This window comes from Thalassotalea eurytherma (assembly GCF_030161415.1).
GTDB lineage: Bacteria > Pseudomonadota > Gammaproteobacteria > Enterobacterales > Alteromonadaceae > Thalassotalea_G > Thalassotalea_G eurytherma.
In genome coordinates, this window is sequence record NZ_BSSU01000006.1 from 57,672 (window position 1) to 115,342 (window position 57,671).

At 38.3% G+C, this 57,671-nt stretch carries 49 protein-coding genes and 9 tRNA genes (2 of these 58 cut by a window edge); 26 read left to right on the top strand and 32 right to left on the bottom strand.

All coding sequences use genetic code 11. The features are described from left to right. A protein-coding gene (yejK, locus tag QQK02_RS06605; protein WP_284207197.1) for a nucleoid-associated protein YejK crosses the window boundary here: on the bottom strand, positions 1-109 show its beginning. Its footprint begins 947 nt before the window's first position; only the first 109 of its 1,056 coding nucleotides appear in the window; its start codon is at positions 107-109; its stop codon lies beyond the left edge, outside the window. Positions 110-182: 73 nt separating this feature from the next. Here yejK and QQK02_RS06610 point away from each other — a divergent pair, with 73 nt between their 5' ends. The 14 genes from QQK02_RS06610 to QQK02_RS06675 all read left to right on the top strand — a co-directional run bounded on the left by QQK02_RS06610 (position 183) and on the right by QQK02_RS06675 (position 14,871). Next, positions 183-401 carry a YejL family protein gene (locus tag QQK02_RS06610; protein WP_284207198.1) on the top strand — a complete coding sequence of 73 codons (219 nt, stop codon included), beginning with the start codon at positions 183-185 and terminating at the stop codon, positions 399-401. Between the two features lie 9 nt (positions 402-410). After that, positions 411-2,087 carry a DUF3413 domain-containing protein gene (locus QQK02_RS06615; RefSeq protein WP_284207199.1) on the top strand — a complete coding sequence of 559 codons (1,677 nt, stop codon included), beginning with the start codon at positions 411-413 and terminating at the stop codon, positions 2,085-2,087. A 374-nt stretch (positions 2,088-2,461) separates the two neighbouring features. Beyond that, a complete protein-coding gene (locus tag QQK02_RS06620) occupies positions 2,462-3,835 on the top strand; it encodes a tyrosine-type recombinase/integrase (RefSeq protein ID WP_284207200.1) in 1,374 nt (457 codons plus the stop codon). A gap of 21 nt (positions 3,836-3,856) precedes the next feature. Continuing rightward, complete coding sequence (locus QQK02_RS06625) at positions 3,857-7,201, top strand: hypothetical protein (RefSeq protein WP_284207201.1); 3,345 nt, start codon at positions 3,857-3,859, stop codon at positions 7,199-7,201. 10 nt (positions 7,202-7,211) lie between these two features. Next, positions 7,212-7,802, top strand: coding sequence for a hypothetical protein (locus QQK02_RS06630; RefSeq protein WP_284207202.1), 591 nt, complete (start codon positions 7,212-7,214; stop codon positions 7,800-7,802). 118 nt (positions 7,803-7,920) lie between these two features. After that, on the top strand, positions 7,921-9,078 hold the full coding sequence (locus QQK02_RS06635; protein ID WP_284207203.1) for a hypothetical protein: 1,158 nt from the start codon (positions 7,921-7,923) through the stop codon (positions 9,076-9,078). A 14-nt stretch (positions 9,079-9,092) separates the two neighbouring features. After that, positions 9,093-9,659 (top strand): recombinase family protein, encoded by a 567-nt coding sequence (locus QQK02_RS06640; protein WP_284207204.1) that lies wholly within the window; start codon positions 9,093-9,095, stop codon positions 9,657-9,659. Between the two features lie 24 nt (positions 9,660-9,683). Continuing rightward, the gene (locus QQK02_RS06645; protein WP_284207205.1) at positions 9,684-10,154 is read left to right on the top strand and encodes a hypothetical protein; all 471 of its coding nucleotides are present in this window, start codon (positions 9,684-9,686) and stop codon (positions 10,152-10,154) included. Beyond that, entirely contained in the window at positions 10,141-12,420 is a 2,280-nt protein-coding gene (locus QQK02_RS06650) for an AAA family ATPase (RefSeq protein WP_284207206.1), read from the top strand. The genes QQK02_RS06645 and QQK02_RS06650 overlap by 14 nt, the downstream gene beginning before the upstream one ends. 69 nt (positions 12,421-12,489) lie before the next feature. Next, positions 12,490-13,002 carry a hypothetical protein gene (locus QQK02_RS06655; RefSeq protein WP_284207207.1) on the top strand — a complete coding sequence of 171 codons (513 nt, stop codon included), beginning with the start codon at positions 12,490-12,492 and terminating at the stop codon, positions 13,000-13,002. A 592-nt stretch (positions 13,003-13,594) separates the two neighbouring features. Then, positions 13,595-13,816: a TA system antitoxin ParD family protein gene (locus QQK02_RS06660; protein ID WP_284207208.1), complete on the top strand. Its 222-nt coding sequence runs from the start codon at positions 13,595-13,597 to the stop codon at positions 13,814-13,816. A 97-nt stretch (positions 13,817-13,913) separates the two neighbouring features. Beyond that, a complete protein-coding gene (locus QQK02_RS06665; protein ID WP_284207209.1) occupies positions 13,914-14,111 on the top strand; it encodes a hypothetical protein in 198 nt (65 codons plus the stop codon). 90 nt (positions 14,112-14,201) lie between these two features. Further along, positions 14,202-14,597, top strand: coding sequence for a hypothetical protein (locus tag QQK02_RS06670; RefSeq protein ID WP_284207210.1), 396 nt, complete (start codon positions 14,202-14,204; stop codon positions 14,595-14,597). Positions 14,598-14,792: 195 nt separating this feature from the next. Further along, positions 14,793-14,871, top strand: a tRNA-Pro gene (locus tag QQK02_RS06675). 330 nt (positions 14,872-15,201) lie between these two features. Here QQK02_RS06675 and QQK02_RS06680 read toward each other — a convergent pair. Both QQK02_RS06680 and QQK02_RS06685 read right to left on the bottom strand, forming a co-directional pair. Then, on the bottom strand, positions 15,202-15,882 hold the full coding sequence (locus QQK02_RS06680) for an SOS response-associated peptidase family protein (protein WP_284207211.1): 681 nt from the start codon (positions 15,880-15,882) through the stop codon (positions 15,202-15,204). Positions 15,883-16,198: 316 nt separating this feature from the next. Continuing rightward, complete coding sequence (locus tag QQK02_RS06685; RefSeq protein ID WP_284207212.1) at positions 16,199-18,319, bottom strand: winged helix-turn-helix domain-containing protein; 2,121 nt, start codon at positions 18,317-18,319, stop codon at positions 16,199-16,201. Positions 18,320-18,618: 299 nt separating this feature from the next. Here QQK02_RS06685 and QQK02_RS06690 point away from each other — a divergent pair, with 299 nt between their 5' ends. After that, complete coding sequence (locus QQK02_RS06690; RefSeq protein ID WP_284207213.1) at positions 18,619-21,639, top strand: TonB-dependent receptor domain-containing protein; 3,021 nt, start codon at positions 18,619-18,621, stop codon at positions 21,637-21,639. Between the two features lie 108 nt (positions 21,640-21,747). Continuing rightward, the gene (locus tag QQK02_RS06695; RefSeq protein WP_284207214.1) at positions 21,748-22,833 is read left to right on the top strand and encodes a metallophosphoesterase; all 1,086 of its coding nucleotides are present in this window, start codon (positions 21,748-21,750) and stop codon (positions 22,831-22,833) included. 278 nt (positions 22,834-23,111) lie between these two features. Here QQK02_RS06695 and QQK02_RS06700 read toward each other — a convergent pair whose 3' ends face one another. From QQK02_RS06700 to zwf, 5 genes are read right to left on the bottom strand one after another with little or no spacing between them, the layout of a single operon-like run. Beyond that, entirely contained in the window at positions 23,112-23,756 is a 645-nt protein-coding gene (locus tag QQK02_RS06700; protein WP_284207350.1) for a bifunctional 4-hydroxy-2-oxoglutarate aldolase/2-dehydro-3-deoxy-phosphogluconate aldolase, read from the bottom strand. A 2-nt stretch (positions 23,757-23,758) separates the two neighbouring features. Beyond that, the gene (locus tag QQK02_RS06705; protein WP_284207215.1) at positions 23,759-24,733 is read right to left on the bottom strand and encodes a glucokinase; all 975 of its coding nucleotides are present in this window, start codon (positions 24,731-24,733) and stop codon (positions 23,759-23,761) included. 2 nt (positions 24,734-24,735) lie between these two features. Further along, the gene (edd, locus tag QQK02_RS06710; RefSeq protein ID WP_284207216.1) at positions 24,736-26,571 is read right to left on the bottom strand and encodes a phosphogluconate dehydratase; all 1,836 of its coding nucleotides are present in this window, start codon (positions 26,569-26,571) and stop codon (positions 24,736-24,738) included. A 2-nt stretch (positions 26,572-26,573) separates the two neighbouring features. Beyond that, positions 26,574-27,266, bottom strand: coding sequence for a 6-phosphogluconolactonase (gene pgl / locus QQK02_RS06715; protein WP_284207217.1), 693 nt, complete (start codon positions 27,264-27,266; stop codon positions 26,574-26,576). Continuing rightward, entirely contained in the window at positions 27,267-28,736 is a 1,470-nt protein-coding gene (gene zwf / locus QQK02_RS06720) for a glucose-6-phosphate dehydrogenase (RefSeq protein WP_284207219.1), read from the bottom strand. Between the two features lie 282 nt (positions 28,737-29,018). Between zwf and QQK02_RS06725 the strand changes: the two genes are divergently transcribed. The 4 genes from QQK02_RS06725 (at position 29,019) to pepE (ending at position 33,107) form a co-directional block, all read left to right on the top strand. Further along, positions 29,019-29,867, top strand: a complete 849-nt coding sequence (locus tag QQK02_RS06725; RefSeq protein ID WP_284207220.1) for a MurR/RpiR family transcriptional regulator — start codon at positions 29,019-29,021, stop codon at positions 29,865-29,867. Positions 29,868-29,935: 68 nt separating this feature from the next. Beyond that, positions 29,936-31,387 carry a pyruvate kinase gene (gene pyk / locus QQK02_RS06730; RefSeq protein WP_284207221.1) on the top strand — a complete coding sequence of 484 codons (1,452 nt, stop codon included), beginning with the start codon at positions 29,936-29,938 and terminating at the stop codon, positions 31,385-31,387. Positions 31,388-31,934: 547 nt separating this feature from the next. Then, the gene (locus tag QQK02_RS06735) at positions 31,935-32,342 is read left to right on the top strand and encodes a type II toxin-antitoxin system HicB family antitoxin (RefSeq protein WP_284207222.1); all 408 of its coding nucleotides are present in this window, start codon (positions 31,935-31,937) and stop codon (positions 32,340-32,342) included. 57 nt (positions 32,343-32,399) lie between these two features. After that, entirely contained in the window at positions 32,400-33,107 is a 708-nt protein-coding gene (gene pepE, locus QQK02_RS06740) for a dipeptidase PepE (protein ID WP_284207223.1), read from the top strand. A gap of 12 nt (positions 33,108-33,119) precedes the next feature. Here pepE and bioD read toward each other — a convergent pair whose 3' ends face one another. From bioD to bioB, 4 genes are read right to left on the bottom strand one after another with little or no spacing between them, the layout of a single operon-like run. Then, positions 33,120-33,785 (bottom strand): dethiobiotin synthase, encoded by a 666-nt coding sequence (gene bioD, locus QQK02_RS06745; protein WP_284207224.1) that lies wholly within the window; start codon positions 33,783-33,785, stop codon positions 33,120-33,122. A gap of 2 nt (positions 33,786-33,787) precedes the next feature. Then, complete coding sequence (gene bioC, locus QQK02_RS06750; protein ID WP_284207225.1) at positions 33,788-34,573, bottom strand: malonyl-ACP O-methyltransferase BioC; 786 nt, start codon at positions 34,571-34,573, stop codon at positions 33,788-33,790. Next, positions 34,573-35,721 carry an 8-amino-7-oxononanoate synthase gene (gene bioF / locus QQK02_RS06755; protein ID WP_284207226.1) on the bottom strand — a complete coding sequence of 383 codons (1,149 nt, stop codon included), beginning with the start codon at positions 35,719-35,721 and terminating at the stop codon, positions 34,573-34,575. The genes bioC and bioF overlap by 1 nt, the downstream gene beginning before the upstream one ends. Positions 35,722-35,735: 14 nt before the next feature. After that, the gene (gene bioB / locus QQK02_RS06760; RefSeq protein ID WP_284207227.1) at positions 35,736-36,824 is read right to left on the bottom strand and encodes a biotin synthase BioB; all 1,089 of its coding nucleotides are present in this window, start codon (positions 36,822-36,824) and stop codon (positions 35,736-35,738) included. A gap of 86 nt (positions 36,825-36,910) precedes the next feature. Here bioB and bioA point away from each other — a divergent pair, with 86 nt between their 5' ends. Further along, complete coding sequence (gene bioA / locus QQK02_RS06765; protein WP_284207228.1) at positions 36,911-38,212, top strand: adenosylmethionine--8-amino-7-oxononanoate transaminase; 1,302 nt, start codon at positions 36,911-36,913, stop codon at positions 38,210-38,212. Here the strand turns inward: bioA and QQK02_RS06770 are convergent. Beyond that, positions 38,205-38,567 (bottom strand): hypothetical protein, encoded by a 363-nt coding sequence (locus QQK02_RS06770; RefSeq protein WP_284207229.1) that lies wholly within the window; start codon positions 38,565-38,567, stop codon positions 38,205-38,207. The two genes, bioA and QQK02_RS06770, sit on opposite strands and share 8 nt — an antisense overlap. Positions 38,568-38,701: 134 nt before the next feature. On the opposite strand from QQK02_RS06770, the gene asnS reads away from it, so the two are divergent. Continuing rightward, a complete protein-coding gene (gene asnS / locus QQK02_RS06775; protein ID WP_284207230.1) occupies positions 38,702-40,102 on the top strand; it encodes an asparagine--tRNA ligase in 1,401 nt (466 codons plus the stop codon). 56 nt (positions 40,103-40,158) lie between these two features. Here asnS and QQK02_RS06780 read toward each other — a convergent pair whose 3' ends face one another. Further along, positions 40,159-40,713, bottom strand: a complete 555-nt coding sequence (locus QQK02_RS06780; protein ID WP_284207231.1) for an NAD(P)H nitroreductase — start codon at positions 40,711-40,713, stop codon at positions 40,159-40,161. Positions 40,714-40,840: 127 nt separating this feature from the next. Further along, the gene (locus tag QQK02_RS06785; protein ID WP_407705024.1) at positions 40,841-41,524 is read right to left on the bottom strand and encodes an HvfX family Cu-binding RiPP maturation protein; all 684 of its coding nucleotides are present in this window, start codon (positions 41,522-41,524) and stop codon (positions 40,841-40,843) included. A 161-nt stretch (positions 41,525-41,685) separates the two neighbouring features. On the opposite strand from QQK02_RS06785, the gene sppA reads away from it, so the two are divergent. Continuing rightward, complete coding sequence (gene sppA / locus QQK02_RS06790) at positions 41,686-43,545, top strand: signal peptide peptidase SppA (RefSeq protein WP_284207233.1); 1,860 nt, start codon at positions 41,686-41,688, stop codon at positions 43,543-43,545. A 50-nt stretch (positions 43,546-43,595) separates the two neighbouring features. After that, complete coding sequence (ansA, locus tag QQK02_RS06795) at positions 43,596-44,609, top strand: asparaginase (protein ID WP_284207234.1); 1,014 nt, start codon at positions 43,596-43,598, stop codon at positions 44,607-44,609. On the opposite strand, the gene QQK02_RS06800 is transcribed toward ansA, so the two are convergent. The 15 genes from QQK02_RS06800 to QQK02_RS06870 all read right to left on the bottom strand — a co-directional run bounded on the left by QQK02_RS06800 (position 44,595) and on the right by QQK02_RS06870 (position 52,662). Continuing rightward, positions 44,595-44,879, bottom strand: a complete 285-nt coding sequence (locus QQK02_RS06800; protein ID WP_284207235.1) for a hypothetical protein — start codon at positions 44,877-44,879, stop codon at positions 44,595-44,597. The genes ansA and QQK02_RS06800 overlap by 15 nt on opposite strands. Beyond that, positions 44,872-45,342: a low molecular weight protein-tyrosine-phosphatase gene (locus QQK02_RS06805; protein ID WP_284207236.1), complete on the bottom strand. Its 471-nt coding sequence runs from the start codon at positions 45,340-45,342 to the stop codon at positions 44,872-44,874. Before QQK02_RS06805 ends, QQK02_RS06800 begins: the two co-directional genes overlap by 8 nt. 152 nt (positions 45,343-45,494) lie before the next feature. Then, on the bottom strand, positions 45,495-47,693 hold the full coding sequence (locus QQK02_RS06810) for a TonB-dependent receptor (RefSeq protein WP_284207237.1): 2,199 nt from the start codon (positions 47,691-47,693) through the stop codon (positions 45,495-45,497). Positions 47,694-48,045: 352 nt separating this feature from the next. Beyond that, positions 48,046-48,132 (bottom strand) — tRNA-Leu (locus tag QQK02_RS06815). Between the two features lie 61 nt (positions 48,133-48,193). Beyond that, positions 48,194-48,269, bottom strand: a tRNA-Gly gene (locus QQK02_RS06820). 77 nt (positions 48,270-48,346) lie between these two features. Then, positions 48,347-48,433 (bottom strand) — tRNA-Leu (locus QQK02_RS06825). Between the two features lie 33 nt (positions 48,434-48,466). Continuing rightward, positions 48,467-48,542, bottom strand: a tRNA-Gly gene (locus QQK02_RS06830). 78 nt (positions 48,543-48,620) lie between these two features. Next, positions 48,621-48,696, bottom strand: a tRNA-Gly gene (locus tag QQK02_RS06835). Between the two features lie 35 nt (positions 48,697-48,731). Next, a tRNA-Leu gene (locus tag QQK02_RS06840) sits at positions 48,732-48,818 on the bottom strand. Between the two features lie 4 nt (positions 48,819-48,822). Beyond that, positions 48,823-48,896, bottom strand: a tRNA-Cys gene (locus QQK02_RS06845). A gap of 53 nt (positions 48,897-48,949) precedes the next feature. After that, positions 48,950-49,025 (bottom strand) — tRNA-Gly (locus QQK02_RS06850). Positions 49,026-49,178: 153 nt separating this feature from the next. Continuing rightward, the gene (gene pgsA / locus QQK02_RS06855; RefSeq protein ID WP_284207238.1) at positions 49,179-49,763 is read right to left on the bottom strand and encodes a CDP-diacylglycerol--glycerol-3-phosphate 3-phosphatidyltransferase; all 585 of its coding nucleotides are present in this window, start codon (positions 49,761-49,763) and stop codon (positions 49,179-49,181) included. A 47-nt stretch (positions 49,764-49,810) separates the two neighbouring features. Next, complete coding sequence (gene uvrC / locus QQK02_RS06860; protein WP_284207239.1) at positions 49,811-51,649, bottom strand: excinuclease ABC subunit UvrC; 1,839 nt, start codon at positions 51,647-51,649, stop codon at positions 49,811-49,813. Between the two features lie 6 nt (positions 51,650-51,655). Continuing rightward, the gene (gene uvrY / locus QQK02_RS06865; RefSeq protein ID WP_284207240.1) at positions 51,656-52,300 is read right to left on the bottom strand and encodes a UvrY/SirA/GacA family response regulator transcription factor; all 645 of its coding nucleotides are present in this window, start codon (positions 52,298-52,300) and stop codon (positions 51,656-51,658) included. Positions 52,301-52,410: 110 nt separating this feature from the next. After that, positions 52,411-52,662: a hypothetical protein gene (locus tag QQK02_RS06870; protein ID WP_284207241.1), complete on the bottom strand. Its 252-nt coding sequence runs from the start codon at positions 52,660-52,662 to the stop codon at positions 52,411-52,413. 152 nt (positions 52,663-52,814) lie between these two features. Here QQK02_RS06870 and fabA point away from each other — a divergent pair, with 152 nt between their 5' ends. Then, positions 52,815-53,330 (top strand): bifunctional 3-hydroxydecanoyl-ACP dehydratase/trans-2-decenoyl-ACP isomerase, encoded by a 516-nt coding sequence (fabA, locus tag QQK02_RS06875; protein WP_284207242.1) that lies wholly within the window; start codon positions 52,815-52,817, stop codon positions 53,328-53,330. Between the two features lie 43 nt (positions 53,331-53,373). On the opposite strand, the gene rmf is transcribed toward fabA, so the two are convergent. After that, positions 53,374-53,547, bottom strand: coding sequence for a ribosome modulation factor (gene rmf / locus QQK02_RS06880; RefSeq protein ID WP_284207351.1), 174 nt, complete (start codon positions 53,545-53,547; stop codon positions 53,374-53,376). 317 nt (positions 53,548-53,864) lie between these two features. Then, positions 53,865-57,005: a TonB-dependent receptor gene (locus QQK02_RS06885; RefSeq protein WP_284207243.1), complete on the bottom strand. Its 3,141-nt coding sequence runs from the start codon at positions 57,003-57,005 to the stop codon at positions 53,865-53,867. Between the two features lie 435 nt (positions 57,006-57,440). Here QQK02_RS06885 and QQK02_RS06890 point away from each other — a divergent pair, with 435 nt between their 5' ends. Continuing rightward, on the top strand, positions 57,441-57,671 hold the 5' portion of the coding sequence (locus QQK02_RS06890; RefSeq protein WP_284207244.1) for a TetR/AcrR family transcriptional regulator. It continues 384 nt past the right edge of the window; only the first 231 of its 615 coding nucleotides appear in the window; the start codon lies at positions 57,441-57,443; its stop codon lies beyond the right edge, outside the window.

Consider the following 57,671-nt stretch of genomic DNA (forward strand, 5'->3'; position numbering starts at 1 on the left):
TTTTTTCAGTAACTTCGATGTGGTCAGGACCAAATTGTAAATTGGCTTCGGAGCTTTCGTCTAGCTTTGAAATAAAATGCAAAGCAATATTTTTTATTAGTAAACTCATAAAATGTCTGGTGTTATATCGTTATTGGTTTTGTTAAACTAGTAGCTATTAAACTATTTATTTAAACTTAATTATGCCTATTGTATCCAAGTATTCTAACGAACGTGTAGAAAAAATTATCGATGATTTGATGAAAGTACTATCAGATGAGTCTGCGACAGCTGATTTAGCCCTTATGTGTTTAGGTAATACCGTCACAGAAGTTATTTTAAATCAAGTACCTGAAGCTCAACGAGCGCAAATCACACAAAATTTTGCTAATGCATTAAAACAATCAATAAAATCAGCGTAAGTATTATTTATGGCAACAATTGTATCAAAGGATTACAGTAAAAAACTATTAAAGTTAATAAGTTGGAGCCATTGGTTCACTTTTTTTAATATTGCAATCGCAATTATTTGTTCTGTTATCTATATAACGAGTGAGCCGCTACCTGAGTCATTAATTGGTCAAGTTTATTTATTCACCAATTGGTTCAGTCATATGGCGTTCATTACATTTCTTGCGTTTTTGCTGATTGTATTCCCGATCACCTTATTGTTGCCTTATACACGCTTTATTAGAGCAAGTGCCTCTATCGTCTTTACGCTTTTTGTGATGTTGTTGGTGTTAGATGGCTACATTTATAGTCAACTTGGTTATCACATTAATAGTTCATCAAGTGATCAAATTTTTGCGGTGATCAATGGCCAAATACAAGCGAATAGTAGAGCGTTTTGGTTTACAGCTGTTGTTCTGTGTTTAAGTGCGCTAAGCGTACAGTTAGTGGTGTCTAATTATGCGTGGAAGCATTTAGAGCAACTACAAAAAACACGCTTTGCTAAATATTTTATCCATACCTTTGTTGGTGCTTTTGTTTTTAGTCACGTAATTCATATATGGGCAGATGCCAATCTTGAATACGATATTTTACGACAAGATAATGTTCTGCCTTTATCTTACCCGTTAACCGCGAAAACTACCCTAACGAAATATGGTTTGTTTGATAAGAACGCATACCTTGAGAGACGCACCGAGCCGTTAAAGCTATCTCATGACGTACCTAAGTACCCTGAGTTAACGCAGCAATGTCGCACGAGTGGTGATGCTAGTCGTGTTTTCTTAGTCTTAACAAAGAATGACTTAACGCAGAAAAATATTAACCAGTTTGGACAACGCACTAATCAAAAGACGACCAAGTTATTGCGCCATACAGACAGTGCAAGTATTGATAGTGCTTGGTTTAACTTGTTCTATAGCTTGCCTACCATTTATCAACAAGGTGTATTGGCACAACAAACATCACCCGTGCTTTTCCAAGCACTGAAACAAGCACAACTTAACGCAACCTACACCCAAATTGGTGATCGTGAAAATTCTTTACCAACTTGGTTGTCTGCAGAGTTTACTACGACGCAATCAATTGATGATATTTCATCATTTGTTCAGGTAGAGCGCTTCAAACGTATTAAACCTGGCTTACATGTATTGTATTTTGACCAAGCAGATAATTACCAATATCAAGTATTCGTAGACGCCCTCTTGCTTGCCCAAAAACAAAATCGACAACAAGACATTGTCTTCATGTCACGAATTGGCAATGAAACCTTGTCAGATAGTTTATCGATGAAGCCAGCAATGTTAATTACGCCACATATCAAGGTTAAAGACGTAAGCGAAAGAACAAATCAAATGGATGTTGCACCAACTCTGCTTTCTCAATGGCTGAGCTGTGATTTACCCGTTAAAAGCTATAGCGTTGGAAAATCTTTTGAAACTGTAGATAGTGATAGAATACTGGCTAACTCAAATGAAAAAGGTATTATGGTGTTCGATAAAGATCGTTCAGTATTTGTTGATCAAAACTCAAATTTTCAAACCTTTTCACAAAGCCTTGGTGAGCCGATCATGGATAAAAGCGACTTCCCTCTGCTAATTGATGGAATAAACTTTATAAACCAATTTGCTAATAATGCCGTCCACCAAACCGGTAAATAGAAGAAGATTTAACCAATTGATTCCATTAATAAAAGGATAGCGTTGCTTTTTAAAGATAACGCGGTAAGATACCAAACATCGGGATATAGCGCAGCCTGGTAGCGCGTGCGTCTGGGGGACGTGAGGTCACAAGTTCTTAAATTTGAAAAATAAAAGTCTACCATAAAATCATATCTAAAATTCAGCATATTATTCTTTTTATACCTAAAATCACTATTGTGTAATTTATTTCCTTTCTGAATGTAGTTAATTCAAGTCTATTGATTTAAAAGGGTTAATCGCACAAAAAAAGAAACCTTGTAATGGATTTAATGGTGGACTATAGTAGACTTTGATAACGACAAAGTCGGGTTGAATTCAAGGTCTACCATAAAATGACAACAAAAAAAATCAAATACGAGACTGTTAGTTCTCGATACTCGTACTCACTTATAGACTCTAATCTAGGAAGAATTGATGAATACAGCCAGTATTTAGAGAGCAAAATACTAGATAAAGCCCCGCAGTCAACAATCAATGCTATTGCTAATGACTTGAAGGTATTTTACGATTATATTTTAGCTTTCGAGGACTTGCAGGAGTTATCGGAATTGTTACAAAAGGAAGTATTAAAAACACCTCTTAATCAAATCATATCTCAATACCCTGAATATTTAGTAAACGGTAAGCATAGCCCTTACGCCTTAGCTAGTTATGCGAGTAAAAAAAATAATCGCAAAGGAATATCAGTAAAATCTTCGGAAAGATATATAGCTTCCGCAAACCAGTATTTAAAATACTCCGAGACAATTCAATCCGAACTACTAAATCTAAGCGATAAGGGTTTGGTCGATATTAATTTAGATTCTGAAACTCTACTGGACAACTCTACTTTACGACGTGAATTGGCGGTTAGTGAAAAGAAATCTATTTTGGCAAATAGTATGTTAGCTAATGTTGTAAGGGGTGGAGCTAAATATATGGCACAAGCGGCTATTTCAGTATCAAAAATGCATAAAATATCTTCAGGTGAAGATAGCAACGTTGAAGTTAAGGCTTTCCCAGTTGAATTTCTTCTGGATACGATTAATGCCTCGAAAACTTATAGGGATAGATGTTTTTGGTCACTGTTAGCAGGGACAGGAATACGTACGTCAGAGGCAGTACAAACACTAATGCAAGACATCGATCCAGAAGTTGAGACTATAAAAATTAAAGATCCAACGTTTAGAATGGAACACTATTCTTTTCTTGATAAGAATCAGCTTAGTAGTATGGCATTCAAGTCACGTCAAACAGAGAAGGTCTGGTTTCTTGAGCCTTTTAAATCAATATTCTTTTTGAACCTCCAAAAGTATTTACTTGAAGAAAGACCTCAAGAATCCTCGTCGCATTCCCTTTTCTTTGTTTCATTGGCAAACAACACCTTTGGTAAAACATTAATTGGCTCAACTGAACTAAACCCAACGTTCAAGGAGGCACAAAGAAAAGCAGGCATGAATAAAACATTCACGCTTCACTCTCTTAGACATTTTTATGGAATGTGGTGTAGAAATTACATAAAAAATCCCGATGGAAGTTATGGTTGGTCAGAGTCAACAGTTCAGGTTGCTATGGGGCATGCAAGCCGTAAATCAACCAAAATATACGCTCAAAAAGACAAGAAATTGATGTCTTTAGCTCTAAAGTATGCCAATGAATTTATTCTCGGAGCTTCTCCTGAACTCACTGTGGATGAAGTAGCTTATCTTTTTGATAAGTATAAATAAAGCAAGAATTAAGGGAAGGATATGAGCACTTTTTCAAAAAATGAATCCGTCTTGATTTCTCAATCATTTAATAGTGATTTAGCACTTGTTGGCAACTCTAGTGCTATAAAAAATAAAGACGTGTATGAATACTTTTCTTATCAAATTTTAAACGCCAACTGTACTGACGGTTGGAGTCAAACTACTTTATGTGAACTTGTAACTGTTCTAGAGGGTAAAAATGGATACAAAAAACTATCGAATAGAATAGCGTCGTTAGTTAAAATACCTATTTCAAATTCTTCGTCTGTTGATTATTCGGTGGTTGGAAGAATTATCTTTTGTTTGTTTTCGAGCGCTGCACTTAAAGGATTGGTAACTCTCCCTAGTAATTTAATGATAGCTAGTGCGTTTAAGAATAATTTTGATCTAATGAATGGCTTTCCATTCTCTTTTTGCTTTGCTCGAGATGTGATAGAGCTTCTTAATGTGTCTACTCCAAAACGTTATGCGGAAAGCAAAGCTAAACTTAAAAATAAGTGGATTAATATAGAAGCAAAGTTGAAAGCTAGCAATACATGGAGAAAAAGTTGCAATGACATAGCTACAGTAATGGTTAGATTTGGAATGAATTCTTTCAATAAACTAGATGTTGAAAAATTTGCTTTACACCGAGTAGAAGTCATGGATTCAAAATTAGCCTGCTCTAATTTTGCTAATTTTTTTGCTTACTATGATAGTATTTGTGGGACAAGTTACTCTTTTGACTATGAGCTTTATGTAAGTAAAAATCAAGTTAGTTCTAGAGGCTCTTACCAATCTAATTCTCTAGGAATGTCAGGATATACAGTTAGTACAAGCACTACTGCACAAAATCTTGCAGGATTATTGCTACCCGCAAATATTATGGTTTTCTCACCTATGACTGTAAGTAAAAAAATAGAGATTGGTAACTTCAGCTTTTCCTTGTCTGAATTAAGCGACTACTCTACTGACAGTATCGGAAAACAATCTCTTTGGATAGATAGTCAGAAAGACTATATAAATAGTGTAAAACATGAGAACTCAACAAGGAAAAGTATATCATCAAGGTTACGTTATTTTAATATCTACCTATATGGCTACCTCCCCTCCTTTTTTAGTTCTAATAAAACCATTTTTAAGTTTCCTACAACTCCAGAAATGTTTCAAAGGCATGTTTTCGTAGAGTTTTCTAATGTAATTGATCGTTCAATAAGTCAACCAGCATCGTCAAAGATTTATCCAATGTCTATTGTGGATTTTATTACTATTGTGGCGGAAAAAAATAGTAAAGATAGTGTTAAAAGCAAAAACCTATCAAGAGGTATCAAACGCACTGTTAAATTATATTTTGATTTTATTATCAATCAATATTCAACACTTAAAGGTTTCAATATAACAAGTAACCCTTTTAACTCTCTCAAGCTAGAAGCAGGAAAAGGCTATTCGAAGTCGAATAAGCAAAGATTTCAATTGGAATACTGGATTTATTTTAGAATATTTATTAAAGAAACAGCAAAGTACATGCTATTAGATACATTGCAAAGAGTTTATACTGGGTACTTGGACTTGGGGGATAAAACAAAAGCCAGTCAATGTCTAGAAGACATAGATGAGGCTGCTAGTCTTCTAGGTATCACTTCTGACAAAGAAAGATTTAAAAAACCTCACAACTTAAGTAATTACCTAGAAGTTAATCGCCCCGTACAAAAAATAGATTGGAAACCTTTATTGATAGATGGTGTAGATTTAGCCGATTTTCAAATGCGGAAACTGACTTTGAATGATGTTAATTCTGAAGTGGCAATAAACGATTATCAACGCTTTGTGATCGTAGCAGTTGCATGTTACGCAGGGCAGCGTGCTTCAAATGCTGCGTGGATAGACTCTGAGAGATTTGATAAGCATGTTGACTACAGTCAATTGAAAGCGGGTGATCCTGTAACTATTTTTATAGATACTGATAAGGTCCAAACTGAAGGACTAGATAGTGTAGTTCCGTATGAAATATTTCAAATACTAAGGGTGTGTCGAATTATTAAGTCGTACAACCACAACCCTTCCTTCAAAAAACCAATCTATTATCAAAACAATCCCGATAGTGTTTTCGGAAAAATAAGCCCGCTAGTTCAAACGACTGATATAAATACAAGTGTCAATTATAATCTGTGTGACTTACAAAAAGTCTTCGAAAAGGCACTTGATAATTCTGGTATAGAATATAAATCTTGTTTGTTTTTAGGGCATAGGAAATTTTCACCTAAAGAATTTGATCACTTCAGAAGAAACCGTTATATACCAAGGAATGCAAGTTATAAGATTTCATATGATAATGGAGTAAGCTCAACTGAATTTAGTTCTATCAATTCGAAGTCTATGCATACTATTCACTCACTTAGAACTCAGTTAGTTAGTTCTTGTGATGTTATATTAGAAGATAATGATTTAATCCGAATGATGACTGGGCAGGCTGATGCAACAATTGGTTACTACAGTACAAACACCCCTGATCAAGAATCAGAATTAAGAGAATATAAAAATAAAGGCAAAATTGAACAAGAGGTGATGCCTGTTGAAAACCCTAAAAAGATAAAGGAAGAGTATAAAAAATCAATTGACAATAATTCTTTCCACGAAGACTTTGGTGCTATTAGCTCTTTGCCACCAAGTTACTCTTCAACTGGGTTGGAGGATATTAAAAACATACATCCTGATGAATTAGCTTTCAATTGGACGCATGTTTGCTCTACAAATAATGTCTGTACGGATGAAGTTATAAAAGAAGTTGGTGAAAAACAGTGCCACCTGTGCTTTAAGGCTGTTATTTCCAAGCATAACTTACCCGCAATTGCTGCTTTAGTTAAAAGTAAAGTTGAAGAAGTTTGTGAGTTAAATACCATAATGCAACAGCCTGATATAACAGATGAAGATAGGTCTTTTTATCAACATAGAGTTCGTAAGTTAACTTTAGAAGCGAGTTCATGGAAGGTAAGGCATGACTATATTCTCAAGAATAAAGCACTTCTCATTGGAGATAAGGATAAAATTATGCCAGATATTAGGTATATACCACCTGATTCTATTAAAGAGAAATTTCTTGCAAGATTAATAGAAACTAAAAATGCTCCCGCCCTGCAAAGCAATAGATTAAGGATTCAAGCTGAACGGTTAGCCAGAAATTTAGCGGTTAAAATCTCTAGAAGTGGAGAGCAAGTCAAAGGTTCTTTAAGTTCAATAAAATACGACCCGGTCAAATTCACTCTACATAACCTAGAATATTTGGCAGAGCTAGAGCAGTGTTCAGCACAAGAGCTCTTGGATAATTACAGCAAAGGAACAACAAGTCAGTTAGACTTTTTTGATTAAGGAAATTGTAATGAGTCAAAAAAAACAAGGTGATTATTTAAAGCAAAAAAATCTTGCATTGGTAGAGAGAAGAATCAAACTTTTACAAGAAGTTTTGCCTAAAATAAAAGTCTCGAAAAGTGATGGGATTACCTCACTATGCGATAAAGTTTCTGAATATATTTATAATAATTACAGTGAAAGGTTTTCATCGTCAACGTTAAGGTCTAATGGCGAGTATAGGGTTATTATAGAGTCAAGACTTATAGGTAAGAAGCTGTCTCCAAGCTCAACACAACATCAATTATTATTAAAAAAATCAGAAATAAAGAAACTTAGGGATGAAAATAAACTGTTGGTTAATGAGTTATCTAAAGCGCATAGTCAAATTAGCGCTCTTGAGCATCATGACATATCGCTAAGGACATCTAAACCGAAAAAGGTTGATGATACTCCTTTTAAAATTATTATGAAGCTACTCACCAAATTGGGGATTGAAGGGATAGTTATAGATAGTGAGTATGTTTATGACACCGTCGAAGTTTTTGGAAAACAAACAGTGGTTTTCTCCAAAGAAGATTACCCTGAGTTTTTCGAATGGTATTTTACTAACACGAAATAAACTGTTCTATAGTGTTTTTTTCTTTCGGACATGTCCGTTACGAGAAAATTTGACTATCGTACATCAGCGGCCTATATTGTCCGTTAACCATAACTTTCGGACAAGGAATGTTGTTAAAATGAAATACCTTTCTAACTTAGTTTTTATCGTACTGGGGTTATTGTATAGCGCTGAAGCTATGGCTGAACTAAGTGCCCAACAAAGGAGTAACTTCAACTTACGGCTTTCACAGGTAAATGCAACCTATCCAGTTATGATAGACTCTAACACTCGTGCGGATAAAATGTGGCTTTTGGGCAACACAGTTTATCTCCAGTTGACAGGGGTGAATATTGACGTTTCTGCATTGAATGATGATGACAAGAATAACTTAACTTCAAAAATGTTTAGTATGTTGCGCAATCAATACTGCAAAACGGATGAGTTTAGCTTTTTTAAAAGTAACGGTCTCAATTTATCAAGGATTTTGAATGATAAAAATAATGTATACCTTACTGAAATAAAGGTTAGTAGTGAGGATTGTGAGTTAGTTGACATTAATTCAAAAGAAGATACTAAAGAGAGCATTACGAATAAGCCCCAACAAAAAACTCCAGAAATAATTAAAACGACCAAAGATGAATCAAAGTATAGAGCGTTATTTGACGTAGTGGCGTATAACTACCCCCCATACGACTTAGGAAGCCCAGTTCTTGAAAATGTTTATCAGTATAAAAAAGGCGATTACATCAAGCTTGCATATGATATGTGTGAGGGCTATGTTTGCCAAGTAGTTACACCACTTGGCAGTAAAGCTTGGGTTTATGGTCACAAGCTAACAGACAATGACAATATAGATAAAGCTCTGGATGAATTTAACAGTCTAGGTATGGGTAATTGGTCACGGGTAGAAATAACTATATGGAATGACATTAAGAGTGACCCGTCTAAAATCGAAGGCTGTGCTTTAAAGTTACTTTATGGTGATGATTTTAATAAAGAAACGGATTGGCCTTCATACTGCAATCGTTTATCAAAAACTAAGCTGTTAGATTCAAAACTTAAAGAACTACAGTCTTCATTGTCAGACTTGTCCCCATCTGACTCAGAGTTATTAAAAATGAAAGAAGGAAAGATATGGATTGGTGCTAAGGCTATGCATCTTTCTCTATCTTGGGGGACTCCTGATGACGTAAATTCAACAATTACAGCTCATGCACGCAAAGAGCAATGGGTCTATTCAGGTGGAAATTATGTTTACCTAACTAACGGTATTGTTACGGCTATCCAAAACTAGGGTTAGGTTTAATTATGAAGGTAGGATTCGCTAGGGTTTCAACTGACAAGCAAGACTTAAAGCAACAGCTTGATGCACTTAACGCTGTGCCTTGCAATAAAGTTTTTCATCTAAAAGCAAGCGGCACATCGCAAGAAAACGATGAAAAACTGGCTGAGCTCATCGATTACATAAGAGATGATGATGTCGTTTACGTCACAAAGCTGAATCGATTAGCACGCTCAACGAATAAAATACTAGCGTCGATTGAAGCTATTCATGAAAAAAATGCTCGATTAGTGACGCTAGACGGCTCAATCGATACGAGCAATGACAACCCTTTTTCTAAAGCAATGATCTCTATCATAGCGACTTTTGCTGAACTTGATAAAGACTTAATCAAGCAACGCACGTCCGAAGGTCAAGCGGCTGCGAAAGCAGCGGGCAAGCGACTAGGCAAGCCCCCCTCTCTTGACCAGAAACAGACAAAACAAGTTGTAAAACTTCTTAAAGCAGATGAGTCAGTCATCAACATTGCAAAGAAATTCTCAGTTTCACGACAAGTTATCTACAGAATCAAAGAAAAGCACATAACTAAGTAGTCAGTAGTAGTAAGGAAGTGCAGTATGACAACAGCAAAAAAACTGAACGGAGTACAGCTCAAGCAACATAACTATCAAAAGTTCATAAAATGGACAGAAGATGTCTCTGATGTTGACTTGATTAGTATTGTGTCGAAACGGTCTGGCCTGCTGAAGCGAGTCGATGTTGCTAAGTTAGCTGACATTAACAGAAAAAACTTAACAGATAACGCTGATATCGTTAAAGCACTCGAAGCGTTCGAAAATAAACTAAGAAGCAGAGAAATACTTCCAAAAGTTGCTAATGACAAAAATGAAAACGCTAGCGATAAGTGTAAAGATCTAAATGCAAATGAGTTTAAGGACGCTAGAGCGTCACAGCAGCTCGCTAAAGCTCAACAGCGCATACTTGAGCTAGAATCTCAGCTAGAAGCGCTCACAGACGATTTAGAGCGCCTCAGTGAGCATTCAGAAGTGTATCTAGAGTTAGCGGAGTATCAACGTGCAAAAAAATAGTTATTCATTGATCTTGCGCATAACCAGATTGCAAGCATCCTTTAATCCTGATTTTCGCCGCTTCGCCGCTGTTAAAGTCGACCCAGCAACACAACTAGCAACGTCAACTCGTGACAGGTATTACATAAAAGTAGAGACAACAAAAATAGCGCTAGAGCCGTCTAGGGGACAGTTTTTAAGAGTTCGAGGGCAAGGCGAAGTTAAAGAAGTGATGCAAGGCGATAATAATTATTTAGTTAACGAGCATCGCATCGAGGATGATGTTGAAGTAGAGTTTGTTGATGCAGTAACTAATCATGCATTTATTGAGTTTATAGCAAGCGACAAGGGCTTCGCAGGTATCGGTACGGCGATTGCGACAGATATTTGGAATACATTTAAGCAAAGCATCTTTAGTGTATTAAAAAGTGATGACGCAAAAGAACAACTTACAAAGCCACTGAAGTCCGTTCGAAAAGATAACTCCCTTAGACAACTGACAGAGCGACAAATAGACTCATTAATCGAAGGGTTTGAGCGATACAAGAACTTACAGTATGCAGAGTTCTTCACTAAGATGCGCATACCGCTTCATGTGCAAAAGCGCATTTTTAAGTTTAAAAGTTTCGAAGAGCTTACGCATCTTAAAACAAGTAGAGGCACTAGCTATTCTTTAAACGTCGCTCAAATCATTCAAGAAAATCCATTTTTACTCATGAATTTTGGTATGTCATTTGAGCAAGTTGATGATATTGCTCAAGACAAGTTTAACGTAAGTAAAGACAATGAAAATCGCTTGTCAGCTGCTGTACATTGCATGCTCTTAGAAGCGCAAAATAAAGGCGATACGCTAGTCTTATCAAGCAGTGAGCATATAAAAGAACTCAAGAAGTTAGTTGGCAGTGAACTCGCTAATAAAGCGTTAAATATTCACTCATCTAAAACATTCGTGAAGTTTGATGACTGCTATCAGTCAACATCAAACTATATTGCAGAGCGTGTTATTGCCAAGCGTTTTCTAAAATTAAATGCGAAGTCTAAAACTTTTGAAAATACTGAAGTAGAAGCGACTCGTTATGCGATGTCTCAATTGCCATTTGAGTTATTAGATAAGCAAAAAGAAGCAGTATTCACTGCTGTAGAGTCTAGTATTTCAGTCATATCTGGTGGTGCAGGAACTGGCAAGACAACGATACTCAAAGTCGTTGTAGAGACATACAAAAAGTTGGGGTACTACATTCATGCCATGGCGCTGTCAGGCCGTGCTGCAAGTAGACTAAAAGAAAGTATTGATATGCCAACTTCAACCATAGCGAAGTTCTTAAAGTCTAAAAAAATCATCAATGACAATACTAAATCACTCATTATTATTGATGAAGCATCAATGCTTGATGTGATGACAATGTATCGTATCGTGACTCATGTCACGCCAAATGTGCGCATTTTACTCGTAGGTGATATGTACCAGCTTCCCGCTATCGGAGCTGGTCAAGTGCTTGAAGATGTGATTAATTCAAAAGTTATTGCAGTTGTTGAGTTAGATGTCGCTAAGCGAGCCTGTGGTTCAACAGGCATAGCTGAGTACAGTGTTGCGATTAGAAATAATGAAATACCCGAAAAACTATCAACAGGCGCTATTGTATTTCACGATACTGCTTATGACGATGTCAAAACAGTCTGTACTAAGCTCTACGCTGACTCTAACAAGAGCGCACGTATTGTAGCGTTCTCTAATAAGCTTGTTGAGCATATCAATACGTTATGTCAGCAAACATTTAATGCAAATGCTGAAAAGATTCAAATAGAGCACGACCAGCAAAATTGGCAGGTCGCTCTTTATAAGCATGACCCTGTTTTATTTACAAAAAACAACTATGACTTAGATATTCAAAACGGCAGCTTAGGAGAGCTTATTTCGTTGCCCGGTGAAGAGGATGATTCAGAGTTTGCGTTAGTTGAATTAGATGATGATAAACGAGCGATAGAGCTTACTTTTAACATTATGCTTGATGTCTTACCGGCTTATGCGATGACGCTTCACAAAGCTCAAGGTTCTCAATTTGACGATGTTATTGTTGCCTTGTCAGCTAGCGAAAGAATTGATTACCGGTGGCTATACACTGCTGTAACGAGAGCACAGAAAATACTACATATCGTGGGTCCTGAGGAAAAATTCTTTAAAATAATCAAGCATAAAAGTACTACGACAACACATAGAACAACTGCGCTTAGTTATTATTTGTCGAATAGTGACTTTAAGTTAGTTCGCAAAGAAAGAGTGGCTTAATAAATCAGTTAGCATATGCAAACTTAATTTATAACTAGTTACATTGTAACCGTTTTAAGGATGTTATTAATGAGCAAAGAAATTGAAGAAACAGAAAAATACAAACAAGCTAAAGCAAGAAAGGTTACAGAAGGTAACTATCTCTTATTTAAGAGTGTTATAGAGAAAGAATCATTTCAAGTTAAAGATGATGAAGATTTAACAAATGAACTAAGAAAAGCCTTTAAAGAACAGGCTGATAGAAAATTTGAGAGAGCCTTCAAAAGAGGCGAGCTTAGAACTGACAAATCCGTTTCTGAAGAAGATAAGTATAGTATTCACGTACTATTAACTAGAATGCAAGATTCTGAATTTAAACGTCTTAAAAGCTTAGTTAAAACACATAAATATCGAATGATTAGGTCTAGTGAACAAAAGACAATAAACATTACTAATAATAGACTTCAGAAGCTTAAAGAACTCAAAGAACAGTATAATGCAAAATCTTATGATGAACTTATAAGAGTATTACTGATGCTTATTGATATTAGTGATGAAGCAAAGAGCATGATGACTACGCTAATGAAAAGTACTCAAAAATAGTGTTGATACTATAACTTAAAAGAAAGCGACTAAGATCAAAGGATAAAGAGCTAAAACTAAACGGAATTAAATGGTTACGGTGTAACCACTTAATTTCATCATTGCCAGCAGTAGCTGCATGGATGCAGCGTAATACTAAATCTGCACTTTTCAAACATTCCCGCTCTGCTAAACAATGTCTTTTACACCTGACTTTTTTGAGCTGTTGGAACAGCTCACACTCAAAAGCATCGAACTACAGCAAGCAAAAAATCAAGGATGATTGCAAATCGAAGCAGGACGCTTCGCAAAGAAGCTATCAATTTATAGCGTTAGTTCAGAAGTGGTTACACTGTAACTACCTATGCTGTCTCAGCGGTTATGATTCTTCAATCAAAACTTTGAATATTGATTTTATACAAGTGGCTTTTTTAGTCGATTCAAGTGAGTTCTTTAGTTTCTCAATCATGTCATGAGTTACTTCAAGATTTGATAGCTTGTTGTTTGTAATCGCTATTTGAAGTGATTTTTGATTAAGAGTATTGTCTTTTAGCATAATCGAATTGTATAAGTCATAATGAACTAATGTTAATTATGTATACAAGAGAGTGTTATGACAACTTCAAGTATAAAGTTAGATCAAAGCTTGATTGATGATGCGAACATTATCGCTAAAGCTCTAAATAGAACAGCTTCTGAGCAAATAGAGCACTGGTGCAAAATAGGCAAGACAATGGAAGACAACTCAGATTTAACATATGATTTTGTTAAACAAGCGCTAATAGCTAAAGAAGAGAAAAATTCAGACTTATTAGAAACTTACACATTTGACTAAAAATCCCTCCCAGCGAATTGTTTCTTTTCTTTTACTGACGACTTAGAAATGAATTTGTAGCGTAACAAAATAGAAAACATTGCTAGAGTAAGTTTTTATGAAAGACGAAGATTTAAAGTTTGAAATTATCCCTTCCCGTCATGGTCCATCGCTTGGTGCGTCAGTTGGTGTGAGGGTCATCTATAGCTCAATGAATATAGCAGCAGAAAGCACATTAAAGAAAACTCAATACGCAAATAAAGTAGAAGCAATAAAGAAATTAAAAACGCTTATAGCGAAGCAAGAGTTAGAATAGCACGCTAAAGCATTATCATTTTGTAGCGTGACAAAATAGAAAACATTGCTAAAATACTGTTAATAAACACAGTGTTTCGGAGCAAAAAAAATGGAAGTTTCAGGAATAATAAGAGAAGCAATAATTATATTTGTATGCGACTTATTTGATGAAGAGAATAACGGCGTTTCGTTCCTCTATGGCACAATACAATGCGACAATCTCCAACGTTTTGAGCAAGGTAACTGGTTCTTGAGTAGTCGAATAGTAGCGCAGTACGATGATAAAGTTCTGACTAAAGATAGATTATATAAGCTTGCTGATAAAGCGTCACACGTAACATTGAAACTAGATGAATTCAGGTATGTACAAAACGGCCACTCGCCAGAAGTTGCTATCAAGTTAGCAGCAGATAAGTCGTTTAAGACGCCCGTTGAAGCTCGCAATTATATCACTAAACAAGACAAGCAAGAGTTAGATGAGTTCTTGTCTTTTTTGAAATCTTAGTAGTAGTGAAACAGTTACACTGTAACTACTACTTATGGTTATGGTTGCATTCCTAGCACCTCTCTATATACGGCGTCATTTTTAGCAGTATAGTAAACACTCTATATTACATAACCTTCTGGTTTTGATTGTTTTTCAGTCAATTGACGATACAGTCTCTTGAAAGTAAAACTTTACTTGTTTAATATAGTCTTACGGGGTATAGCTCAGTCTGGTAGAGCGCACGTCTGGGGGACGTGAGGTCGCATAGGTTCAAGTCCTGCTATCCCGACCACTTCCATTTACTGCAATGCAAAACTTCTTATTCACACCTAAACAATAAGACATGATATCGACCAATAATTAATGGTGGACTATGGTGGTCTTGTTATGAGGATTAGATGATAGACTAAGTCCACCTTAAATTATCGCCATGTATTTTTCAGATTTTTATCTGATTTTACTTTAATTCCTTAATTACAAAGGAGCTTAAGTGCAATATACTTATATAAATCACTCACTCACTCAATAATAAAATAAATATTTAACCCTATATAAAGGTTCGAATCTTGTTATCCCGACCAAATAAAGAATAAAGGGCTAATTAAGTGCCCTTTTTTTGTGCCTAAATATCGGCGGCGATTTTCTCTACGTCACCAATAGGTTGGTAGCTTGATGGTTTATCAATTTTTTGCGCAGATAAATCATGGGGTAAATTTGGCAACATAAGGTTTGAAAATTGGGTTACATCGGTATTTTCTGGATTCAACCAATCAACATAGCGATCTTTAGGAATGATCAATGGCGAAGCTTTACTATGGATATGCTTCAATTTTTGGTGAGGTGGTAAAGTGATCACAGAGCATGATGTAACAATACTGTCGCCAGTGCGCCATTGTCTATATAAGCCGCCTAAACACATGTATTCACCTTCATCAACCGTAAAGTCTACATAATGAATTGGCTTCTTATTGACGAATTCGGTCTCTCCAAATCCTTTAACAGGAATTAAACACCTGTGATGTCTAAATGATTGATAACCAGCTGAATTAGGCACATTAAGTTTATCTGAGCGGGTATTAAACGATGTGAAGCGTGATGGTTTAAATTGATGATCTTCTTTTTCCAGCAATAACCACCAAGTAGCATTGTCTATGATGCGTGTGTTATTAGCCTCTACAATGATTGAAACGGGATCGGTAGCACGAATAAAACGTTTATAGATTTGCTCGTTAGGATTGATAACGTTAAGTTCTTGAGAGGCTTTTGCGACTGATCTCGCATAGGTATTTAAACGACCGCACATAGCATTGAATATTGTGATAGAAGATTGTCTACTATAGTTGATTTAACAACAGAAAAGAAACACATACAAAAAACCAGCGAGAAGCTAGTATTTTCGGTTGGCAATTAGATTAGCTTTTGGCTAACGCAACGGCTTCTCTAGCTAACTCAGTGATGTTATCCCAACCTTTGTTTTTAATGATGTCGTCAGACACTAAACAAGAACCACCGCAACAAGCAACATTCTTAAAGCTTAAGAGCAAATGTCGTATCAGCAGATACTTCTTGTAATAAAAATATAGCGGCAGCGCGATTAGCATAGCCTGATGCATCAAACCTTATTTTTGCGAAAGTTTTTTAATATCAGCTTGAGGGTATTGGCTAAGGGTCAAAATAACACTATTGTTAGCGGGCACAATAGATAAAACACCGCTACTACTATTGTTTTGTTTAGGAGATTCAAGCAAAGGTGTAGCCGTTTTCGTGGCGAAATTAAACTGAGTCAGTTGATAAGTGGTTTGATGCTTTTGATTAAAGAACACTGCATTGTTAAAATGATCCCAAGTATATAAGGTATTAAATAGCGTACCAGGTATCACTTCGATAGCAGAATCGTCATCTTGTAATATATTCTTTTGCCACAAGCCTTTTTTAAGCTTGGTATAAAGCATAATGTTGTCTGAAATCATCATACCGAATCGGCCGTTATCTGTTGTAAGTTGTTTATGTGACTCGTTGGCAAGATCAAACATATAAAGGTTTGTCGCATTGTTATGAGTAGCGGCGGAAATAATTGAATTGTCGTCTAGTGTCCACGTTGGTCGATTAAATTTGGAAAAAGCCGATGATATTTTTTCTATACGCTTAGTAGCTAAGTCTAAAATAAAAAGCGTTTCACTTTGTTCATCTTTCGTTGGTGCTAAAAAGGCAATTTTATGCCCTTTATGAGACCATCGAGGATAACGAATTGTACGATTAAGCTGAGTTAACTTCTCTCTATGCTTACCATTAGTGTCGCTTAACCAAAGCTCATAAAAGCCACTCTCATTTGATACATAAACTAATTGATCGTTTGCTTTAGAGTAATGAGCATAAAGGTGGCTAAATTCAGACTGAATAATAGGCGTTGGCATACGAGCAATTTTTTGGTCATATCGAAACTGAACAATGCCATAGTTTTCTTTTCGTTGGTGAAAGAAAATATCACCTGCCGATCGAGCAATTGCAGGATAACTAAAGCCTTCAATAGCTAATGGCGTAGTTGTTAAACGCTCAAGATTTAATTTATAACCTTGTCTTACATCGGCTCTTTGAGTTGCATAAATAAGTGTTTGGCCATCTGCCTGCCAACTTAAACCAACAATATCTTCTTCGCCATAAGTTAGTTGCTTAGCGATTTTTGATTCAATATCAATAAGAAAAATGTTTTCACTAAAACGATTGGTTCTGCGCGTAACTGCTATCGATTTTCCATCAGGAGAAAAAGCGAAATCACGTTCTTTATAATTACAATCACTATCACAAGAAAAACGGATGGGCTCAGCATTTTCCTTAGTTAAACTAATGAAATATATACCGCTTTGAGTGGCATTACTGCTACGGCCATGAAATGCCAAAGTTTCTCCATCTGGCGAGATATCAATGTAGTAATAGCCACCACTTCGAGGACAATCGGCTATTTTTCTTTCTCTGTTTTCAAAGATGGCAAGCTCAATAATATGGCAATACTGTTTAGATTTGCTTTTGCGTGCAAAAAACAATGACTGACCATCATTACTCCATACGGAATACCCTTCAATATCATCATCAAAAGTCAGTTGTTTGGCGGTTAGCTCAGGTTGGCTGACATCTTTTAAAAATAAATTAATATCACCAGTATTTGAAGACCATTGATAAGCTACAAAGCGCCCGTCTGGTGATGGCGATGGAAATAGTTCTGTACCTGGCTTTTTAGTGACCGTTGAAAGCTGTACGTGGTTATCTTTTGTATGTGAAACGTCATGGTGTTGCCATATATAACCAACAATGAACACCACTAAACACAAGGTTAGTGCTAATGAATATTTTTGTAAAAATGATCTACTAGGAGCGCTTGGCAAAGAAAAGTTAGGGTTTGATTCACTGTTATGACCTGTTTGATATTTGGGTTCAATCAGTAATCGATACCCTACTTTGCGAATTGTTTCGATAACTTCGTCATCTTGATATTTTTTAAATAACTGACGTAAGTGCCAAACTGCATTGGTTAATGCTTTCTCACCGACGTAGTCGTTATTGTCCCAAATGTGTTCAATAAGCTCTTCTCTTGGCACGACGCGAGGATAGTTTTGCGCTAAGTAACATAAAACCTCAATAAATTTGGGTTGTGTAGTTTGTTTCTTTTGGTCGCCATCAATTATAGCCGACTCTAAAGGTAAAATTTCGAATTCACCAATGTAAAAACTTGGGCATTGGTTCATAGGGTTACTACACACTCTTTTTAGATTTATAGGGTGTTACATGGTAGCGACATTCTATTAAATTGTTAATAACTAATCTAAGTATATTCACTATAAACGACATTATTTTTAAAAGTACAAATAATGCACAGCGAACTTAACCGCCTGAAATATAACGAATAGATGTTAAATAGATATATAAACGAGCCTCTACAGATTGTATCTACCCACTGACAGTATTTAAAACAATAACTGAGATATAAAAAAACCAAAACATCTCAATTGTTTGAATAAAACATGTCACTCACAAGGGAGAACTCATGAAAAAGAATTTAATAACATTAGCCATTTTAGGAAGCTCAACACTATTTGCTGGTAATGCTTTGGCTCAAGAAAATGAACAAAAAGTAGCTAAACCAGTTATTCAAACTGAAAATAAAAAAGAAAATGCAAAAAAAACAGAAGAAAAAATCACCGTAACAGGTTCTCGCCTTAGACGTGACAGCTTTAGTGTAGCAACACCATTAGTGACAATGGATAAAGATGCTATTGAAGATACAGGTTTAGGCTCTTTATCAGAAATCCTTATTAATGAATTACCACAAGTATCAATGGGTAGCAGTAATACCAACTCTCAGTCGAGTGTTTCTACCACCGGTTTATCAACAATTGATTTAAGAAGTCTTGGTACCAATCGAACATTAACCTTAATTGATGGCCGACGTGTTGTTTCAAACAGTTACTCAGGTAATTACGTAAGTTTATCGACCATTCCAGCAGGTATGGTTGATAAAGTAGAAATAATTACGGGTGGTGCATCAGCTGCCTATGGCTCTGACGCGATAGCTGGTGTAGTTAATATTATTACACAACATGATAAAGAAGGATTTTCCTTTAAAGCAAAAGTGGGTGAAAGCCAAGAAGGCGGTGCTGAAGAGTACACGTTAGATATAGATTACGGTACAGAGTTTTCTGATGGTCGTGGTTATTTATTTATGGCTGGTACCTATAATGAAGAAAAAGGTTTAAGTTTTTATGATCGTAAACGCGCACAGCAACAAGATGCATGGCGCTACAACGATGATGACATGTGTAATCAAATGCTTACTGAAGATAGCTATCAGTGTATGCGTGATATTACACAAGCTGATTGGCGTAGTTTAAGTGATTCAATACCCGGTGGTGTTTTTGACGAACAAAGTAGTACGCGTGCCGATGCAGGTTTTTGGTACGACGAAAATGGTTTACGTAATGACTGGCACGAAGAACGTTATGGAATAAACACCAATCAATTTGTCATGCTTAAAATACCAGATGAAGCATACACAGGTGCTATTAAGGTAGATTATGAACTAACTGATGAAATCGATAGCTACTTTCAAGTGCAGTACAGTATTAACAAATCGATTAACCATAAAGCGCCAGAAAGTGAAGATGAATGTGACTCTGTTTTAACCTATGAGCCTTCAGACGGCACTTTTGGAACAGCATGTATTGGCAGAATACCCATTGATAACCCATATATGCCAGCAGAAATTAGAGATGATGCAAGCAGTAAAGGCGTAAAGTGGGATCGTAACTTTGCTGAAGTTGGCAATATTGTAACCGATAATGAAAGAACAACTTTGCGCAGTTGGGCAGGACTACAAGGCACTTTGTTTAACGACGAATGGGATTGGGATTTATCCGTTGGTTACGGTAAGTTTAAACAAGAGCAACAACGTTTAAATGAGATCAACGTCTTTCGTGCACAGCATGCGTTAAATGCAGAATATGCGGCAGACGGCGTTACAGTTCAATGTGCTGATGAATTAGCAAGAGCTGATGGCTGTGTACCACTTAATTTATTCGGTGAAGGTTCAATAACGCCAGAAGCAGCAGACTATATTCGTGCAAACCCAACAATAACTACTGACATTGAACAAATTAACGTACTTGGTTATATCGCTGGTGATTTGTTTCAAATGCCAGCCGGCTCGGTTGCGTCAGCATTCGGTTTTGAATACCGCCGTGATGAGCAAAAGGTAAAAACGGGTGGTGGCGCGGAAATTGGTGGCGTTAGCTTTAACTATGTACCTACATTTACCGGTGACGTTGATGTCTATGAAGTTTTCGGAGAAGCAGCGTTCCCACTATTAGCCGATCAAACATTTGCTAAAAGTTTAACGGCAGAAATTTCAGCACGATTAGCGAGTTATTCTTGGTCTAATATCGATCTTGTTGGTAGTTATAAAGTCGGATTAATTTGGGAACCTATCGAAGGTTACGCATTAAGAGCTAATTGGGCTCGTGCGCAACGAGCACCTACGATTACAGAAGCACTCTCTCCGCCGCGTGGTGATTACGACAGCTTTGATGATATTTGTGACGGCGTTACAGCAACATCAACTGAGCCAGGTCATAGCAATTGTCGTCTAGAGCCAAGCATTGCTGCTGTCATTGCCGCTGACGGTGAATTTGTTGATGAAAACTCAGGTTATTCACCAAATGTTGGTAATACAGAGTTAAAAGAAGAAACAGCTGATACATATACTGTAGGCTTAACAATGGCGCCTGATTTCTTAGAAGGTTTGCGTGTTGCCGTCGATTTCTATGATATTCAAATAACAGATGCAATCTCATATTTTGATAATGAAGATATCATTGAATATTGTTACGACTCGCCACTAGAGTACGGTGACAGCAATACATTCTGTAATGATATTACCCGTAATACTGAAGGTAGTATTGAAGAAATTATGCAGCGTAACTATAACGTTGATGAAATTCGTACTAAGGGTTACGACATCGCCGCAGAATATGTTTATGATCTTGAAGTATATGGATCGTTAAAATTCAAAACAGATTGGATGCATGTCATTGAATATTCTCAAACCGTTCAGTCCCCTTCTGGCCCTGAAACAACAAATTATGAAGGCTACTTGTCATCTGATATTTTTGAAGACAAGGCATCTGCTTCTTTAACTTGGTACAAAGACGGCATGAGAGTTCGTTGGAGTACTGGTTATAAAAGTGCAGTTAAAGCGAGTAGAAGTCGTTATGAAAGTTGGCTTGATGATATGGCCGCAAATGATGAGCGCTGTTTACAAGGAGAAGATACCTGTATCGATGCTCCAGAAGCGCTTGAGTTTAACGATATTGGCTCTTATCTAAAACACAATTTATCTATTTCTTATACCACTGAACTTAACAAAGATGCTGAGTTACGTTTATTTGGTGGTGTAAATAATATGTTTGATAATCGTGGTGAATTTATCATTGGCGGTAAAGGTAACTTTGATAGTGCCTATGGTGGTGGTGTTGGTCGATACATTTATATCGGTGCAGAAATTAAACTGTAAATTAATCTGTCGACTATGAGCACATGGACGTGCATTTTTTTAAAATATCTACAATTTGTTAAATGTTAGGCCTCGCTTGCGCGTGGCCTTTATTAAGGAATATCTCTTATGTTCTTAAAAACACTTACTGTAACTGTAGCAGTAGTAAATTTACTGTTTACCAGTTCTGTAAATGCCGAAACACAAAGTACGGTCAGTGATGGACCCTATATCCATTATGGGAAAGATACGCTCGAGGCTACTTGGATATGTAACAATTTAGTGGTTAAAAGTAGTTTTAAACATGATCAAGCAACACAAGAAATTGCGCATTGCGACTTGGCCGCTGTGATAAACAAAACAAATTTTGATTTACCAATAATCGAATATAAAGGAGATTTCAAGATAGCCGCGATGAGCGACTTTCATGGCCAATATGCATTAACGACAAAAATTTTAAAAGCGAACAACATTATTGATGAAAGTTTGAATTGGGCATTCGGCAACGGCCATTTTGTCATTACCGGTGATGTATTTGATCGCGGCGATAAAGTAACTGAATTACTGTGGTTACTATATAAGTTAGAGCAACAAGCAGAACAAGCAGGTGGAAAACTACATTTACTTTTAGGTAACCATGAAGTAATGGTGCTTAATGGAGATCTCCGCTATTTACACCCAAAATATCACACCGTGAGCGAGTTACTTGATGTTGATTTCAATGAGTTGTTCTCAAATGAAACCATTTTAGGCCGCTGGCTTAGAAGTAAACCAGTATTAGTAAAAATTAACAATATGATCTTTGCACATGGTGGCTTCCACCCTACAATTGCAACAAAAGATAAATCGTTAAACGAGATAAATGAAACCTTTAAAGACAATTTAGTGAAAACAGAACTAGCCAGTGAAAGAGCTGGTTTTGGTAAGTTTTTGCATAAAACCAATGGTCCTATTTGGTATCGTGGTTACTTTAAAGATGACGGGGCAACCGACGATGAAATAAATTTACTGTTAACACATTTTGATGTCTCTCATTTAGTTGTGGGTCATACATCACAACAGCAAATTGAAACGAGATATCAAGGCAAAGTCATTGCAATAGATAGTAGTATTAAAAATGGCCAATACGGTGAAATTTTATTAGTGAATAAGAATAGCTTTATGCGAGGTACACCTGAAGGTAAAAAAGTACCATTGGCATTAAGCGCTCTGTAGTTGAATTAAACCACTTAGTGGAACTCAACTACAAAACCAATATTAGAAGATAGAAATTATGTGTTAATTCACTTTCATCAGCAGTGTTGGTGGTAAATTGGTCAACACTACATTCTATCTTCGCAGTACTATTGCCTAATACGAGCTTTCATAACTTGTCTATTAACATCAATATGAATTGAGGGTGTGCCGTAAGAACAACACTTTTAACATGATGCTTAAAAAAAAGGCCTACATAAAATAGACCTTAATCCATTAACCGTTATTGAATAACGATCTTAATGCTTTGCTAACGCAACGGCTTCTTTAGCTAACTGAGTGATTTTATCCCAATCTTTGTTTTTAATGATGTCGTCAGACACTAACCAAGAACCACCGCAACAAGCGACGTTCTTAAGAGCTAAATAGCTTTGAACATTATTTACATTAATACCGCCTGTTGGACAGAACTTGATATCGGGAAATGGACCACCAATGCTCTGAATTGCTTTTACGCCACCTGATGCTTCTGCAGGGAAGAATTTAAAATGATCGTAACCATAGTCAATGCCATCCATTAATTCTGAAATAGATGAAATACCTGGAATTAACGCGATATCACCTTCATTACCCGCCTTTAACAAGTCTTTTGTTAGCCCGGGGCTGATAGCGAATTTAGCGCCAGCATCTACTGAACTTTGCAGTAACTCACGATTAGTGACTGTGCCTGCACCAACAACGGCTTCGGGTAATGCCTTAGCAATGGTTTCAATAACTTGTAATGCTGATGGCGTGCGAAGTGTTACTTCAAGTACTTTCACGTCTGCAGCTAACAGTGCTTTTGCTATTGGTAATGCATCTTCAACATTTTCAATAACCAACACTGGGACTATAGGACCCATTGCAAATAATTCTTGTGGCATAATCTGCCAATTCTTAGTCACGGTCATAAATCCTCTTTAAGCTGCTGGCACAAGTAAGCACAAGCACCAAGTAATCCTGGTTGTGCTTCTGTGATGACAAATGTTGGTATATTTTGGGTGAATGGGCTTAAACGCCCTTTTTCTTCAAAGCGTGTTCTAAACTCGCTTTGTTTTAAAAATTCAATAAAGCGTGGCACGATACCACCGGCGATGTATACACCGCTAAAACTACTCAAGGTAAGTGCTAGATTGCCTGCAAAACTACCTAATATTTTACAAAACTGATTCAAAGATTGTTGGCACAGTTCATCACTACCATCGATAGCCGCGGCTGAAATTTCATGGGCAGCTAATGGCGTAGCTTCAATGCCTTTATGATCTGCGAGCGCTTGATAAATTTGTTCAATACCTAGACCAGAAAGTAATTGCTCATAAGAAACATGCGCATACTTTTTCATTAAGAAACGTAAAATAGCGATTTCTGTTTCATCAATCGGTGCGTAGTCAACATGACCACCTTCACCACCTAAACTTATCCAACCGCTTTCACTAGGCACAACGTTGGCAACACCTAAACCTGTACCTGGTCCACAAATTGAAATTGGTCGATTTGGCACAACGTCACCTGCACCAATCTGTACTTTTTGACTATCATCTAAAAAAGGCACTGCATGGGCAATCGCCGTATAATCGTTAATAACCAATAGGTTCTTTAAATTTAATGTGGCTTTTAACTCAGCTTTTGAAAACTGCCATGGCATATTGGTCATAACAACTAAGTCTTGCTCAACGGGGCAAGCAATGGCCAGACAAACATTTAATTGTTGCTTGTCCAAATCATTATTATTCAGGTAGTGTTTGAACACATCAGCAAGTGAAGGAAAATCACGACACTGAAATACTTCGATATTTTCAATTGTGCGATTATCAATAACCTGCCCGATACGAATATTGGTGCCGCCAATATCCGCTACAAGGTTTGTAATTTTTTCAGCCATAATTACTTGTTTTCCGCTAAGTAGTTATCGTCAAAAAGTGAACATGCGCCAGTATCTGCTGTGCTTAAGTTTCTACGCATAGCGCCGAATAATTCACGGCCCATACCAACATGATGCAAGCTTACTTGGCAATGTGAGTTATCACGTTTAGCGAGTTCTTCGTCGCTGACCAGTAATGATAATTCACCCGTTTCACCGTTTAGTCTGATCATGTCGCCATTTTGCACTTTAGCTATTAAGCCACCATCTAATGCTTCAGGGCATAAATGAATAGCTGCTGGTACTTTACCTGAAGCACCAGACATACGACCATCAGTAACTAATGCTACTTTAAAGCCTTTGTCTTGAAGCACCCCTAAAGGTGGCGTTAGTTTGTGAAGCTCTGGCATACCGCGTGATTTTGGACCTTGATAACGAACAACAGCGACAAAGTCTTTTTCTAACTCGCCTGCTTTAAACGCAGCTTCTAAGTCGTGTTGATCTTCAAATACAACCGCAGGTGCCTCTACAATCTCGCTACCAGGACGTAAAGAAGATGTTTTAATCACTGACGTACCTAAATTACCTTTAAGTACCCTTAAACCACCATCAGCTTTGAATGGTTTATTAACCGTAGCGATAACTTCTTCATCACCAGATGATGTAGCACCGTCTAACCACACTAATTTACCGTCTTGGATCTCAGGTTGTTGTGTATAACGACGTAGGCCTTTACCACAAATTGTTTCTACATCTTCATGCAATAAACCGGCGTCTAGTAACTCTTTAAATAGTAGAGCCATACCACCAGCATGTTGGAAATGGTTAATGTCCGCATGACCGTTCGGGTAAATGCGTGTGATTAACGGTACAGCGTCAGAAATATCATTAAAGTCTTGGAAGTCGATAATGATGCCCGCTGCACGTGCAAAAGCAATAATGTGCATCGTTAGGTTAGTAGAACCTCCAGTGGCAGTCAGTGCCACGATCGCATTAACAATTGAGCGTTCGTCAATCATCTTACCAACAGGCATATAATTACCAGCTTGAGAAGTTAAACGTGTAACTTGACGGGCTGCAGCTTTTGTTAATTCTTCACGTAATTGTGTATTTGGTGCGACAAATGACGCGCCAGGTAAATGAAGACCCATGATCTCTACAACTAATTGGTTCGAGTTTGCTGTGCCGAAGAATGTACAAGTACCTGCAGAGTGATAAGAGGCAGATTCTGCCGCTAATAGCTCTTCTTTACCCACTTCGCCTTTAGCAAATTGCTGACGAACACGCGCTTTTTCTTTATTAGGAATACCTGATGGCATAGGGCCAGCAGGTACAAATACGGTTGGAAGATGACCAAAAGTCATACTTGCAATCAATAAACCCGGTACGATCTTATCGCAAATACCAAGCATTAATGCGCCATCGAACATGTTATGTGAAAGTGCAACCGCAGTAGACATTGCAATAACATCACGACTCATCAAGCTCAGATCCATACCTGGTTGGCCTTGAGTCACACCGTCACACATTGCAGGTACACCACCAGCAAACTGTGCAACACCGCCGACTTCTGTTACGGCTTTCTTAATAATGTCAGGATAAGTTTGGTAAGGTTGATGAGCACTTAGCATATCGTTATAAGACGATACGATCGCGACATCAGCATGGTTTAAACCTTTAAGTTTTGCTTTGTCTTCTTTACCACAAGCGGCAAAACCATGAGCTAAGTTACCACACGATAACCCTGCACGATGTACCACTTCAGATTTTGCTGCTTTAATCTTTTCTAAGTAAGCAGCTCGAGTTTTTTTACTACGCTCTTGAATGCGCTGAGTAATTGCTAAAATATCTTTATTCATGATTATTGCGCCCAAAAAATTGATGTATCGGCAGCGTCACCATGTAAAAACGCACGTATTGGCATTTCAAAATGATCGTCGCTAACTAAGGCATGTTCTAAAACGTTTTTCTTACTATCACCGCATATATGTAAAATCGTACTTTTGCTTTGCGCTAAGTGTGCAAAACTAAACGATATGCGCTGATGAGGTGCGGTGGCCGGTTGTACCGCTAATAATGGTTGTGCGTCAGGCGCAAACCCTTGCTTTATTTCTGCACTGCATGGGAATAAAGACGCGGTATGCCCGTCTTCACCCATACCTAATATCAGTACATCAAATGGTAAAACCTGTGCTAATGCTTGCTCGTTTAATGTAGCAAGTACGTCAGATGTAAGTTTTTCACCTTGTTTAATGTGAAAAAACGTTGCTGCTTTAGCATTATCTTTTAACAGGTTTTCATGCACTAAACGGGTATTACTGTCTTTAGATTCGAAGTCTACCCAACGCTCATCGGCAAGGGTAACTGTAATGTTCGACCATGGTAATGGCATATTCGATAGCTTTTCAAATAAGCCTTTTGGCGTAGAACCACCAGAAACAGCCATGCTTGCTTTACCCTTTTGATTAACGGCTTGCGTTAAAACGTCAGCAATATGGTGAGCAAGTTTCTCGTCTAACACATCACGAGATTCAAATTCATTTAATGTATACATTTATTCTACCCACTGTCTGTCGTCACGTGCGATCAAGGAAATAGACGATACAGGTCCCCATGAACCGGCAGCATATGGTTTAGGCTTGTCGTTGGTTGATTGCCAAGCTTCAATAATTCCATCTGCCCAAACCCATGCAGCTTCTACTTCATCACGGCGTACAAACCAAGACTGGTTACCATTGATCACTTCAAGCATTAAGCGCTCGTATGCATCAACTACACGCATATCGTTATATGTTTCTGAAAAACTCAAATCGAGCTTATTTTCATGAATATGTAATTGCGAAGCAATGCCAGGAATTTTATTCATGACTTCTAGTTCAACACCTTCATCGGGTTGAAGGCGAATGGTTAATTTGTTTGCTGGTAAATCATCGTAGCTGTCTTTAAAGATGTTATGAGGCTGCTCTTTAAAATGGACAACAATCTCACTGTGCTTTGCAGGCATACGTTTACCAGTGCGCAAATAAAATGGCACACCTGTCCAACGCCAGTTATCGATTTCAGCTTTGATTGCGACAAACGTTTCGGTATTACTTTTTGTATTAGCATCGTCTTCTTGAAGATAGCCAGGTACTGGACCGCCATTTAAAAAGCCTTCAGTGTATTGACCACGTACGGTCTTTTCTTTCACGTTATGACGATCTATCGGACAAAGTGCCTTCAATACTTTTAACTTTTCATCACGGATACTATCAGCGCCTAAATCCGCTGGTGGCTCCATTGCTAATAAGGACAAAATTTGCAGTAAATGGTTTTGCACCATGTCACGCATTTGACCTGCATCATCATAAAACCCCCAGCGCCCTTCTATACCGACACTTTCTGCAACGGTAATTTGAACGTGGTCGATATGATTACGATCCCAGTTATTGGTAAATAAAGAATTGGCAAAACGCAATACTAATAAATTAAGAACAGTTTCTTTACCTAAGTAGTGGTCAATTCGGTAAATCTGATTTTCGTTAAAATAGCGAGACACTTGATCATTGATGACTTTAGAAGACTCTAAACAATGACCAATTGGTTTTTCCATCACAACACGAACATCTGCCGTGTTTAATTTAGCGTGATTAAGTCCTTCACCGATATCACCGTAGATACTTGGTGACGTAGAGAAGTAAAACACGCGAGTATCACTACCATTTGATAAGGTCTGGGCTAGACCATCAAACGACGAGACTTCTTTAAAGTCCATCTTTTGATAAATTAAACGGTCTACAAAACGCGCTAATACGGTTTCATCAAGTCCTTGTTTAACGAATTCATTTAGACTTTCTTTTACCTGTTCGACGAATTCTGTTGCTGAAATATCATTACGGGCAGCAGCAACGACGTGACTGTCTTCATGAAGAAGACCAGCTAAATCTAATTGATAAAGGGCTGGAAGCAATTTACGGCGAGATAGATCACCGAGCGCGCCAAAGATGACTATTTCCGTTGCGACATGTTGTTCGTTGTTTTTCATTAGTTATTCTCTAATTTACAGCGTTTAACTCAACTATATTGAGCATAATCTAACGCTAGTTATCTTTGCAGTAAAGACTTTTTTGTAATTTTACTACATTTTAAGTATCGCCACCGTAAATACACGTTATCAGAGGTGTTTTTGAATGATTATTTATTAAACGTTTGCAAGTATTCAGTATTTTGCTTTATATTAATGGTAATTCTGAAAATAAATTTCACATTTTAGCGATAAAGTGCGAAACTTTATTACAAATTATAAAAAATCTAGGGTCATAGATTCATGAATATATTAGAAAAGATCGCTAACGAGCTAGACACATTCAGCAAGTCTGAACGAAAAGTAGCTGAAGTGATCCTTGCGTCACCAAGTACTGTTATACATGCAAGTATAGCTGCGCTCGCTAAACAGGCGAATATAAGTGAACCAACGGTTAACCGTTTTTGTCGTCGATTAGATACTAAAGGTTACCCTGATTTCAAACTGCACTTAGCGCAAAGTTTGGCTAATGGTACCCCTTACGTAAATAGACATGTTGATGAAAATGATAGTGCTGATGAATACACAGCCAAAATCTTTGAATCAACAATGGCTAATCTTGAAATGGCACGTAAAAGTTTAGATTCAGGAACGATCAACCGTTCGGTTGATCTTTTAACGCAAGCAAATAAAATTTCATTTTTTGGTCTTGGTGCAAGTGCTGTCGTAGCGCACGATGCTCAAAACAAGTTCTTCCGCTTTAATGTCCCTGTTGTATATTTCGATGATGTATTAATGCAACGCATGAGTGCTATTAACTCAACACAAGGTGACGTTGTTGTACTTATTTCACATACTGGCCGCACAAAATCATTAGTAGAAGTTGCCAGTCTTGCCCGTGAAAATGATGCTACCGTAATTGGCATTACGACTGAGGGCACACCATTAGCTAAAGAATGTACTATCGTATTATCAATGGACGTTGCAGAAGACACTGATTTATATATGCCAATGTCATCACGTATTGCTCAGTTAACGCTAGTCGATATTTTGGCAACGGGTTTTACACTGCGCCGTGGTACTAAATTTAGAGATAACCTGAAGAAAGTGAAAGACAGCTTACGTAGTTCACGTTTTGACAGAAAAGAATAATGTTTCATAAGAGCTTAACGAACAACCGTTAAGCTTTTTTTAAAGTTAACCCAATCAAAGAGTATATCATGCTTAGAAGAACGAAAATCGTTGCAACGTTAGGCCCAGCAACAGACGATAAAGAAACGCTTAAAAAAGTATTGGCTGCTGGCGTAAACGTAGTTCGCCTTAACTTTTCACACGGTGCTCCTGAAGATCATATCAACCGTGCAAACATGGTACGTGAAATTTCAAAAGAACTTGGCGTTTACGTAGGTATTTTAGGTGACCTTCAAGGACCAAAAATTCGTGTTTCTACCTTTAAAGACAACAAAAAAATCCAGTTAGCCATTGGTGATAAATTTGAATTAGATGCAACATTACCAAAGGGTGAAGGTTGCCAAGAAAAAGTGGGTATTGATTACAAACAGCTACCACAAGACGTTAGCACTGGTGATATCTTGTTACTTGATGACGGCCGTGTACAGCTAAAAGTATTATCGACTACTGATACCTCGGTCATGACTGAAGTAACCGTCGGTGGCCCACTTTCTAACAATAAAGGTATCAACCGCCAAGGCGGTGGTTTATCAGCAGCAGCACTAACAGATAAAGATAAAGCTGATATTAAGTTAGCAGCTAAAATTAAAACTGATTTCTTAGCTGTTTCTTTCCCTCGTGATGCTGCAGATATGCGCGAAGCTCGTCTTTTAGCACAAGAAGCTGGTTGTGACACACGTTTAGTTGCAAAAGTAGAACGAGCTGAAGCAGTTGCAAGTGATGAAACCTTAGATGGTATTATTTTAGCATCTGATGTTGTTATGGTTGCCCGTGGCGATTTAGGTGTTGAAATTGGTGATGCTGAGTTAGTTGGTAAGCAAAAGCACATGATTGCGCGTGCTCGTCAGTTAAACCGTGCGGTTATTACAGCGACACAGATGATGGAGTCAATGATCAGTAGCCCAATGCCAACACGTGCTGAAGTTATGGATGTAGCTAACGCGGTATTAGATGGTACTGACGCAGTAATGTTAAGTGCTGAAACAGCCGCTGGTGATTTCCCGGTAGAAACTGTAGAAGCGATGGCTAATGTTTGTTTAGGTGCGGAAAAACAACGTTCAGTAAATATTTCAAAACATCGTGTAGATCTCACCTTTACCGAAGTTTCTGAAACAATCGCCCTATCAGCAATGTACGCAGCTAACCACTTAGACGGTGTTAAAGCTATTATTGCATTAACTGAGTCGGGTCAAACCAGTAAAGTGATGTCTCGTATCACTTCAGGTTTACCTATTTACTCGTTATCACGTCACAATAAAACATTAACTAAGACTGCGATTTATCGCGGTGTTTATCCTGTTGAATTTGATTCGCGTAGTTGTTCAAATGACAGCCTATCAAATGAAGTATTAAAACTTTTAACAGCAAGCAACGACCTAAACGTTGGCGATAAAGTTATCTTTACTCATGGTGACATGATGGAAACTGTTGGTGCTACAAACACGCTTAAAGTATTAAAAGTGACAAAAGCACACGTTTAATTTTTACAACGACATTTCGTTAAGTATAAAAGCACAGTATTCACTGTGCTTTTTTAATGCCTAAATTTTATTGTTTCAGAAAATATCATTCAGAAAACACCTTACCGATTTTAAGAAAAATTTCTTGCTCACAACCCTCCTCATGGTAAAAATCACCTAGCTAATCCAGTTTAATTTTTAACCTTTGGTTTGCTTTTTTTCTTTGCATAATAACTGACATACGTCATAAAAATCGTTTCACCTCATCTCTTTATCCCCCGACAGAACAGTACGTTAACTAACATAGCAACAACTCCAAGGGTTACTAAAGCCATAATTAACTGCCCGCAAGGAATGTTAAGCAACCCTGAATTACCGAACTGTATTTCTATTACTTTAAGCATAGTGTGAGCACTTACAAAGAGTTATCAGGGTTACTTAATCTGACCTTTGCGGAGTTATCAGGGTTATCAACTATAGGCTCAGTGGAGGTGTCGGGGTTATTTAAGGTAGACAGTATAGAGTTATCAGGGTTACAATCAAAAGCGTAAACTTTAGGAGTGTTTAAATGAATTATCCGTTTTGTTTTTTACCAACGATTAGTGACGATAAGTTACTTGTGAACGTGCCCGATATTCCAGGTTGCCAAATTAGTGTGGCTAGCTTTGAAGAAGGTTTTTCTGCAGTAAAAAAAGCAATAGCTGAACACTTAGCTATTTTGGCCGAGTACGGTGAAGCAATTCCGCACGCAACTAATTTCACTGCCCTGCAGCAGCAGTTCGTTCAAAAGAATGTTTTGTTATGGGGAATGCATGAAATTGACATCACACCCTTCCTGGGTAAAAGCCAAAAGATAAATGTTACGTTGCCAGAGTTACTGATTAAAAAAATTGATGATCGGGTCGCTATTTCAGGTGAATACCCTTCCCGTTCAGGATTTATCGCACAGGCGTGTTTAAAAGAGTTAAACGATTAATGCCTTAATGCTTGTTTCACGTTAAAATACAAAAGATAAGCTTTTCTTGGAATTATTATGACAAATCAGAATTTATTATTATTAAGTAGTTCGCGCGTTGGTGATACGCCTTATTTATCTCATGCACTTGATATGATTAAAGATCATTTAGGTGAAGTTACCGAGCTTCTTTTTATTCCTTATGCTGGCGTTACAATTAACTATGATGAATATACACAGATGGTTCAGTCAGCTCTTAACGATAAAAACATTAAGGTTGTTGGCATTCATAGTCATGCCGATCCAGTAAATGCAATAAAGAATGCACAAGCTATCGCTGTTGGTGGTGGTAATACGTTTAGGCTTTTACATCAACTGTATGAAAACAAACTAATAGACGCGATTCAAGATCGTGTTAGTCATGGTATGCCATATATTGGTTGGAGTGCTGGCTCGAACGTTGCTGGTGCAACTATTCGTACCACCAACGATATGCCAATTATTGAACCGCCAAGTTTTAATGCCTTGAAGTTGGTGAATTTTCAGATAAACCCACATTATACAGACTACACACCACCAGGTCATAACGGTGAAACGCGTGAACAACGTCTACAAGAGTTTATGGTATTGAATCCAACAACAGAAATCGTTGGTATTGTAGAAGGTACAGCGTTAAAAATGACCGGTGAAACTATTACATTAATTGGTGGTAAAGCTGGCTACTTATTTTTAGACGGTAAGAAAACTGAAATTGAAGACGGTTATGAGTTAACCGCCATCAACTAAGTAACATAAAATTTAAATGAGCTGGTCAATAGATAAATACGAACACGCTTCGTCTATTGACTGGCATTTAGGTACCACACCTAAACAAGGCGCTGATAATAACTTGTTCAATTGTGATAAATTCTCTTCTTGATACAACATGTCTTCAATACAATTTGCAACCCAACCGACAACAATTAAGCCATCTTGAACAATAGATTCAAATGTCAGTCGGGCATGATTTAAACACCCTAATTTCATATTAACGACGAGTACAACAGCTTGCTGTGTCGACTTAGCAAAATCTGACAAAAACTCGCCATTCCCTAAAGGTAATCGCCAACCACCCGCTCCTTCAGTAATCATGTATTGCGCTGAGTTATCCACTAGTTTTTCAAAATGAGATTGAATGTCATTTGTTGTAATCGATACGCCGAGCTGTGCTGCGGCAATATGTGGCGCAATAGGCTCTTGAAATGCGATGGGGTTTACGTCGCTGATAGATTGTTGAGCATTACAATACTTGGCAAGTAATGCTGCATCTTCATTCACTAATTGGCCATTTAATAACTCACAACCAGCAGAGACCGGTTTAAAGCCCTTAACCTGACCGTGCTGACCAAGATTTTTAGCTATCGCACAAGCGATAAAGGTTTTTCCTGCGTCTGTATCAGTCGCAGTAATAAAGTATTTTTTCATATTTAGAAGTTTAGTTTTACTAACATTGCTGAATAAAGGGCATATGTCGCTGGGTAAATACCACTAGGTTCTTGAAAGTCGCTGTAAGCCTGTGTCATTTTGCGCCACTTGTCTTTGCCCGCTAAGCCTTTCTTTTCCTTATCGGGCACATGGTTTGCGCCCAGGCCTTTTAATTCATGAGCTAGGTGTAAAACGCTCTCATATTCTAGTGAAATATCTTGTTGTTTGGCGTCTAACACTTCCATTTCCACAGATTCAAAATCGGTAGCCAATTCTTCAGCCGATTTGAAATCGATGACATGTTTTTCATCATCAACCTGAGCCCATGAAGACTTTAATTCGAATAAAGTACCATCAGTTAAGGTTGAAACAATAAAGATACCGCCTGGCTTAAGCACTCTGTTTATTTCTGCAAGCAAAGTCGTTAACGGCTGACACCATTGAATGACCAAATTGGAATAAATAACATCTAGGCTATTATCTTGAAAAGGTAATGACATAGCATTGGCGTTAACCAAATTAATGTGTTGATCACGGTTTTCTTTCGTATAACTAAGCATATCTTTTGATAAATCTAAGCCAATTACTTGCTTATAACGCTTAGCTAAAACATCAGAGAAAAAGCCCGTCCCGCAACCTAAATCAAGTACGGTTAAATCATGTCGATTGGGTAACCAAGGTAATAAATGTTTACCTGAAAAGCGTTGAAGTCTTGCTGATACATCGTAAGAGGACGATGCTGAACCAAAGTTTTGCGCAATTTTTTGTTGTTGATGCTTTAATACCACTACACCATAGCCTTGTTTATATTTTCCGCTAACCTAATGATATCCCTAGCATTATGGTTTTGACAAATTGTAACGCGTAACCTAGAAGTTCCCTTAGGTACCGTTGGAGGTCTAATAGCGCTAACCCAAAAGCCCTCTTTTTTTAGTTTCTCACTTACACTTAGCGCTTTATCTTCATCGCCGATAACTATCGCATGTATCGACGAATCATTTGGTAAAAGCGTGATAGAAGAGTCTAGCTTACTTTTGAATAATTGGCTTAATTCCTGAACCTTTTCCCTACGCCAATGCTCTTTTTGAATTAACTTTATGCTCGTTAACGTTGACCAAGCAACAGCCGGTGAGATTGCCGTTGAATAAATGTATTCTCTTGAAAAGTTAATTAAGTAATCAAATAAGTTTTTATCGCAGCCTATAAATGCGCCTTGGGTTGCTATTGCCTTCCCAAATGTTCCCATTGTAATGTCACTTTGACAAAGACTAGCGCCACCCTCACCTTGTTGTCCTAGAACACCTAAACCATGAGCATCATCAACATATAACATCGCGTTGTATTTTGCGGATAATTGTTTGATTTCAGTTAATGGCGCACAGTCACCATCCATCGAAAATACACTTTCTGTGACAACAAGTTGATTGTCGCGTTCAGCCTGCAATAACTTATTTAGGTGTGATGGATCGTTGTGCTTAAATCGCTTGACTGGATTTTGATTGCCAACACTCGCTAATCTTGCGCCATCTATCAGCGATGCATGACTGAGTTTATCGAGGTATAGCTTAGTGCCAGCGTGTTTTAATGCTTGCAAGGTGCCAAGGTTAGCGGCAAAGCCTGAGCTAAACAGTAAACAGCGCTCTTTGTTTTGCCATTGACAAATTTCATTTTCCAATGCCTGATGAGCATAGCTGTACCCTGTTACCAACGAGGAGCTACAACTACTCGTCCCAAACTGTTTAGCGCCATCACACAGTGCTTGATTGATTGATTGGTGATTGTTTAAACCAAGGTAATCATTACTTGAAAAATTAACATATTGCTTGTTGTTAACGCTAATCAGTTGTTGATCGATGGTTTCAATACAATGACGACGCCTAAATTGGTTATTTTGGCGTCGCTCATCAAGTGTTGATGTTAAAAAGGTAAAGCTCAAATTAAACCTAACAACTACTCAGCGTTGTAAAATAAATCAGTATTTTGATTATCTACAATTTTTGCATGAATTTGAGCAGATTCTTGATCTTCAGATTCAATGCTATCTACTGTTTCAGTATTAATACCTAACTTTTTGAACAACAAAATATCTTGATTTGTTTCTGGATTAGCTGTGGTAAGTAACTTACAGCCATAGAAAATTGAGTTTGCACCAGCCAGGAAACACATAGATTGCATTTGTTCATTCATTGCTTCGCGTCCTGCTGACAGTCGAACATGACTTTTCGGCATCATAATACGAGCAACTGCGATATTTTTAATAAACTCAAAATGATCGAGATCTTCAACATCAGCTAATGGCGTGCCTTCAATCTTAACAAGCATATTCATTGGTACGCTGTCAGGGTGCTTAGGTAAGTTTGCTAATTGGCTCAACAAAGAGATGCGATCTGTTGCCTTCTCCCCTAAACCTAGGATCCCGCCACTACACACTTTCATTCCCGAGTTTCTTACATTTTCTAGGGTATCTAAGCGATCTTGGAACGTACGTGTCGTAATAATTGAATTGTAATGCTCAGGTGATGTATCAAGGTTATGATTATAGTAATCTAACCCTGCGTCACTTAACTCTTTCGCTTGTTCTTCAGATAACATACCTAATGTCATACAAGTTTCTAAGCCTAATTCTTTTACACCTTTCACCATTTCTTTGACATAAGGCATATCTCTGGCTTTAGGGTTACGCCATGCAGCGCCCATACAAAAACGCGTTGAACCTTGATTTTTTGCCGCTTGCGCAGCTTCTAGTACTTTTTCAACTTCAAGTAGACGTTCTTTATCGATATCTGTTTTATAGCGTGCACTTTGAGAGCAGTATTTACAATCTTCTGGGCAGGCACCTGTTTTTATTGATAACAATGTACTGACTTGTACTTCGTTGGGATTAAAATGTTGGCGATGTACCATTTGAGCATAGAACATTAAATCATTAAAAGGTAAATCGAATAAGGCTTGCACTTCTGCGTTAGTCCAATTATTGCGAATTGCACCTAGTTCAAAATTTAATGAAGTCGATTGAGAAAGTGAATTTAACTGAGACATGTTCTTGATTGTAATTAAGCTAATTTGCGGTTAGTCTACCCTCCATTTCGTTATTGTCAACGCACCAACCACAACAAAGTTTACTAATGATTAAATCTTATACAGAGCTTTTAGAGTTTGATAAAAATCATATTTGGCATCCATATACGTCGATGACTAATCCATTGCCTTCATATTTCGTAAAAAGTGCTGAAGGTTGCGAACTGATGCTAGCTGATGATACGAAACTTATCGATGGCATGTCCTCTTGGTGGGCGGTTATTCACGGTTATAATCATCCAACGTTAAATAGCGCGCTGATTGACCAAAGCACTAAAATGAGTCATGTCATGTTTGGTGGTATCACCCACCAAAGTGCGATTGAACTATCACAAAGACTTGTTGCTCTCACACCACCGTCACTTGAAAAAGTCTTCATCAGTGATTCAGGCTCTGTTTCCGTTGAGGTCGCAATTAAAATGGCCATTCAATATTGGCATTCATTAGGTAAGCCGAGTAAGAGCAAATTATTAACGGTAAAAAATGGCTACCATGGCGATACTTTTGCAGCTATGGGGGTTTGTGATCCTGTAAACGGTATGCACACTATGTTTGAATCTGTGCTTGCTAAAAACATTTTTGCACCCGCACCACAAACACGCTTTGATGAACAATGGCAAGCAAATGATATTGATGAACTATCAGAATTGTTCGCAACTCATCATCATAATTTAGCCGCATTTATTATAGAGCCTATTGTTCAAGGCGCTGGTGGTATGAAAATTTATCATCCAGAGTTTTTAAAAGCCTGTGAACAGCTTTGCCAACGTTACAATGTATTGTTTATTGTAGATGAAATAGCCACGGGCTTTGGGCGAACAGGTAAATTGTTTGCGTGTGAATGGGCAAATGTAGTGCCTGATATTCTTTGTTTGGGTAAAGCAATCACTGGTGGTTATATGTCGTTAGCGGCAACACTGTCTACGAAAAAAGTAGCAGAAACGATTAGCCAAGGTGATGCAGGCTGTTTCATGCACGGACCTACTTTTATGGCTAACCCTCTTGCTTGTGCGGTTGCTAATGCATCATTAAGTTTACTAATGGAAAATAATTGGCAACATCAAGTAAGCAAAATAGAAGCAACACTCACATCACAATTGCTCCCTCTTAAAGCGCATCCACGTGTTTTAGATACTCGCGTGCTTGGTGCAATCGGTGTTGTCGAGGCGAAAACACCTGTCAATGTTGCCAATATTCAAAAACGTTTTGTCGAGCTAGGTGTGTGGATCCGCCCTTTTGGTAAATTAATTTATATCATGCCGCCATTTGTTATTAGCACAGAACAATTGGAAAAACTGATCCGTGCGATAACCATTGTCTTAGATGAAGAGGGCTGCTTCGTTAATTAACGTGCAATAGAAGATAGGTCACCCAGGCTACAATAATCACCATCAGTAACTTGACGTAGAAATTCCGATTGTCTGTTGCGCGCCGAGCACGGTACCTGTTTACCAGAACAGAAATATAGCTTAATAGTGCAGCGGTCCATAAGGTAATATATAAATACGTGGTTAAAGGTTTAATCCAAAACTTTCTAACTTCAAGATCATGATATCGAACCAAGCCAAAATCAGTTTCTGGTGCTGCATAGTGCGAAACAATCAATGCAACAATAAATAAAGACCATGCGATAACAGCTAGAATTCGAGCAATTTTTACCCAAAAATCATCTTCGCTTCGTCGTTCTTCACCTTGCCAGGCCATAAACTTCCTTCAATTGTTTTATTTTTTATTATTATCCTACAAATTTAACAACTTTTACTTGTTAAACGCAAACGCCGAGGTAACATATCCCTCTTATTTATCGATGTAAATTATTTTAATTAAAGAGGTCATCAATGTCAGTTATTTCTATTACTGATGTCTTAGCAGGTAAATACCCTGTAGGCGAATCTATCAGCGTTCACGGCTGGATTAGAACTCGTCGTGATTCAAAAGCTGGAATTTCATTTTTAGCAGTACACGACGGCTCATGTTTCGACGCAATTCAAGCTATCGTGCCTAATGACCTAAATAATTACGAATCTGAAGTTCAAAAGTTAACGACGGGTTGTTCAGTAAAAGTGACCGGTATATTGGTTGAGTCTCCTGGTAAAGGTCAAGCGTTCGAAATTCAAGCAACAGCCGTTGAAGTGTTAGGTTTTGTTGAAGATCCAGATACTTACCCAATGGCAGCTAAACGCCACAGTCTTGAGTTTTTAAGAGAACAAGGTCACTTACGTGCACGTACAAATATCGGTGGTGCAACAACACGTGTAAGAAATACACTTGCTCAAGCCCTACACCGCTTCTTCCACGAGAAAGGCTATTACTGGATCAGCACACCATTGATTACCGGCAGTGACTGTGAAGGTGCAGGTGAAATGTTCCGCGTAAGTACATTAGATATGGAAAACTTACCGCGTACTGAAAAAGGTGATATTGATTTTGCGGAAGACTTTTTTGGTAAAGAAACCTTTTTAACGGTATCGGGCCAGTTAAATGTTGAAACATACGCTTGTGCATTATCAAAGGTATACACTTTTGGCCCAACATTCCGTGCCGAAAATTCAAATACCTCTCGTCATTTAGCTGAATTCTGGATGGTTGAGCCTGAATTAGCATTTGCTCACCTTTGCGATGCCGCTGACTTAGCAGAAGAAATGCTGAAATATGTTTTCAAAGCATTACTAGAAGAACGCCCAGACGATATGGCCTTTTTCCAACAGCGAGTTGATAAAACCGTTTTAGATCGTTTAAACAACGTGATTAGTGCAGATTTTGTTCGTATGGATTACACAGATGCCATTGAGATATTGCAAAACTGTGGTAAGAAATTTGAAAACCCAGTGTCTTGGGGTGTAGATTTGAACTCAGAGCATGAGCGTTACTTAGCTGAAGAACATGTTGGTGGGCCAGTTGTATTGCAAAACTACCCTAAAGACATCAAGTCTTTCTATATGCGTTTGAATGACGATGGCAAAACAGTTGCTGCGATGGATATTTTAGCACCAGGTATTGGTGAAATTATTGGTGGTAGCGAACGTGAAGAGCGTATTGAGGTGTTAGACAAACGTTTAGCAGAAATGAACTTAGATCCTGCCGACTATGCTTGGTATCGCGATCTTCGTCGTTACGGCACAGTGCCACATTCAGGTTTTGGATTAGGTTTCGAGCGCTTAGTTGCTTATGCTACAGGTATTGGCAATATTCGCGATACGATCCCATTCCCGCGTGCACCTAAAACAGCAGCATTTTAATTTAGTTTAAAACTTATTAAAAAGCTCAGCGTTGTTATCAGCGCTGAGCTTTTTTATCACGATAAAAAAGTGACATGTGGTTCAAAGGACTTTTCAGCTTTACTTGGTAGCACCTTTGTTGGCGTACCAATGTAAAGGAACCCCGCAATATCATTTTCTATATCTATATTAAGCGCAGCCTTTACATTGTCATCAAATGCTAAATCACCTGTTCGCCACATCGCGCCAAACCCTTGTGCATAGCACGCCATTTGCATTGCATGAGCTGCACATCCTGCTGATATCAGCTGCTCTTTTAAAGGTACTTTTTCATGCGTTTGGTATCGGGTGGAAATCACAATGATCATTGGCGCTCTAAAGGGCATTTTCGACGCTTTTTGTAGCTTTAGTTCATCAGTAATACCTTTTGCTTTCATTGCATCGACATAGATATTTGCTAATGTTGCCAAAGCTTCACCTTGCACAATAGTAAAGTGCCAAGGGACGAGGCCAGCATGGTCTGGGACACGCATTCCTGCTTTTAAAATATTCGTAAATTGCTCCCCCACTGGCGCTGGCGCAGCAAGTGCCGGGTTTGATTGACGCTTAAGCAGCAACTCAATACTTTCCATAGGTTCTAAAACTTATTCTTTTTTCAGTGTAGGCCGTAGTGTAACGAAAACAGTAAAAAAAGATAGGCAGGTCATTGCGACTCTGCCTAATTTCTTAACAACTGAGGTTAAAAGATGGAGTAAAACGTTAACATTCGGTAGGTTTTGCTAATTTTTTATCGATAAAGTAATCAACACTGGTAAAGCGCCCCGCTCCAATAAAAAATAGCGCTAACAACATAATGAAATAGGTTGTTGAAAACTCAATACCATTGTTTAGCACAACAATATTCCCGGTTTCATAAAGCCAATCTGTATTGCCATTTTCCTCAAGTAATGATCGCATTGCGTCCAATCTTTTCGCGGCTTCTTGAGAGTTTTCTAGACTAGCCTTAGCACCGTCAATGCCAACCCAATCCAAAACCTTAGCTGAGCTGGTATCTGGGTTAGTAGGTGTTACCGCAAACCAACCATGATCGAGGTGAACCGTAGTTGCAGCAACAACCATGGTAAACATCAAGGGAATTGAAATCAGGCGAGTTAGCAGGCCAAATACCAATAGCCAACCACCTAAAAATTCAGTCCATGCCGCTAGGTTCGCCAATAAGGTAGGAAACGGCAGCCCTAAGCCCCAATCTTCATTACCAAACCAAGCGACAATGTTTGGATCTGCCATTAAGCTTGCCAACCCACTGGCATCAGGATTACCTAATTGAAGTTTGCTATACCCCGCAATAATAAATATTGGTGCTAGATATAAACGTATGAGCAAGGCCGGGATACCATCAAAGCACGGCAGCTTAGAGATAAAATTTTTATACATTGTAATCATAGTAAAGTGATACATTAAGTCGTCTTATAGTAATTGAACGTGTTTGTTCACATTTTCTTTCAAATAAATCAGCTGATTGACTCATAAATTAGTTTCTAGACTTAAATAAAAGCCAAATAACGCGCATAATGTGTGTATCGTGCATTTTATGGATAAAATTAATGGCTAAATTCTTCCGTTCGTTCTTTTCAAAACTAGGTTACTTATTAAACCTATTTAGAAAAATTATAATAAATATTGTGTTCTTCTCAGTATTGATTCTTATCTTCGTTTCTCTTTCTTCCGAAGAAACAATTAACGTACCCAAAAGCGCTGCGCTTGTCCTCGATCCTGTAGGTCGTTTAGTTGAGCAACAAGTAGAAGTCGATCCCTTTGATGCGTTAATGGGAGAAGCGATTACTGGTGAGCAAGAAGATCCTGAAGTTTTATTGTCGGATTTAACTTCTGCAATCAATAATGCCGCGTCGGATTCTAGAATAGAAGTACTTGTGTTAAAGCTAGAGCGACTAAATGGCGCAGACATTACAAAAATGGCAGAGGTTGCCCTTGCCATAGAAGCTTTTAAAGCAACGGATAAAAAAATAATCGCTATTGGTGATGGCTTTAGCCAAGGCCAATATTACTTAGCAAGTTATGCCGATGAAATTTGGTTAAACCCAAACGGTTGGTTGATTTTAGATGGATACGCTAGAAAGCAACTATATGTTAAATCAGCCATCGAAAAACTGGGTATTAGCCAGCATATTTTCAGAGTTGGTACATATAAGTCCGCAGTAGAGCCCTACATGCGTGACAATATGTCAGAACAAGCCAAAGAAGCGAATCGCTTGTGGTTAAATGAATTATGGCAGGCATATAAAACTGTTGTAGCGACACAACGAAACATGCCAATTGATAATTTTGATGAGACGATTGAACAGCTAGTATCAAAAGTTGAGAATGCTGATGGTAACATAGCGCAATACGCCTTAGATAATGGTTGGGTTGATAAACTGATGACGCGTAGTCAAATGAATCAAGCCCTAATAGACATGGTTGGTGATAAAACTACGCAAAACACGTTTGATAATATTGGTTTTGAACATTATTTAGCTGCAAGCAAAGCTGAACAATTGCCTGATTTTTCAGAACAAGACCAAATAGCGATGGTAGTGGCAAAAGGTACTATTTTAAATGGCCGCCAACCAGCAGGAACCATTGGTGGAGATAGCACTGCGTCCCTACTTCGAAAAGCACGATTAAACGATCAAGTAAAAGCGGTCGTTTTGCGGGTTGATAGCCCAGGCGGTAGCGCATTTGCTTCTGAAGTTATTCGACAAGAAATTGAGCTTATCAAAGGAGCGGGTAAACCGGTTGTTGCCTCAATGGGGACTTATGCAGCATCAGGTGGTTATTGGATTTCAGCACCTGCTGATAAAATCATTGCCTCACCGACAACAATTACTGGTTCGATTGGTATATTCGGTATGTTTATGACCTTTGAAAATACCCTAGGTAAACTTGGTGTTTATACAGATGGCGTTGGCACAACTGAATATGCTGGCTTTGGTGTTACAGAGCAATTACCTGAAGGTATTGGTAAGTTAATTCAGTTAAATATTAATCGCGGCTATCAAGACTTTTTAGAGTTGGTGGCAAGCAACCGAAACATGTCAGTGTCAGATGTTGATAATATCGCACAAGGTAGAGTTTGGTCAGGCATCCAAGCCTATCAAAATGGATTGGTTGATCAATTAGGTACAACCGACGATGCGATACAACTAGCAGCAAATTTAGCTAATTTAGATAACTACGACGTTAAACTTATTGAGAAGCAATTAGATCCCATCGAACAAATGATTCAAGACATGTTTGGTCAGGCTTATAGCTTCATGATTGACAATGGTATTGTCGATGTTAAAAAGCAAAACACCTATGCTGATGTCTTGTTACGCACACTTAAAGCACAGCTTAATTACTTTAATCAATTTGATGATCCCCAAGGGATATATTCTTTTTGTTTGACTTGTGAAATAAACTAACTACATTAAGCCCCATTAATTTGGGGCTTTTTATTAATTAACGGCAAAAAATGCAAAAGAAAAAAATATACGTTGCTTATACCGGCGGTACTATTGGTATGAAACCGAGCGCTCAAGGCTATGTACCGGTTGTTGGGCATTTAACACAAGCGATCAACGCTACACCTGATTTCTTTCGTGAAGAAATGCCTGAATTTACCATTCACGAATATCAGCCACTCATAGATTCGTCAAACATGAGCCCAAATGATTGGCAGTTTATAGCACAAGACATAAAGAAGCATTATCACGACTATGATGGTTTTGTGGTTCTGCACGGCACAGATACGATGGCCTACACTGCATCAGCGTTATCATTTATGTTTGAGAACCTCGGCAAGCCTATCATAGTTACCGGCTCACAAATTCCGTTAAGTCAATTGCGCTCAGATGGTCAAGTTAACCTATTAAATTCCTTGTACATTGCAGCAAATTTCCCAATTCATGAAGTAGGTTTGTTTTTTAATAACAAACTTTTCCGGGGTAATCGTTCGATTAAAGCCTACGCAGATGGCTTTGATGCTTTTAATTCGCCAAATATGGAACCCTTGTTAGAAGCTGGTATTAATATCAAACTAATTAATGGCAAAGTGAAGGAAATAAACGACGATGATATTTTACTCCATACAATAACGCCGCAACCTATTGGTGTTGTTCACTTGTACCCTGGGATTAGTACTGATCTGATTAAAAACGTCATATTACAGCCTGTAAAAGCACTTATTATTCGTAGTTATGGTGTTGGAAATGCTCCACAAGACAAAGAACTACTTGCCTGTTTAAAAGCGGCAGACAAACAAGGATTGATCATTGTTAACTGTAGCCAGTGCATAAAAGGTAAGGTCAATATGCAAGGCTATGCAACGGGTAACGCATTAAGCGAATGTGGCGTAATAAGTGGCAAGGATATGACATTAGAAGCCGCGCTGACCAAGCTACACTTTTTGTTGAGTCAGAAGTTAACTAGTGAGACGATAAAGGCAAAGCTATTAGACAGTTTACGTGGTGAATTAACGCTGAGTTAATTGGCGTTTAAGACTTAACACACTTGCGCTGAGACAAAAATAACCAATAAATTGGCCTGATAAAAATAACAACATTTTAGGGGTAAATGGTGTTTCTTCACTAAAAAATGACAACATCAAAATCGCTGGTGCACACATCACTTGATAAAAAGGAATGGTAATATCAGCAAAGTAGAAATGAATAAGGAAACTCAAGACACCGATTAGCACACCAAGCACACCTACCAGTGTGCTTAGTTTAGTTATAGACAGCGCGATTGGCTTAATCAATTTGTGCTAACAACCCATCACTAGCATCTTCAACTAAATCCAATACATAACGAAAACCACCCGCACCACCATAATAGGGATCTGGCACTTCAGTTTCATCAAAAGCAGCGCCATAACTTAAAAATAATTTAATTTTATGATGATACTCCTGCGGTGAAACCGACTTTAGGTTATCCAAGTTACTCTCGTCCATTGCCAACACCAAATCGAACTTTGCAAAGTCATCTTCTGTTACTTTGCGTGCTTTGAGCCCTGAAAAATTGTATCCACGTGCTTCACCCGCTTTTATTGCACGATGATCTGGTTTTTCTCTCGCGTGCGAACCTATCGTACCGGCGGAATCGATTTCAATTGATAAGCCTTTATCGGTAGCTTTTTTTCGAAAAACAGCTTCAGCAGTTGGCGAGCGGCAAATGTTACCCATGCAAACAAACAAAACAGAGTTAATAGGCGCCTTGGACATAACGAGGAGTTTCCTTACTGGTGTTATTAATATGTTGTTAATTCGTAGGATAACATTAGAAAATAAAAATTTTTACTAGTAGATAATAAAAAACCCTGCGATAAGTCAAAGTTTTTGACTTTTGCAGGGTTTTACATTGCTTTTAGATGAGTTTAGAAATGTTTTGAATAACGAACACCAAATTCACTTGGGTCATTGCTTAAAATTTGTAAAACATAATCACCCGTATTTAAACGAGCATTGTCATATCGCTCATCGAAAATATTGCGGCCATACAATGATAATGTGTAATCACCTTCAACATTTGTATATGAAATATCAATATTCACTAATTGACGGCTTTCTACTAATGTATGACGACCTGGATCAGATGTAGGCTCGCCGTACATATCACCACGGTATGAGTAATCTAATCGAATATCAAGGTCATTTCCGCCTTCTAACGTCATATGGTAAGACGGACTAATTGATGCAGTAACTTCTGGCGTTAACGGTGCTACTGGTTTAACACCGCCCTGCTCGTCTACGTCAACATCGATATAACCCAAGCTACTATGTACTTTGAACTGCTCAGTTAATTCCCACGTGCTTTCAAATTCAACACCACGAGAGGTTTGTTCAACAACTAAGTTTGTTGTATTAAAACCACCTTCAGCTGTTGTGCTAACTTGGTATGGTAAGTCTTCATAGTCAGTGTTGAAAAGCGCTACACTCATACTAAAGCTGTCAGTTACTTGACCTTTCAAACCCATTTCATAGTTAATTGCCGTAATGTTCTCACTTGCTACGAAGCAGTTTGGATCGCCAAATAAGCAGTATGGACGAGCTGGGAATTGACCAGATTGATAACCGTTTTGGATGCTACCGTAAATGTTTAAGCCATTTTCAAGGGTATAGTTTGCAGAAATATCAAAAGACACTTCATTCCACGCATCTTCTGCATAAACAGGACCAATACCGACATCTGCAGTCGCTTCTTTCTCATCATCGGTATAACGTAAGCCGCCTGACAAACGTAAATCTTCTGTCATATCGTAACCTAAGTTAAAGAAAATCGCTTTTGATGTCGTTTCTTGCGTTAAATCTAATAACGTTGCAGAACCATTGAAAAGTGCGCCACTGGCCGGGTCTTGCAGGTTACTTCCTTTTTCATTAAAGAAGTAAATACCTGAAACAAAATCCATGTTTTCGCCGATATAACCGTTCAATTGGAATTCAATCGAGGTTTGATCCGCTTCGCCAACTTCTGGGAACTGATCTAATTCATAGATAGTGCCATCATCATCTAGGCCAGCTTTATATTTAGACGAACGATGTGAAACCACAACTTTTGATGCGTAGTCATCGTTCCAATTCCAATCAGCTGTTGCAGAGATTCCGCGGGCTTCATTTGAAACCATTGTAACTTCTTTTGTACCCGTTGCGTTATCGTATGGGTTAGCTGCAGTATCACTATTTCTTAAAGGGCCAAATGGAAATGGGGTGCCCCATCGAGCGCCTTGATAATAAGCGCCAGTAGGAACTTCATCGATTAACGTTTGGTATGGACGCAAGCCACCTTCATTATCATTAAAATCTGCCGTTACAACGAAACTAAAATCATCATGTGGTGCCCATTTGAATGATAAGCGACCGTAAAACTCTTCATTTTCACCTACATTATATTCAGCATCAGGCACATTAATAAATTCACCGATACCATCACGTGAGTTGTAACCTGCATTGACGTTGTAAGCCATCGTTTCATTGATTTCACGGTTAATAAAAACATCACCCTTTAATCGACCACGTGAACCTAGTTCAAAACCTGCTTTAGTTACAGTAACTTCATCTGGTTGTTTAGTAATGATGTTTATCGCGCCGCCAACTGAGTTACGGCCATACAAGGTGCCTTGCGGACCACGAAGTACTTCAATACGCTCAATATTATTTAAGTTCCAGTTTTGGCCAACTTGGCGACCTAAGTAAACGCCATCAACATATACACTTACACCTGGGTCTGTGGTGATCAGATGATCTTGTAAACCAATACCACGAATAAATGGGTTAGCTGACGATGTATGACCAGCCGAAAAGCCTGTTACATTCAAGTTGGGTACAAACTTACCAACATCAGTTAAATCAGTAATGCCTTGTGTTGCTAGTTCATCACCGCTAAACGCACTGATCGCGATCGGTACTTCATAAATTACTTGTGCGCGTTTGGTAGCAGTAACTGTAATTGCTTCGATTTCTTCTTCTGAAGCATTATCTTGTGCAAAGACTTGATTCGTTAATGCTAATGCAATTGCGCTAGCTACAACAGTTCGTAAACCGAAGACACGACGGTGCCTTGCTAATTGAATGGCCATTTAGTTCTCCCTAGGCGCTCAATAATCTTTGAGTCAATTTATAATTTTGATTGGTTTTTTCAATATGCGTTTACTAAGCATAAAGATAACCTTTTGGTCAGGTGCGTATGTTACACAAAAATGTCATATTATGTAGGTAAAATGTGATATTTTGTGACTAAAAACTATGAATTAACATTTACTTTAATTTTATAAAGTCACAACACAATTAAATGTTACAGCTTTTTAACCTTAAGAAAATACTGGATATAGCTGTATAAGATGCATAGTAATAACGTGGGCAGACAAATTATCCACAGTCGGCTAGAAAAACCAATGTTTTAGACGTTATCTTTTGAAAAAGGAAGTTAAATGGTACCCGGGGCCGGACTTGAACCGGCACGCTGTTACCAGCGAGGGATTTTAAATCCCTTGTGTCTACCAATTCCACCACCCGGGCATAAAGGGAAGTTTTTTTATCCTAGGTATTGGCCACCTAGCACTCTTAAGTAAAAAGAGAATGGAGCGGTTGACGAGGCTCGAACTCGTGACATCGACCTTGGCAAGGTCGTGCTCTACCAACTGAGCTACAACCGCTTTAATGCTTATCTGAGAATAATAAGACTTTAGCGTGTTGCCACTACCATAACGTGACAAAGTTGTTTTTGATGAAATGGTACCCGGGGCCGGACTTGAACCGGCACGCTGTTACCAGCGAGGGATTTTAAATCCCTTGTGTCTACCAATTCCACCACCCGGGCCTAAAAGGCTCATCAAAAACGAGTAGTAAAATTTGGAGCGGTTGACGAGGCTCGAACTCGTGACATCGACCTTGGCAAGGTCGTGCTCTACCAACTGAGCTACAACCGCTTCATTGCTTAATACTAATTAACTATTAAGACTTAAAGCTTGTCACTACCATAACGTGACTATCAACAAGATAAAGTTTGGAGCGGTTGACGAGGCTCGAACTCGTGACATCGACCTTGGCAAGGTCGTGCTCTACCAACTGAGCTACAACCGCTTCATTTATCTTATACTTTCCAACCGTTGTGAAAATGGTACCCGGGGCCGGACTTGAACCGGCACGCTGTTACCAGCGAGGGATTTTAAATCCCTTGTGTCTACCAATTCCACCACCCGGGCAAAGTGGAGGCGGGTCCCGGAGTCGAACCGAGGTCCACGGATTTGCAATCCGCTGCATAGCCACTCTGCCAACCCGCCGTATTTTCACTACGTATTGGGTAGTATTCCTTGATTAAAGCTGAAAGAGAAATTGGAGCGGTTGACGAGGCTCGAACTCGTGACATCGACCTTGGCAAGGTCGTGCTCTACCAACTGAGCTACAACCGCTTTATTCTTCTTTCTTGTTGACTCTCCCTGCCAACTGGAAACGCATTCTACATCGAAATTATCTTGAGTCAACAACTAAATAGTAAAAAAAATTCAACTGCTTAAATTTCGACTAAGATGGCGGTTTTTTAACTAAAACCTTTCAATTTTTGGTTAATTTTTACCCTTCAATACCGGCCAAGCAATCATATAATATTGAACCATTGACCAAACCGTTAAAATTGTGGCAATAAAATATAGACCATAAGCTAAATTCATAAACCAAATTTGCGGAAAATCAAAGATTATTAAAGGGATATCATAATCTGGACGCCAAATAAGGCCAATAAGCGACAACATTTGGGCAGCTGTTTTCAGTTTACCAAGGTTAGAAACAGCGACGGCCTCTCGTTGACCATGGCTAGACATAAACTCCCTGATTGCACTTATAAAGATTTCTCTACCAATCATAAGAAACGCTGCGACGGTTATCCAAATACTTTGATAGTCTTGAACAATAATAATCAGTGCAGCTGCCACCATTAATTTATCAGCAACAGGATCAATAAATGCACCAAAGGCTGTAGATTGCTTCAATTTTCTTGCTAAGTATCCATCAAGCGCATCACTAATTGACGCTAACCAAAAAATGAACGCCGCACCAAAGTGATGCCATGAAACAGGCAAATAAAAGACAAAAATGAAAAATGGAATTAAAAGAATTCTAAAAAAGGTTATTTGGTTTGGAATAGTCCACATGATCTAGCTACAGCAAAATTTTTCTTTCATTCTACACAAGTTCGAGGCTAATTGTCATGTAATGCTTCGTAAATAGTCTGCGCGAGTGCTTTGCTAATTCCTGGTACTTTACATAAGCCATTTACATCTGCATTTTTAACTTCCTGTAATCCACCTAAATACTTCAATAACGCTTGACGTTTTTTCTGACCAATACCCGGAATACTTTCTAATGTTGATGACTTTGCCTGTTTTTGACGCTTAGCTCTGTGCCCGGCAATTGCAAACCGATGCGACTCATCGCGAATATGTTGAATCAAATGCAACGCTGGTGAATGCGCAGGTAAATTAATCAATTGATGAGAACCCGCTAAGATTAAAGTCTCTAAACCTGGTTTACGTGACTCACCTTTTGCAATGCCTACTAACAGTGGTGGTGTTGGGTGATTTAATTGATTAAAAAAGTCCTCAGCTCTTGCTAACTGCCCTTTGCCCCCATCTATAAATACAATAGAAGGCAATTGGGCTTCACTACTGACTTTCCCATAGCGCTTGTTTAATGCAAAAGACATTGCCGCGTAATCATCACCCGGCGTGATGCCATGGACATTGTATCGACGATAGGCACTTTTTAGTGGTCCATTAGTATCAAAAACAACGCAAGATGCTACCGTCTGTTGCCCCATAGTGTGAGATATATCAAAACACTCCATGGTTTGAATGCCGTTTGGTAATTCAAATACCTCATTTAACGCCGTAAAGCGTTTTGCGATGGATTCTTTTTCACTGTTCTTGGTTAACAATGCGTTTTCAGCATTGGTTGTCGCTAGTTTTAGGTATTGAGCACGTTCAGTTTTGACGTTAACGGAAAATTTGATGTCTTTATCCGTCAATGATTTAAACATTCGAACGAGCTCATCTGAGTCGTCCGGTAGTTCAGGTAACACGATTTCTTTAGGAATATGACGATTAGCGACATCACTGTTCAAATAATGTTGTGAAATAAAAGCTGCTAATAGCTCACTGATTGTCGTGTCTTCTGGAATTTTTGGAAAAAAGCTTTTACTCCCCAGCACTTTCCCTTCTCTAATGTATAACATATGTAAACAAACTTGTTGTTTAAGCTGGTATATGCCAATGACATCAAGTTCAGAAGCAAAACCACTCACATACTGCTGCTGCTGCACCTTACGTAAGGTTTTTATTTGGTCGCGATAGTTAGCCGCTTGTTCAAAGGCGAGCGACATACTGGCTTGGTCCATTTTTTCAACCAAAGTATCGATGACTAAATTGCTTTTACCGCGCAAAAACAATTTGGCTAACTTAACTTGTTCAGCATAATCGTCATCAGAAATTTTACCAACGCAAGGTGCTGAACAACGCCCAAGTTGGTACTGTAGGCACGGACGAGAGCGCGCTCTATAATAACTATCTTCACATTGTCGAAGCGGGAAAAGTTTCTGCATCAGGCGTAAGCTTTCCCAAACGGCGCCTACCGTTGTATAAGGACCGAAATATTCACCTTTGGTTTTTTTTGCGCCACGGTGAGAGCCCAATTTAGGATGCTTGTGTTCGGTAATCAATAAGTAAGGATATGATTTATCGTCACGCAGCAATATATTGTATTTAGGTAAATATTTTTTTATGTAGTTATTTTCTAGTAGTAACGCCTCTGTTTCACTATGGGTAACAGTGACGTCTATAAAGAATATATGGCTAACTAACGAGCGAGTTTTATTATTGGGAAGGTCTTTGCGAAAATAACTGGCTAAGCGCTTTTTTAGGTCCTTTGCTTTACCCACATAAATCACCTCTTGTGACTTATTGTACATACGGTAAACACCGCTTTGGTGTGTAACCGATTTTAAAAAAGCTTGGTGATCAAAAGGCGCTTCGGCAGTAGTCATCTAACGTTAAAGTTTTTCAGTATTTAACATGCCATGTCGAATGGCTAAATGGGTTAGCTCAACATCATTGCTTATATTAAGCTTTTCAAACATGCGATAACGATAACTATTAATTGTCTTTGTACTTAACATCAACTGCTCTGAAATGTCTGGTACTTTTTCACCACGAGTTACCATTAGCATAATTTGTAGCTCTCGTTCAGACAAACTACTGAATGGGTTTTCTTCTGGTTTCTTAAATTGGCTCAATGCCATTTGCTGAGCAATATCTGGCGTAATATAACGCTGACCACTGTGCACTGCACGTACTGCATTTACCATTTCTTCAGGGCCTGTACCTTTTGTCAGGTAACCAGCAGCGCCAATTTGCATTACTTTGGTAGGAATTGGGTCTTCACTGTGAACAGTAAGCACAATCACTTTAATATCAGGGTTAAAACGAATAATTTTTTTCGTCGCTTCTAAGCCACCAATACCTGGCATATTCATATCCATTAACACGACATCGGGTGTATTGGTACGACAAAATTTTGCGGCTAATTCACCAGTCTCACATTCGCCAACAACTTTTAACCCCTTGACGTCTTCGAGAATTCGGCGAATTCCTGTACGTACAAGTTCATGATCGTCAACAAGTAAAATATTAATCAAGACAAAGCCCTTTTAAGTAGCCAAAACAGACTACGAATTTATTCTTATTTATAGTGTAACCAAGATACAAGTTAACCAGTAAACTTGCAATACTGTGTATGCTTGACTGCTTATAAATCGTTCTTTTTAAGCCAGTTATTTAACAGGTTAATCTGGCCATTCTTATATGCTGCATAAGTAAGCCTTACAGCGTTACTCAAAATGACAGAATCTGACCAATTTGTTTGTTCTTGTATTAACTCATAGCACACCATAGCTTCTTGACTAAGGTAACCACGAGTTTCTTTCATTCCTTTCTCTTTTTGACGTTCGCGATAGCGCTTTTGCTTCTCAGCGTTTGTCATTGCTAGCTTTTTAGTCATACTGCTACTCCTGATAAATGCTCTAAAAAGGTAACGCATAACCAATTAAAGTACAATAATTAAAATAAATGCACTGCTCAGAGTTGTTTAGTGTACAACTGTTCGCTAAAGTAGCGGCGATTATCCTTTTTATTATGACTATTAAGAGCATTATGGAACGTAAAAATTCATTTACCAAAGAAGACTTAATTAAAGCAGGTACAGGCGAAATGTTTGGTCCTGGTAATAGCCACCTACCATCAGGCAATATGTTGATGATGGATCGCATTGTTAAAATCACTGAAGACGGTGGCGAACATGGTAAAGGCGAAATTATTGCAGAATTAGATATCACCCCAGATTTATGGTTTTTTGAATGCCACTTTACAGATGACCCTGTCATGCCAGGTTGTTTAGGTTTAGACGCAATGTGGCAATTGGTTGGTTTCAACCTTGCGTGGCAAGGTGGACCTGGTTTAGGTCGTGCTTTAGGTGTGGGAGAAGTCAAGTTTACTGGTCAGATTTTACCGACGAATAAAAAAGTGACCTATAACATTCAAATGAAGCGTGTGATCAAGCGTAAACTGTTTATGGGTATTGCTGATGGTACGGTTTCTGTAGATGGTCGTGTCATTTACACTGCTACAGACTTAAAAGTTGGTTTATTTGCTGACACGTCATCGTTCTAATGTGACGAACGCGGTCAATAGATGATTGACCGCGTGTTTACCTTTATTTATATAGCCCCTGTTGCCTATCTGACATAGCTTCACGCCACCCACCTAACCACTCTGATTTAATATCTAGATTTTGATAAGGACACGCTTCCTTAGAGCGGCCAGAAACACCTGCCTGATAACCTCGTGCATGCGCCCTATTTTGACGATCTCGTTTTTGTCTTTTCATCATTAAAAATTTCTCCTCTAACACATGTAAGCATCTTCAGGCGAACTGAGTAATTTATCTCTTTCTTGATTTAATTTGTTGGTGTTTGCCTTTGTCGGTAAGTGAAATTCCTTACGCATTTTGAGTAAAGATGCTGCGTAACGTTGAAGCAACGTTACTTAATGAATAGTAAATAAAACAAAGGATCGCAAACCAAGAAACAAAGAAATTCTAGTGATTGAAATTAAGCTATTGAGCTAGGTGACTATTTATTTTTTACCATGCAAAAAAAAAGTGCCACATAAAGTGGCACTTTTATCAGTATTAATGAGTAACGATTAGAAATCGTATTTAATACCTACACGCATTTCCCATAATGAAGCATCAGCTACACGAGTTTGACCCGCTGGCTCGATAAATTCATTAAATACGTATTGACCAGCATCGTTAATTGACGCATCAATCATTGGTTGTGCACGTGGGAAGCTAGCCTCATACATTACACCCCAATCATCGTTAAGCATATTACCGAAGTTTTCGATGACTAAGAATGCGCTTGCTTTGTGATCTTTCTTAAAGCCAGGTAATTCTTGCGTGATCTTGATATCAAACTTCGTCCACCAGTCACTGTAGATACCGTTACGCTCCATGATACCACCAGCGTATTTATCTAAGCCTTCAGCTTGAACGTAGTCGAAGAATGCACCTTGGTCGAAATCATCACCAAACACAACGTTTGGATCATCAGCACCTGTTGGAATGTATGCTAAATGACGAGAGATGAAACCAACTGAGTCACCAAATGCCCAGCCGCTATCAAATGTGTAGCTGTATGGACGGCCTTCGTTTGCAGAACCAAATACTGAGAACTTAGTTGCGTAGTTATCAACGAATTCGTGCTCGTAAGATACTTTTAACGTAAAGCGATGCGGGATCTCGTAGTTAGATGTACCTACACCTGGGTTTTCTGGATCAGATGTATTGTTTAAGTAGTTAGAGAACGCCACTGAACTCGTCATTGGGCTTACTTCTTTAGACTCAGTGTACGCATAACCAAATGTCCAATCTAAACCAAAGTCATAAGACTTAGAAAGTGCAAATGATAATGAAGCACGGTGACCAGTGTCACCCTTCACGTTCGTTAACATGAAGTCTTGGCTACGGCCATTTGAGCTTGTGTAAATTGGACGACCGTCAGGTGCTGTTTCACCAGAATCTTGACGTGTAACATCACTAATAACAGCTGCATTTCTCATATCAGAGTATAAGAAATCAGCACTAAATACATAATCATTCTCTAAGTAGAATGTTGCACCTAACGCGTATTTCCATTCTGAAGGTACTTCGAAGTTAGGGTCAAGTAAGTTAATACCGCCTGGTGCACCGTTACCTGCAGTCACATTGTCATATTGATCTTGCGGCACATTCCATACCGGACGACCGTCACCCGTCATTGGTGTATTGAAAAGGTCTGTTGGTGAAGTAGTTTCACGTGTCTTAACAAGGATAACACCGTTGTTTTGGTAATTATTGCCTAACCATACGTTAGGGTTACCGCCTGAGTATAAACCGAAACCACCACGTACTTCTAAATCGTCACTGACTGTCCAGTTAAAACCGAAACGTGGCTGAACTAAGTCGTAACCATCTAGGTTTTGTGAGTTAGAGAAACCGTATAAGTCTTCAACAATTGGGTTTTCAACCGGTAAATCATCACTTTTGTACCAATCGTAACGCACACCATAAGTTAACGTTAAGTCATAATCATACATGTAGTATTCATCTTGAATATACAATGTATGGATGTCGTAACCAAATTGCGCTGCCGCGTCTTCTGGATTATTGGTTGCTACCGCATTATCGTAATAAATACGACTAGCTAAACCATTACGGAAATCATCTATAGAGTTAAAACGGAATTCACCTTCAGCATGTTGAACGAAAAGGTTAAATACATCTAAACTCTCGTATTCATAACCACCAGTAATAATGTGGTCGCCTACTAGGTATGTACCAGCAAGTTTGAATACATCTGTTTCATAGCTTAAACGGTTAGCATGACGCGAGTCATCAGCACCAAGGTAAACTGTTGCTCGTGCGCCATCATTTTCTGTACGGATTTGAACTTCACCAAAATCAGTGCCACCAAGTGGTGTTACTGTTTGTAGGAAATCAGAAGTACCAATACGCACTTCAGTTGAGAAACTATCAGTCCAATCTGAGTAAACTGATGCTACAACGGATTCAAATTCTGCATATTGATCGTAGTAGTGGTTTGAGAATTCAAACTCATTTGAATCACCATCTGATTCACGAATCGTATTACCGTCGTTGTAGTTATAAACTAACGCTGCACGGTGATCTTCATTGATGATCCAATCAAGTTTAGCCATGATTTTTTCATCTTCTACAGGTAGGTTAGTAATTAACTCACCAGGTTCATAACCATAGACGTTACGAGAGATATCTAATATTTCGTCGTAATCTGCTTGGCTTAAACCTTCAACTTTAACGGCTGCGTTTGAATCTGCTGTACCACGATCAAACGTATCTGCGCCTTTTAATTTTTCATAAGAACCAAAGAAGAATAACTTGTCTTCAATAATTGCACCGCCTAAGTTGAAACCGTAACGTTGCTCATCGAATTTACCCGTTGATATGTCTTCACCTTCAAGGCTATCACCACGCATTGAGTCATCTGTGTAGTCATAGAAGAAACCACCAGTAAGTTCATTAGAACCCGACTTAGTAACAGCATTGATGTTACATGCAGTAAAACCGCCGTACTGAACATCAAATGGTGCTAATTCAACACTTACTTGTTCGATTGAGTCGTAAGAGAAAGGAATACGAATTGTTGGATAGCCACTCGTGCCTAAACCAAAGTTATCGTTGTTACGAATACCGTCTACCGTAAAACTATTAAAGCGAGGGCTAGCACCACCACATTGAATACCGTCGCTGCGACTTTCATTGATATATATTCGTGGATCAATACGAACTAAATCTTTAATATCACGGTTAATTGCAGGTGCGTTTTGTAGGTCTTCGTAACCAAAGTTAGCTGAAGGCGCATTTTCACCCGACGTTGAGTGAAGGTTGCGACCAGTAACTGTGATTGTTTCTAGGTTTGCTGACTCTAACTGGACACTTAAGTTAAAGGTTGAACCAAGAGTTAGGTAAACATCTTCATGTGTTTTTGAACCGTTAGCGTCCGTAACAATAACTGTGTATGGACCACCAACTTGTAAACCACGCGCACTAAATGTACCCGTTTCATTTGATGTAAATGTTTTGACACTACCCGTACGTGAATCAATAACTTGTATTGAAGCACCAGAGACTAACTCTCCAGTTGGCGCAATAACTGAACCACGAATACTTGATGATGTGTTATCAGCAGCAATAGCTGACGTTGACAATCCTAGAGCAAATACAACAGCTCCAGCAATGTGTGAGAGGCGATGAGCTTTCATCATTTTTCCCTTATTTATAATAAAGTTTATAGTTATTTACGTCATAGACGTGTAATTAAAAAAATCTCGCTTATTAAACATAGGCTTATTTACAGTTTAATTACAATTTTATAGCAGTTTTATTTCTCCCAGGTTATCCAAACCGTCAGCTTTTGATAGAAGCCTCTATTAACACGTTGTTAAAAGTGACAAACACAAGCAAACAAACATAACCATCTAGATAACTTTTGTAATTTTCTGTTATTTTATGAACTAATTCAATAGAATTGTGCATGCTTTGTTAACATTTTAGTGGTATTTTCAATCCAGACACTATGTTAATAGGCTGTTAACACGAATTAGATTTTAACTATTTAATGACAACACCGTTAATTCGTTGAATAATTCACGGCATAGCTTAAATAAATACTTAATTATTGTTAGTTCAAGGCGAGTAAAGTGAATAAACAGGCAAATAAGAGAAAACAAAGCCAAGATGCGATTATGGATGCAGCGCGAGATGAGTTCATTCAACAAGGTTTTAAAGGTGCAACCGTCCAAGCAATTGCTGATAATGCCAACATGCCAAAGGCAAATGTACTTTATTACTATCAAAATAAAGAAAACCTTTATCACAAGGTTTTAGAACAAACACTAGAGATGTGGGATACGGCCATTGGCGACATAGTG

What these genes read in the sequence shown, in the direction of transcription:
- QQK02_RS06610 (WP_284207198.1), top strand. Translation starts at nt 183, where the DNA reads ATGCCTATTGTATCCAAGTATTCTAACGAACGTGTAGAAAAAATTATC.
- QQK02_RS06615 (WP_284207199.1), top strand. Translation starts at nt 411, where the DNA reads ATGGCAACAATTGTATCAAAGGATTACAGTAAAAAACTATTAAAGTTA.
- QQK02_RS06620 (WP_284207200.1), top strand. Translation starts at nt 2,462, where the DNA reads ATGACAACAAAAAAAATCAAATACGAGACTGTTAGTTCTCGATACTCG.
- QQK02_RS06625 (WP_284207201.1), top strand. Translation starts at nt 3,857, where the DNA reads ATGAGCACTTTTTCAAAAAATGAATCCGTCTTGATTTCTCAATCATTT.
- QQK02_RS06630 (WP_284207202.1), top strand. Translation starts at nt 7,212, where the DNA reads ATGAGTCAAAAAAAACAAGGTGATTATTTAAAGCAAAAAAATCTTGCA.
- QQK02_RS06635 (WP_284207203.1), top strand. Translation starts at nt 7,921, where the DNA reads ATGAAATACCTTTCTAACTTAGTTTTTATCGTACTGGGGTTATTGTAT.
- QQK02_RS06640 (WP_284207204.1), top strand. Translation starts at nt 9,093, where the DNA reads ATGAAGGTAGGATTCGCTAGGGTTTCAACTGACAAGCAAGACTTAAAG.
- QQK02_RS06645 (WP_284207205.1), top strand. Translation starts at nt 9,684, where the DNA reads ATGACAACAGCAAAAAAACTGAACGGAGTACAGCTCAAGCAACATAAC.
- QQK02_RS06655 (WP_284207207.1), top strand. Translation starts at nt 12,490, where the DNA reads ATGAGCAAAGAAATTGAAGAAACAGAAAAATACAAACAAGCTAAAGCA.
- QQK02_RS06660 (WP_284207208.1), top strand. Translation starts at nt 13,595, where the DNA reads ATGACAACTTCAAGTATAAAGTTAGATCAAAGCTTGATTGATGATGCG.
- QQK02_RS06665 (WP_284207209.1), top strand. Translation starts at nt 13,914, where the DNA reads ATGAAAGACGAAGATTTAAAGTTTGAAATTATCCCTTCCCGTCATGGT.
- QQK02_RS06670 (WP_284207210.1), top strand. Translation starts at nt 14,202, where the DNA reads ATGGAAGTTTCAGGAATAATAAGAGAAGCAATAATTATATTTGTATGC.
- QQK02_RS06680 (WP_284207211.1), bottom strand. Translation starts at nt 15,882, where the DNA reads ATGTGCGGTCGTTTAAATACCTATGCGAGATCAGTCGCAAAAGCCTCT.
- QQK02_RS06685 (WP_284207212.1), bottom strand. Translation starts at nt 18,319, where the DNA reads ATGAACCAATGCCCAAGTTTTTACATTGGTGAATTCGAAATTTTACCT.
- QQK02_RS06690 (WP_284207213.1), top strand. Translation starts at nt 18,619, where the DNA reads ATGAAAAAGAATTTAATAACATTAGCCATTTTAGGAAGCTCAACACTA.
- QQK02_RS06695 (WP_284207214.1), top strand. Translation starts at nt 21,748, where the DNA reads ATGTTCTTAAAAACACTTACTGTAACTGTAGCAGTAGTAAATTTACTG.
- QQK02_RS06705 (WP_284207215.1), bottom strand. Translation starts at nt 24,733, where the DNA reads ATGGCTGAAAAAATTACAAACCTTGTAGCGGATATTGGCGGCACCAAT.
- edd (WP_284207216.1), bottom strand. Translation starts at nt 26,571, where the DNA reads ATGAATAAAGATATTTTAGCAATTACTCAGCGCATTCAAGAGCGTAGT.
- pgl (WP_284207217.1), bottom strand. Translation starts at nt 27,266, where the DNA reads ATGTATACATTAAATGAATTTGAATCTCGTGATGTGTTAGACGAGAAA.
- zwf (WP_284207219.1), bottom strand. Translation starts at nt 28,736, where the DNA reads ATGAAAAACAACGAACAACATGTCGCAACGGAAATAGTCATCTTTGGC.
- QQK02_RS06725 (WP_284207220.1), top strand. Translation starts at nt 29,019, where the DNA reads ATGAATATATTAGAAAAGATCGCTAACGAGCTAGACACATTCAGCAAG.
- pyk (WP_284207221.1), top strand. Translation starts at nt 29,936, where the DNA reads ATGCTTAGAAGAACGAAAATCGTTGCAACGTTAGGCCCAGCAACAGAC.
- QQK02_RS06735 (WP_284207222.1), top strand. Translation starts at nt 31,935, where the DNA reads ATGAATTATCCGTTTTGTTTTTTACCAACGATTAGTGACGATAAGTTA.
- pepE (WP_284207223.1), top strand. Translation starts at nt 32,400, where the DNA reads ATGACAAATCAGAATTTATTATTATTAAGTAGTTCGCGCGTTGGTGAT.
- bioD (WP_284207224.1), bottom strand. Translation starts at nt 33,785, where the DNA reads ATGAAAAAATACTTTATTACTGCGACTGATACAGACGCAGGAAAAACC.
- bioB (WP_284207227.1), bottom strand. Translation starts at nt 36,824, where the DNA reads ATGTCTCAGTTAAATTCACTTTCTCAATCGACTTCATTAAATTTTGAA.
- bioA (WP_284207228.1), top strand. Translation starts at nt 36,911, where the DNA reads ATGATTAAATCTTATACAGAGCTTTTAGAGTTTGATAAAAATCATATT.
- QQK02_RS06770 (WP_284207229.1), bottom strand. Translation starts at nt 38,567, where the DNA reads ATGGCCTGGCAAGGTGAAGAACGACGAAGCGAAGATGATTTTTGGGTA.
- asnS (WP_284207230.1), top strand. Translation starts at nt 38,702, where the DNA reads ATGTCAGTTATTTCTATTACTGATGTCTTAGCAGGTAAATACCCTGTA.
- QQK02_RS06780 (WP_284207231.1), bottom strand. Translation starts at nt 40,713, where the DNA reads ATGGAAAGTATTGAGTTGCTGCTTAAGCGTCAATCAAACCCGGCACTT.
- QQK02_RS06785 (WP_407705024.1), bottom strand. Translation starts at nt 41,524, where the DNA reads ATGATTACAATGTATAAAAATTTTATCTCTAAGCTGCCGTGCTTTGAT.
- sppA (WP_284207233.1), top strand. Translation starts at nt 41,686, where the DNA reads ATGGCTAAATTCTTCCGTTCGTTCTTTTCAAAACTAGGTTACTTATTA.
- ansA (WP_284207234.1), top strand. Translation starts at nt 43,596, where the DNA reads ATGCAAAAGAAAAAAATATACGTTGCTTATACCGGCGGTACTATTGGT.
- QQK02_RS06805 (WP_284207236.1), bottom strand. Translation starts at nt 45,342, where the DNA reads ATGTCCAAGGCGCCTATTAACTCTGTTTTGTTTGTTTGCATGGGTAAC.
- QQK02_RS06810 (WP_284207237.1), bottom strand. Translation starts at nt 47,693, where the DNA reads ATGGCCATTCAATTAGCAAGGCACCGTCGTGTCTTCGGTTTACGAACT.
- pgsA (WP_284207238.1), bottom strand. Translation starts at nt 49,763, where the DNA reads ATGTGGACTATTCCAAACCAAATAACCTTTTTTAGAATTCTTTTAATT.
- uvrC (WP_284207239.1), bottom strand. Translation starts at nt 51,649, where the DNA reads ATGACTACTGCCGAAGCGCCTTTTGATCACCAAGCTTTTTTAAAATCG.
- QQK02_RS06870 (WP_284207241.1), bottom strand. Translation starts at nt 52,662, where the DNA reads ATGACTAAAAAGCTAGCAATGACAAACGCTGAGAAGCAAAAGCGCTAT.
- fabA (WP_284207242.1), top strand. Translation starts at nt 52,815, where the DNA reads ATGGAACGTAAAAATTCATTTACCAAAGAAGACTTAATTAAAGCAGGT.
- rmf (WP_284207351.1), bottom strand. Translation starts at nt 53,547, where the DNA reads ATGAAAAGACAAAAACGAGATCGTCAAAATAGGGCGCATGCACGAGGT.
- QQK02_RS06885 (WP_284207243.1), bottom strand. Translation starts at nt 57,005, where the DNA reads ATGATGAAAGCTCATCGCCTCTCACACATTGCTGGAGCTGTTGTATTT.